This is a genomic window from Vibrio sp. 05-20-BW147, assembly GCF_013369385.1.
Classification (GTDB): Bacteria; Pseudomonadota; Gammaproteobacteria; order Enterobacterales; family Vibrionaceae; genus Vibrio; species Vibrio floridensis.
In genome coordinates this window covers 1-54,884 of record NZ_SZTO01000022.1, presented here as the reverse complement: position 1 = coordinate 54,884, position 54,884 = coordinate 1, and the positions used below count along the sequence as shown (strand labels likewise).

Annotated in this window: 35 protein-coding genes and 2 pseudogenes; 14 read left to right on the top strand and 23 right to left on the bottom strand. The window is 46.1% G+C overall.

What is annotated here, in order from left to right; genetic code table 11:
• The 9 genes and pseudogenes from FC652_RS17530 to FC652_RS17490 form a co-directional block, all read left to right on the top strand.
• A pseudogene (locus tag FC652_RS17530) lies at positions 1-143 on the top strand (ISAs1 family transposase); the annotation flags it as partial.
• Between the two features lie 744 nt (positions 144-887).
• Positions 888-1,772 carry a ubiquinol oxidase subunit II gene (cyoA, locus tag FC652_RS17525; protein ID WP_176299593.1) on the top strand — a complete coding sequence of 295 codons (885 nt, stop codon included), beginning with the start codon at positions 888-890 and terminating at the stop codon, positions 1,770-1,772.
• Between the two features lie 28 nt (positions 1,773-1,800).
• Positions 1,801-3,828 (top strand): cytochrome o ubiquinol oxidase subunit I, encoded by a 2,028-nt coding sequence (cyoB, locus tag FC652_RS17520; RefSeq protein ID WP_176299595.1) that lies wholly within the window; start codon positions 1,801-1,803, stop codon positions 3,826-3,828.
• 9 nt (positions 3,829-3,837) lie between these two features.
• Positions 3,838-4,446 carry a cytochrome o ubiquinol oxidase subunit III gene (cyoC, locus tag FC652_RS17515; protein WP_176299592.1) on the top strand — a complete coding sequence of 203 codons (609 nt, stop codon included), beginning with the start codon at positions 3,838-3,840 and terminating at the stop codon, positions 4,444-4,446.
• A complete protein-coding gene (cyoD, locus tag FC652_RS17510; protein ID WP_176299591.1) occupies positions 4,446-4,778 on the top strand; it encodes a cytochrome o ubiquinol oxidase subunit IV in 333 nt (110 codons plus the stop codon). Before cyoC ends, cyoD begins: the two co-directional genes overlap by 1 nt.
• 12 nt (positions 4,779-4,790) lie before the next feature.
• On the top strand, positions 4,791-5,708 hold the full coding sequence (gene cyoE / locus FC652_RS17505) for a heme o synthase (RefSeq protein ID WP_176299590.1): 918 nt from the start codon (positions 4,791-4,793) through the stop codon (positions 5,706-5,708).
• The gene (locus FC652_RS17500; RefSeq protein ID WP_176299589.1) at positions 5,705-6,337 is read left to right on the top strand and encodes an SCO family protein; all 633 of its coding nucleotides are present in this window, start codon (positions 5,705-5,707) and stop codon (positions 6,335-6,337) included. Before cyoE ends, FC652_RS17500 begins: the two co-directional genes overlap by 4 nt.
• On the top strand, positions 6,334-6,846 hold the full coding sequence (locus FC652_RS17495; protein ID WP_176299588.1) for a copper chaperone PCu(A)C: 513 nt from the start codon (positions 6,334-6,336) through the stop codon (positions 6,844-6,846). Before FC652_RS17500 ends, FC652_RS17495 begins: the two co-directional genes overlap by 4 nt.
• Before the next feature lie 17 nt (positions 6,847-6,863).
• The gene (locus FC652_RS17490) at positions 6,864-7,385 is read left to right on the top strand and encodes a hypothetical protein (protein WP_176299587.1); all 522 of its coding nucleotides are present in this window, start codon (positions 6,864-6,866) and stop codon (positions 7,383-7,385) included.
• A 102-nt stretch (positions 7,386-7,487) separates the two neighbouring features.
• Here the strand turns inward: FC652_RS17490 and FC652_RS17485 are convergent, their stop codons facing one another.
• Together FC652_RS17485 and FC652_RS17480 are read right to left on the bottom strand one after the other, a co-directional pair.
• On the bottom strand, positions 7,488-9,530 hold the full coding sequence (locus FC652_RS17485; protein ID WP_176299586.1) for a PhoX family phosphatase: 2,043 nt from the start codon (positions 9,528-9,530) through the stop codon (positions 7,488-7,490).
• A gap of 149 nt (positions 9,531-9,679) precedes the next feature.
• Positions 9,680-10,375 (bottom strand): pirin family protein, encoded by a 696-nt coding sequence (locus FC652_RS17480; RefSeq protein ID WP_176299585.1) that lies wholly within the window; start codon positions 10,373-10,375, stop codon positions 9,680-9,682.
• Between the two features lie 367 nt (positions 10,376-10,742).
• On the opposite strand from FC652_RS17480, the gene FC652_RS17475 reads away from it, so the two are divergent.
• Complete coding sequence (locus FC652_RS17475; RefSeq protein ID WP_176299584.1) at positions 10,743-12,833, top strand: sensor domain-containing diguanylate cyclase; 2,091 nt, start codon at positions 10,743-10,745, stop codon at positions 12,831-12,833.
• Between the two features lie 127 nt (positions 12,834-12,960).
• Here FC652_RS17475 and FC652_RS17470 read toward each other — a convergent pair whose 3' ends face one another.
• The 13 genes from FC652_RS17470 to FC652_RS17410 all read right to left on the bottom strand — a co-directional run bounded on the left by FC652_RS17470 (position 12,961) and on the right by FC652_RS17410 (position 30,006).
• Positions 12,961-13,995, bottom strand: coding sequence for a S9 family peptidase (locus FC652_RS17470; RefSeq protein WP_176299583.1), 1,035 nt, complete (start codon positions 13,993-13,995; stop codon positions 12,961-12,963).
• A gap of 23 nt (positions 13,996-14,018) precedes the next feature.
• On the bottom strand, positions 14,019-14,957 hold the full coding sequence (locus FC652_RS17465) for a DUF2860 family protein (protein ID WP_176299582.1): 939 nt from the start codon (positions 14,955-14,957) through the stop codon (positions 14,019-14,021).
• 176 nt (positions 14,958-15,133) lie between these two features.
• A complete protein-coding gene (locus FC652_RS17460) occupies positions 15,134-16,033 on the bottom strand; it encodes a helix-turn-helix transcriptional regulator (protein ID WP_176299594.1) in 900 nt (299 codons plus the stop codon).
• A gap of 59 nt (positions 16,034-16,092) precedes the next feature.
• Positions 16,093-19,191: an efflux RND transporter permease subunit gene (locus FC652_RS17455; protein WP_176299581.1), complete on the bottom strand. Its 3,099-nt coding sequence runs from the start codon at positions 19,189-19,191 to the stop codon at positions 16,093-16,095.
• Positions 19,188-20,408 carry an efflux RND transporter periplasmic adaptor subunit gene (locus tag FC652_RS17450; protein ID WP_176299580.1) on the bottom strand — a complete coding sequence of 407 codons (1,221 nt, stop codon included), beginning with the start codon at positions 20,406-20,408 and terminating at the stop codon, positions 19,188-19,190. The genes FC652_RS17455 and FC652_RS17450 overlap by 4 nt, the downstream gene beginning before the upstream one ends.
• Complete coding sequence (locus FC652_RS17445) at positions 20,398-21,279, bottom strand: ABC transporter six-transmembrane domain-containing protein (protein ID WP_176299579.1); 882 nt, start codon at positions 21,277-21,279, stop codon at positions 20,398-20,400. The genes FC652_RS17450 and FC652_RS17445 overlap by 11 nt, the downstream gene beginning before the upstream one ends.
• Positions 21,280-21,616: 337 nt before the next feature.
• Complete coding sequence (locus FC652_RS17440; RefSeq protein WP_111437337.1) at positions 21,617-22,387, bottom strand: TerC family protein; 771 nt, start codon at positions 22,385-22,387, stop codon at positions 21,617-21,619.
• Between the two features lie 219 nt (positions 22,388-22,606).
• Entirely contained in the window at positions 22,607-23,602 is a 996-nt protein-coding gene (locus FC652_RS17435) for a 2-hydroxyacid dehydrogenase (protein ID WP_176299578.1), read from the bottom strand.
• 394 nt (positions 23,603-23,996) lie between these two features.
• Positions 23,997-24,527: a nucleotidyltransferase family protein gene (locus FC652_RS17430; RefSeq protein ID WP_176299577.1), complete on the bottom strand. Its 531-nt coding sequence runs from the start codon at positions 24,525-24,527 to the stop codon at positions 23,997-23,999.
• 32 nt (positions 24,528-24,559) lie between these two features.
• Positions 24,560-25,093, bottom strand: a complete 534-nt coding sequence (locus FC652_RS17425) for an AAA family ATPase (RefSeq protein ID WP_176299576.1) — start codon at positions 25,091-25,093, stop codon at positions 24,560-24,562.
• A 73-nt stretch (positions 25,094-25,166) separates the two neighbouring features.
• Positions 25,167-26,846 (bottom strand): SWIM zinc finger domain-containing protein, encoded by a 1,680-nt coding sequence (locus tag FC652_RS17420; protein ID WP_176299575.1) that lies wholly within the window; start codon positions 26,844-26,846, stop codon positions 25,167-25,169.
• A 75-nt stretch (positions 26,847-26,921) separates the two neighbouring features.
• Complete coding sequence (locus tag FC652_RS17415; RefSeq protein WP_176299574.1) at positions 26,922-28,325, bottom strand: hypothetical protein; 1,404 nt, start codon at positions 28,323-28,325, stop codon at positions 26,922-26,924.
• A gap of 7 nt (positions 28,326-28,332) precedes the next feature.
• Positions 28,333-30,006, bottom strand: coding sequence for an AAA family ATPase (locus FC652_RS17410; protein WP_176299573.1), 1,674 nt, complete (start codon positions 30,004-30,006; stop codon positions 28,333-28,335).
• Positions 30,007-30,645: 639 nt separating this feature from the next.
• Here FC652_RS17410 and FC652_RS17405 point away from each other — a divergent pair.
• A complete protein-coding gene (locus FC652_RS17405; protein ID WP_176299572.1) occupies positions 30,646-30,969 on the top strand; it encodes a helix-turn-helix transcriptional regulator in 324 nt (107 codons plus the stop codon).
• The gene (locus FC652_RS17400; RefSeq protein WP_176299571.1) at positions 30,963-32,294 is read left to right on the top strand and encodes a type II toxin-antitoxin system HipA family toxin; all 1,332 of its coding nucleotides are present in this window, start codon (positions 30,963-30,965) and stop codon (positions 32,292-32,294) included. The genes FC652_RS17405 and FC652_RS17400 overlap by 7 nt, the downstream gene beginning before the upstream one ends.
• Before the next feature lie 54 nt (positions 32,295-32,348).
• Here the strand turns inward: FC652_RS17400 and FC652_RS17395 are convergent, their stop codons facing one another.
• Positions 32,349-33,389 (bottom strand): NAD-dependent epimerase/dehydratase family protein, encoded by a 1,041-nt coding sequence (locus FC652_RS17395; RefSeq protein WP_176299570.1) that lies wholly within the window; start codon positions 33,387-33,389, stop codon positions 32,349-32,351.
• Positions 33,390-33,524: 135 nt separating this feature from the next.
• Between FC652_RS17395 and FC652_RS17390 the strand changes: the two genes are divergently transcribed.
• Positions 33,525-34,346 carry a glycosyltransferase gene (locus FC652_RS17390; protein WP_176299569.1) on the top strand — a complete coding sequence of 274 codons (822 nt, stop codon included), beginning with the start codon at positions 33,525-33,527 and terminating at the stop codon, positions 34,344-34,346.
• The gene (locus tag FC652_RS17385) at positions 34,339-37,401 is read left to right on the top strand and encodes a glycosyltransferase (protein WP_176299568.1); all 3,063 of its coding nucleotides are present in this window, start codon (positions 34,339-34,341) and stop codon (positions 37,399-37,401) included. The genes FC652_RS17390 and FC652_RS17385 overlap by 8 nt, the downstream gene beginning before the upstream one ends.
• Here FC652_RS17385 and FC652_RS17380 read toward each other — a convergent pair.
• The 7 genes and pseudogenes from FC652_RS17380 to FC652_RS17350 all read right to left on the bottom strand — a co-directional run.
• Positions 37,322-38,092, bottom strand: coding sequence for a hypothetical protein (locus tag FC652_RS17380; protein WP_176299567.1), 771 nt, complete (start codon positions 38,090-38,092; stop codon positions 37,322-37,324). The genes FC652_RS17385 and FC652_RS17380 overlap by 80 nt on opposite strands.
• Before the next feature lie 28 nt (positions 38,093-38,120).
• On the bottom strand, positions 38,121-38,876 hold the full coding sequence (locus FC652_RS17375) for a radical SAM protein (RefSeq protein WP_255199181.1): 756 nt from the start codon (positions 38,874-38,876) through the stop codon (positions 38,121-38,123).
• A gap of 698 nt (positions 38,877-39,574) precedes the next feature.
• Positions 39,575-42,769, bottom strand: coding sequence for a hypothetical protein (locus FC652_RS17370; RefSeq protein WP_176299565.1), 3,195 nt, complete (start codon positions 42,767-42,769; stop codon positions 39,575-39,577).
• A 12-nt stretch (positions 42,770-42,781) separates the two neighbouring features.
• Positions 42,782-44,197 carry a hypothetical protein gene (locus FC652_RS17365; RefSeq protein ID WP_176299564.1) on the bottom strand — a complete coding sequence of 472 codons (1,416 nt, stop codon included), beginning with the start codon at positions 44,195-44,197 and terminating at the stop codon, positions 42,782-42,784.
• A gap of 157 nt (positions 44,198-44,354) precedes the next feature.
• Positions 44,355-46,490 carry a UvrD-helicase domain-containing protein gene (locus tag FC652_RS17360; protein ID WP_176299563.1) on the bottom strand — a complete coding sequence of 712 codons (2,136 nt, stop codon included), beginning with the start codon at positions 46,488-46,490 and terminating at the stop codon, positions 44,355-44,357.
• 5 nt (positions 46,491-46,495) lie between these two features.
• A complete protein-coding gene (locus FC652_RS17355; RefSeq protein WP_176299562.1) occupies positions 46,496-52,918 on the bottom strand; it encodes a DEAD/DEAH box helicase in 6,423 nt (2,140 codons plus the stop codon).
• A 193-nt stretch (positions 52,919-53,111) separates the two neighbouring features.
• A pseudogene (locus FC652_RS17350) lies at positions 53,112-54,884 on the bottom strand (hypothetical protein); the annotation flags it as partial.

Here is a 54,884-nt window from a genome sequence, read left to right as displayed (position 1 = left end):
CTGTTGAAAACATCGCGTTGTTTAGACGTTTTGTCATGAATATGCTCAAGCAATGCGACTGTGGTGCTCCGAGCCAAAAAGTGAAGATGAAGAAAGCGGGTTGGAACGATGATTATAGGGCAAGAGTCTTCTTGGGGTTATAAATCCACCAAAGTATGCTCCCGCCCTGTAGCCAACACCGCTGCAGCTTCAAGTAGGAGGGGTATATCGTAACCAAAAAATTCATATACCAAGACGTTAATTCCACAATAGTTTCCCAAACACCTCAATATTTGCTCATTTACCATACCAACTATATTCCAGTAGTTTTATATCCACTCCGAAAGCAAATATACAAAAATCACAAATCAATAAATCACAAATAAAACACCCTCAAAATTGTGGATATTATCTCTCATCAAAAATACCCACAAAAATAAAATGACAAACGTATTAAAATTAAACAACAAATATCCACAGATTAATAATGGATATATTAATAACCACTTTATCAAAGTGGACAATTCAATGTAAATTATAGCCACCCATAATAATTTAAACAAACAAAACAAATACTTATATCAATAAATGTCTAAAAATAAAATTCAATGTAAAATTTAGAAACAAAGAAAAAATAATTAAATGTCATTTTCCCAGATAAATACTTGCGTATTGAATCCATAGCATTTTAAATTCACACCCAAAACAACGAGGAAATAATTTTATTATTTCATTACAAAACACAATGTTACAAAAACAAATAATGCGTAACAAATGGGTTGATAAATTGTTAATTTGCAAAATTTTAACAACAATTCCTACGTAATATCCGTTCAAAAAACATTCAACTTACTTTTTAACTTTGTCTTTGGATTTATGTAAGAGTCTACGGTTTCTTGGGAGGAACAATGAAAATAGGATGTAACGTCAAGGTTACATTGATAGTGCTTACCGTCGCGGTCCTGAGCATGATTGGTTTAGTGTTTAGCACCGATATGGTGTTATTCGATCCTAAAGGGCCAATTGGAGAAGCACAAAAGGATTTGATCATCATTTCCGTACTGCTGATGGCCATTATCATCGTGCCTGTTCTATTTATGTCGGTCTACTTTCCCTATAAGTACCGCAAATCGAACACCAACGCCGAGTACAAGCCAAACTGGGAACACTCAACGAAGATTGAAATCATCGTTTGGGCCGTTCCTTGCCTCATCATCTTGGCACTCGGTTATGTCACTTATCTCACCTCATTCTCCCTAGACCCTAGGCAAGAACTGAAATCCGATAAGGAACCGCTGACCGTTCAAGTGGTGGCAATGAACTGGAAATGGTTGTTCATCTATCCCGAGCAACAAGTCGCCACGGTCAATGAGCTGGCGTTTCCGGTTGACCGACCCATCGAGTTCCTTGTGACCTCAGATACCACCATGAACTCTTTCTTCATTCCTCAATTGGGTAGCCAAATCTACGCGATGGCTGGCATGGAGAACCGTTTGAATCTGCTTGCATCTGAAGAAGGTGTTTACCGTGGTTTGTCGGCAAACTACAGCGGTTTCGGCTTCTCAAACATGCACTTCAAAGCGCACGTGGTTGACGATGCAGAGTTCGAGCAATGGATCGAGCAAGTAAGAAGTTCCGAGCAAGTTCTGAACGATGCGAGCTACCAAATCTTGGTAGAGAACGAGAAAGATCAAATCCGCGCACCGCATCCAGTGACCTACTACTCGACGGTCGATCCGTTGCAATTCAAAGACATTATTGAGAAACATTCAGGAGTCCAAAATGGCTTATAAAGGCGATGTGCATGCCGAGCCGGATCCAATTTTCGGTAAATTAAATTGGGATGTGATTCCCTACTACGATCCGGTCATTTTGCCGGTGATGATCGCCGCGACACTCGGTGGTCTGGCTCTGATGGGTTTTATTACCTACAAGAAGAAATGGGCCTACCTGTGGAACGAGTGGTTTACTTCGGTTGACCACAAGAAGATCGGTATCATGTACATCATCGTCGCTCTGGTGATGATGTTCCGTGGCTTCTCCGATGCCGTGCTGATGCGATCCCAGCAAGCGTTGGATACGCTGGGGGCTGGCTATTTGCCGCCGGAGCATTACGACCAGATCTTTACCGCTCATGGCGTGATTATGATCTTCTTTGTCGCGATGCCATTTGTCGTCGGTTTGATGAACGTGATTGTGCCACTGCAAATCGGCGCGCGTGACGTTGCTTTCCCGTTCCTCAACTCGTTGAGTTTTTGGCTGTTTGTGGTTGGCGCGCTGCTGATCAACATCTCGCTGTTTGTCGGTGAATTCGCAGCAACGGGGTGGCTCACCTATCCGCCATTATCTGGGATGCAATATAGCCCTTGGGTCGGGGTTGACTACTGGCTCTGGGCACTGCAGATCTCCGGTATCGGTACGCTACTGACGGGTGTCAACTTCGTGGTCACCATTCTGCGTATGCGAGCGCCGGGGATGACGCTGATGCAAATGCCTGCATTCACTTGGACAGCGTTGTGTTCAAACGCACTGATTGTAGTGGCTTTCCCTATTTTGACCGTCACCCTAACGCTGCTCACGCTGGATCGTTATATCGGCACTCATTTCTTCACGAGCGACATGGGCGGCAACGTCATGATGTACGTGAACTTGATTTGGGCTTGGGGCCACCCAGAAGTCTACATCTTGATACTTCCTGCCTTTGGCATCTTCTCAGAGGTCGTTGCAACCTTCTCGCGTAAGCGTCTGTTTGGTTACACATCGTTCGTTTGGGCAACAGCGACCATCATGGTGCTTTCGTTCATCGTATGGCTACACCACTTCTTTACCATGGGGGCCGGGGCCAGTGTGAATGCTTTCTTTGGCATCGCCACCATGATCATCTCGATACCCACTGGGGTGAAGATATTTAACTGGCTCTTTACCATGTACCGTGGCCGTGTTGAGTTCACCGCCAGCATGTGGTGGACCTGTGCTTTCCTGATCACCTTTACCATCGGTGGTATGACAGGCGTTATGTTGGCGGTACCCGCGGCAAACTTTGTGTTGCACAACAGTTTGTTCGTTATCGCGCACTTCCACAATGTGATCATCGGTGGTGCCTTGTTCGGCTATTTCGCAGGCTTCACGTATTGGTTCCCGAAAGCCACTGGCTTCAAGCTGAACGAGAAGTGGGGAAAGATCTCTTGCGTTCTTTGGACCGTGGGTTTCTTCGTTGCCTTCATGCCCGTTTACGTACTTGGCTTCAACGGTATGACACGTCGTCTCGCCACCGTTGATAACCCTGAATGGGCTCCTTTGCTCTGGATTGCCGCTGTGGGTGTCGGGATTATCGCCCTGGGTGTGGCGGCGCAAGCTTGGCAGATCTTCGTGAGTATCCGTGATCGCAAAGAGAACATGGACACCACAGGTGACCCATGGAATGGCCGTACGCTGGAGTGGGCAACCTCTTCACCACCAGCGTTCTATAACTTCGCGACACTGCCGACTATCCATGACCGCGATGAGCATCAATACCGCAAAGAGCACGGTTTGGCTTACCAAAAGCCAGAGCGTTACAAGAAGATCCACATGCCGAAGAACACTTGGGCTGGTGTGGTCATCAGTGCCTTTTCGCTGGTGTTTGGTTTTGCTTTTGTCTGGCACATCTGGTGGATGGTTGGCCTTGGCTTTGTTGGAATGATTGGCGCGTGGATAGCTTATAGTTTCGAGCGCAACAAAGACTACTACGTACAAATCGATGAAATCGAAGCGATTGAAGGGCCGTACCTCGCGCGCGTTCAACACGATCACCCGCATTTCAACGCTCACACCGAGCCGAAAAGCTCTGCACAAACGGTAGAGGCTTGAGGAGTAAAAATGAACACCAATACTCACATTCATGACCATCATGATGATCACGATCATCATGACACCGCCGGCGACGACATCTTTGGCTTTTGGGTTTATATCCTGAGCGACTGCTTGTTGTTCGGTACTCTGTTCGCTGTTTTTGCGGTCTACTCGAACAGCTTTGCTGGGATCATTGAACCCAGCGAACTGTTCAACCTGTGGTTTGTTGCAGGTGGCACTGCCCTGCTGCTACTCAGCAGTTTCACTTTCGGCATGGCGATGCTGAAAGAACACAACAAAGACATGAAAGGGATGTTTAAGTGGCTGTGGATCACTTTTGCCCTCGGTCTTGGCTTCTTGCTCATGGAACTCTACGAGTTCTATCACTTCAGCCAAGCCGGTGCGACGTTTGATTCTAGTGCCTACTGGTCTTCTTTCTATGCATTGGTCGCAACGCATGGTTTGCACGTGTTTGCCGGTTTGATTTGGATGTTGTTGCTGTTTGTCCACTTCAAGCGTGACGGTTTTACCACCGCAAACAAAACGCGCCTTGCACTGCTTAGCTTGTTCTGGCACTTCCTCGATATCATCTGGATCTGTGTCTTTAGTGTCGTTTACTTGATGGGGGTAATGTAATGTCTTCTGAACATACTCATGGCGGTCAAGCGCACGGCAGCGTAAAAGAATACGTTCTGGGCCTTATCTACTCTGTCGTGCTAACGATGATTCCGTTTGCCATGATCATGGCAGACATCGGTTCCCCGACAGCGAAAGTGGTGGTGATTTTAATCTGTGCGGTTGCACAGATCTTGGTTCAACTGGTGTTTTTCCTCCACATGAACACCTCGTCTGAGCAAGCGTGGAACATCATCACCGCAGTGTTTACCGTGGTCATTGTGGCCATCGTGCTCGTTGGTTCCTTGTGGATTATGCAGCACTTAAACCACAACATGCTGATGGGGCACTAAGTGGAAACCACCATGTTCAAGCACTATTTACGACTCACCAAACCCGGTATCATTCGCGGCAACCTCGTTGCCGCTGCCGGCGGATTCTTTCTGGCCTCCCAAGGCCAGATTGATTGGTTGCTTTTCTTAGCAGTTTGCGCGGGCACGTCGCTCATCGTCGCCTCAGGCTGTGTCTTTAACAATTTCATTGATAAGGATATCGATGCCGTCATGCAGCGCACCTGCAAACGTGAGTTGGTGCAGAAGCTGGTGCCGATTTCCCATGCATTGCTGTTTGCGTTTACGCTAGGGGTGGCAGGTTTCACTACCCTGTACTTGTTTACCTCTCAGATCGCATTCGCCTTTGGGGTGCTTGGCTTTGTAGTTTACGTGGGTTTCTACAGCCTCTACTACAAGCGTCAATCGGTTCACGGCACGTTAATCGGCGGACTTTCGGGCGCATGCCCACCGGTGATGGGTTACTTTGCCGTTACCCATCAGCTTGACGTTGGTGGGGCGATTCTCTTTGTCACCTTCTGCATTTGGCAGATCCCGCACTCCTACGCGATCGCGATCTATCGATTCAACGACTACAAAGCCGCCAACATTCCGGTTCTGCCTATCCAAGAAGGCCTCGCCAAAGCGCGTTCACACATCATTGGTTACATTGTTGCCTTTGCCGTGGCGTGTTGGGCACTGAGCTACCACGGTTACGCGGGCAGTTGGTTTGCACTGGGGATGGGTTTGGTCAGTTTGTACTGGTTGTACATTGCGAAAGTGGGTTTTGAAAAAATGCCGACGGAGCAATGGGGCAAACAACTGATGCTGCTCTCTATTGTATGCATCATGCTGTTTTGTGTATTGATCTCTGTCGATTTCACCCACATGCCGATGACGAGCCCTGACCATGCAAGTACCCATGCACAATGGCTGAGTGAGGGACTTTCATGAACATGAACCCGGTAAAAATGGTTCTGCTCGCTGGCGCACTGGCGATCGGTATCGTTATTGCGTTGTACGTTGATAATACCACCATACCGATTGGCGAACGCCCAAAACAGTTTAGTGAACTGGGCGGTAACTTTCAGTTGCAAAGCGAGCTTGGCGACATCAACTTGGCAGATTACCAAGGACAAGTGGTTGTCCTCTACTTTGGTTTCTTGAACTGTTCTGAAGTCTGCCCATCGTCGGTTGGTGTCATGTCGGTAGCATTTAAGATGCTCCCAGAATCGGTTGGCAAAGGCGTACAAGGATTTTTCATCAGTGTGGATCCAAGCCGAGATGATGTGACGTCGCTGCATGAGTTCACTCAATACTTCGACCCACGCATTTTGGGCTTAACAGGCACCAAAGAAGAGATTGACCAACTGACGTCAAACTATGGGGTTTACTACAGTTTGGTCGATATGGAGAAGTCGGTGTTAGATTACACGGTTGACCATATGTCACGCTTTTACATCATTGCGCCTAACGGACAACTGGTTGACTCAATGAGCCACAGCACCACACCGACCGAGCTGGCAGCTCGCATCACTCGAACCATTGAACAGTATGCACAACTGATGAAGGAAAACTTATGAACCGTTACGTCACCTTCGGTTTAGGTCTGGTCTTGGTCATGGCACTTGGATTTTTTCTGCGCCATTTCTACGCCACCTTTTCCCTTCATGCGGAGCCACATTTCATTGGCAAAGGCGAAGTTAAGCCACTTACCGAACAATTGTCGGTGGTTGATGCGCGAGTGCAAGCCACGATTCCGGGGATCAAGGTCAGCTCTGGCTATCTCACGCTGATCAACACTTCGGACCAAGAGATTGTGATTACCGGTGTCTCGACCGATGCGGCAAAACACACTGAACTGCATCGCATGTTTCTGCGCGACAACCGCATGGCGATGCGAAAAGTGGAGCAAGTTGTGGTGCCTGCCAACGGTCGATTTGAGTTCGCGCCTGATGGGTTTCATTTGATGTTAACTCACCTAAACCAGCGATTGGTGGAAGGTGACATCATTTCGGTTCAGCTGATGGAACAAAACGGCACCCTTCACACGGTTGAGTTTGCCGTGGTTGAGATGAAGCCGCACCACTAAGATCTTGGAGTGTGAAAATGACTAAGCCAACCCACCGTTCTGTCTTCATCTCTGCAGCGGCCTTGCTCATGGCATTCTCGCTCAACGCAGAAGAGGCACCTCGCCCAATCACTTCCATGGATAGCATAGCGCAACAATACGCTCTGCCCTGTGAGTCGCTGCTGATTGAACTGGCCTCCAATAGCTTAAAGCTCAACCCTCATCGTATGTTGGAGCAATCAACCCAGATCAGCGAGAACGAGCTATTTAGTGCCATCGCCGTCACTGATTACCGCGATCGCGCTAGTCACGTGACGTTTCACGGTGTGTCGAATAGATTGGGCCGTTGTCAAGCGACGGTCACCGAAAGCTATGTGCTGCAAACCAACTGTGCGGATGCTCGGCACGAAGCGTTCAGTAAATGGGATTTTCAAGGGAAACTGAGTCAAGAAACCATGGTGTTGAGTGCTAAGCGCATCTCGGGCAAGCAAGCATTTTTGACCGATCAAAAACCCGCTATTTGCCTCGTCACCACACGATACACGATCAACCAGCCTTAAGGCTCAGAGAACGGCAGACAAACCTCACCGCAAAGGTGAGGTTTATCCGTGTTACTTAAAAGCGCTGACTACATTCATTGAACGCTGAGCAGCGTCATCGCACTAGAGCGCGATCTCACCACCGTCTTCGCGACGAATCACCACCGTCGCTGCGCGCGGGCGCACTGTCATACCTGCTGGCGTTTCTTCGGCAGCATTGTCGCTGTATGGCCAATTGCTAGGGTGCTGGATATTCACAAACAGCGATTTGTAATCTGGGCTGATGGCAAAGCCGGTCACTTCACAACCATTCGGTCCAACAAAGAAGCGTTTCAACTGCGCTTGGTTAGACGCATTGACTTGGGTTTGCGCGCCCGTTTCATCCACCATGCGTGAAGGCACCACCGCCAACATTTGATCGTTGGTGTAACTGGTCACTTCACCCGCACCGTTATCCGTTTGAATCCACAAGATCCCGCGGCCGTCAAACGCCAATCCATCAGGGCTGGCGAACTGGTTCAAATCGGTTAAGCCAGAACGATTTGTCTCTGCATCACCGTTCGCTGGTGAGCCGAAGACAAAGATATCCCAGCTAAACTCGGTAGCGCTCGCCCCTTCATCCCAACGGATCACATGACCAAACTTGTTGTTTAGGCGTGGGTTGGCTGGGTTCGCTTCGGTACGTTTGCTGTTGTTGGTCAACGTGAGGTATACCGTACCCGTAAATGGGTCTACCGTGCACCACTCAGGTCTATCCATTGGCGTTGCACCAACGAGATCTGCCGCACCCGCGGTGTTTAAGATAATGTCAGCCAGCGTTGAAAAATGGTCGGCCAAAGTCCCCCCCGAGGTGGTCACGCTGTTTAAAGTGAGTGGCAACCACGAGCCACTGCCATCTTCATTAAAACGCGCGACATACAAGGTACCTTCGTCCATGTACTTGTCACCCGTCGCTAAACGGTGGCTTGGGTTAGCATCGTTCGCATCCCACAATGCTTTTGATTCAAACTTGTAGAGGTATTCAAAACGAGAATCGTGGCCGGAATAAAACACCACCGGTTTGCCCGCAACAAGCTTGCCAAAGGTACACCCTTCATGGCGAAAACGGCCTAGTGCCGTGCGTTTTTTCGCGCGTGAATTGGCCGTGTAAGGGTCAATTTCCACAATATAGCCGTGACCATTGGCTTCATTGCGATAATCATCTTGCGCAGAGGCGCCCGTTGGCAACAAGTTGAATCGAGTGAACTCGTCTAGACGTTCTTCTGTGTGGCCTGCCAACGTTTCCCATGCATAACGAGTGGTGCCTGAACCATCAATACCAATGCGATCTTGTTCTGCGGTACGCGTTCCTGTGTTGATGAAATAGCCCGGCCAGTTTTCTTCACACGTAAGGTACGTGCCCCAAGGGGTATAACCGTTGCCGCAGTTGTTCAGTGTGCCGCGCGCCTGACTGCCATCGGGTGAAAAACGGGTAACAAGGTGAGAGGAAAAAGCCATTGGGCCTGAGATGTCCATGACCGTTGCACCGGTATAACGGCGATTCAATGGATCACTGTCGACCATTTTCCACACATCGTTGTCGAGTTGAATGCGGACCACAGAGACACCGTGAGCGTTGATCTCTTTGCGCACCTCATCCACGACGGTGCGTAGGCCATTGGCCGAAGTCGGGCCTGCTGGGTGCAGCGCCATTTGATCAATGTACTCATGGTTCACGCACAGCAAACCATCGTTTGGATTGCCATTGATTGGGAAGAAATGCATGCCATCATGATGCATGCCTAATGCATTGAGTTGGTCGTCTGCGGTGTTGCTGCCATCCGCTTGCCACGCACTGGCGTTGCCGTTTAAAGGCGTCCCCCATGGCACCAACACTTGTGCTTTGTAACCATTAGGCACACTCACAGCATCGGTGAGTGACCCAGCAATAGAGTCAAAATTTAGAATTGCTCTCGATTGAGATGCTGAGCTCGCACCCGCACTCGTGCCGTTACTTGCGGTGCTGTTGCAACCAGCCAAACCGAAAGCACCAAATGCTGTCATCGCACTGATACCCAATCCACCTTTTAAAATGTTGCGGCGGGATAAACTCGCTTCCAGTACATCTTCAAAAGGCTTGTTTTTGCTTTTGTTGTAGCGGGTCGCGTCGAAGGTTTCCTTACTCATGCTGTTTTATCTCTTAGGTTTATGAATGTTGAGCGCGACCCAAGATAGGTGAAAAAAATGACAAAACAGGTTGTTCTTGATGAAGCTTTTATTTCCCTATACCCAAAACAGCGACACCACCGGTCAGCGGTATCGCATTGTGCTGCCTATTAAGGCAAATCAAACACCAGAGCAGTAACAGGATCGCTGCTGATATTTCGCAGTTCAAGGGAGGACACATCGCTTACTTTCGCCCCATCACCCGGATGCAGCGTGATGCTGTCGAGCATCAGCGTGCCGCTGATATGATGCACGTACACTTTGCGCGCGGGCGCAACAGCTAAGCGCTGAGATGCGCCCGGCGCTAAAATCAACTGTGAGAGCGTCGCATCTTGTTGGATCTGCAGCGTACCGTTTTTTCCATCTGGCGTAGCGACAGGCGTTAACCCTAACTCATGTCCAAAATCTTTCTGCTGATAATTGGGTTGGCCACCCATACGGTTTGGTTGAATCCAAATTTGCAAGAAACGCAGCGCTTCGGTTTTCGATGGATTAAATTCGCTGTGGTAAATACCTCGACCTGCCGACATCAATTGGAACTCTCCCGCTGGGAGCGTTTGCACGTTGCCTTCGCTGTCTTTGTGCGCAATGCTTCCGCTGAGCACATAGCTGATGATCTCCATGTCGCGATGACCATGGGTATCAAACCCCGCGCCAGGGATCACCGTGTCATCGTTAATCACACGCAGCGCAGAAAATCCCATATGCTGCGGGTCATAGTAACTGCCGAATGAAAAAGTGTGTTGGCTGTCGAGCCAGCCAAAGTTGGCGCGTCCACGTTCTTCTGCTCGCCTTACGCTGATCATAATCTCTCCCCTTAACACCATGAGCATTGATGAGTGGCCAGCCGAACATACCCATTAATTTTTGATATTGGTGTGTGTAAACACTGGCTGGCTCAAGTATTGAAAACAGTTTAGAAGTAAAAGGTTTGGGCGATAACGAGGGTTTAGCGATGAAGACGTTCAGTTATTTCGAATGAGATGGTACAAGTGCCACTTCGTTATCGCTGACCTAAAGTAACATCACTCATTTCTCCCCCTTAGTAAGAGTTAAGCGAAAGAAGGGTTAGCACCAATTGTGTGTCATCTTTGAGCCAATAGACTACCTTTACAGTAGACCACATATGTCTGCTCCTAATGATTGTTTATTACTGATGGGTCACTGACTAACATGCCGAAGAAATTGGCTCAAACGGCCGCTTCATTACTGCAACTTGAACATGTCGTAATAAGCCAATACGACATATTCCAACTCTTATGCCAGCATTTAAAGGCATTGCTGCCCGTAGAAGGTGTGCAGATCTGCCAACCTACCACACTGACGCTTTGTGCCTTGCATGAGGGTGTTTTTTTGACGGAAACTGACTTAGCCGATCAGCATGATGGTCCTTGGTGGCAATGGCTTTCTACCATCAGAAGAGACTCCGGATTTGTGCCGATTCCCCCAGCTTTATTGGACAACCAGCGGGGCGCGTTAGTCTGCCGCCTTTCCTATGAGGAAGAAAACTCGACCGTCCTTATTTTACTGCTAGAGGATGAGCAGTATTTTCAAGCCCACTCAGAGCAATGGCATATGCTCGGCACGGTTCTACAACAATTCTGGCTAACCCAATGCATTAAATTAGCCGCCGCAGAGAAACGACGAGACGTCGATAACCAGTATGGTCTGGTCCTCAATAAGCTAAAAACTCAAACCCGTCGTCATCAAGCCATGAGCAATGTGGCGCTGGGTGTTGCTGAGTTGACCTCGACCCGTAACGAATTTGATTTGCTCAAGCAAAGTGTCATTTTGTTGCGAGAGGAGTTGGGCTTGGATCGCGTCGGCGGCTTTTTGATTGATCATAAAGCGGGCCGATATCACGGCGTCTTCGGTACCGATGACCAAGGCCAGTATCGAGATGAATCGCAAGATTATTACCCTTACATTCAACTTGATCCACGTTTCTTGAGTTTTTTAAGCAAGCCGGACAACTGGTTTTATTTGGTATCAGACATCACGCTTTACCATCGAGACCAACCTGTTGGGCATGGCTGGAATGCCATGGTGGTACTGAGAAACGAATCTCAGGAGCCTCTTGGCTGGTTCGCCATCGACAATTTGCTCACCCAAACGCCGTTTGACTTTGATATCCAAGAAGCGTTGGAAGTGTTTGCGAAAACCGTGTCACGAATTTTGGTTGAAATCCACCACAACAGCCGAGTGCGTAAAATCAGCCAAGCACTTCAGCTTATGTCTCAGGCAAGAAATACACTGGAGATTTGCCAACAGGCGGTCGAATTTGCCGTCTCTAAGCTCGATATTGATCGGATTGGGATTTTTGTGACAAGCGATTCTGACCCTGGCATGTTGCAAGGAACTTATGGTGTGGACACGGACGGAGTGATCCGCGACGAAAGCTACTTTTCGATGCCTTACCCTGATTCCCCTCTATTTACGCAGGCCTCTGCCAAACCCAATACCTTGGTGATCCTCGATGATGTCCCTCTTTGGCATGACCTAAAAATGGTGGGTTACGGTTGGAATGCGGCCATCGCACTATCCGTGGATGAGCAGTTGATCGCTTTCATTTGCGCCGACAATTTGCTCCGGCAACGTTTACTCACCTCACATCAGCGTGAACTGATTCAATTATTTACTCGTAACTTTGGGGAAATGTTGGCCAGATTACGCGGACAAGAAAAGTTGGAAAAATTAAACAAAACGCTTGAAGAGCGAATTAGCGAACGCACCAAGGAGCTGCAAAGCGTTAATCATAAGTTGTCACAAATGGCTCGGACTGACAGCTTAACTCAGCTTTACAATCGGCGTGCTTATGAAGAGTTCATTCAAGAATATTGGCATACCTACCAAGCTCTGCAAAAAATCACCCTTGCCGTGATGGATTTGGATGGCTTTAAACTGGTTAATGATCAACTCGGCCACCAAGTGGGTGACGAACTGCTCAGGTTGTTTGCGGATTTATTGCGTGATGTGTTTAACGAGCCGACCGACCGCGTCACCCGACTTGGTGGCGATGAGTTTGCTTTGATTATGTGTGGCTTAGATCAACAAGCACAGTTGCGGCGGTTATCTCATCTTATCGAGGCGTTTGATCAACAAACTGCGCAACGTTTTAACCATGTTTCGGTTTCGATTGGTGCAGCGTGTGTCGTTCCCACTCCAGACCTAAGTACCGACGGCTTTTTTAGCCTTGCCGATCAAGCACTTTATCAAGCAAAAGCCAATGGTAAGCATCAGCTCGTGGTTTATTGTGAGCAATAGGGCAAGGCTTTATTGGCTGGCTTTTGTCGCCGCTTCACGCACCCAACATGGGAACGGAAGGAAACAAGCGAGAGTCGCCGCCAATCACTCTCGCTTTTCTTGTCCCCTAGCGACACGGCCTCTGTTTTCATTTCCCTGGCAGATCCAGCGCTTCTAACCATGAAGAAAGCGTGCCAAAAAAGTCTGGCGCGTAAAGGCTGTCGCCTAGCAGCCATAATTTGGCCAACAGCACGATGCCATTGGTTTGGCTGTCAACGTTGGGGTATTTGAGCAGCGCGTGGGTGGCGTTAGGAATCATTTTAATCGTGGCATTGCTCTGCCCACGATAGAGCGAGGTCAATGTGTTAAACGTCTGCTTGCCGTCAACATGCTCATCGTTTTCACCAAGCAAGATCAACATCGGCTGCGTCAGGCCTACGTAATCTTGTGTGGCATCCGACAACACATTCTTCTTGATGAACTCAAACCGCTCTTTGTCGATCGCCTGTTCATTATTTAAGAAAAGCCTCACGTACGCGTCGTAGTTGGGGTTGCTTTGCCAAAATGCACGTTCTTGCTGAAATTTCACCTGCTCTTGTTTCAACATTTCCGCGCTCGCACCCTGACGTTGCAGCCTCATCTCGGTCATAAACCAACTTTGCTCTAACCAGTTGATGGCATACCCCACTCCAACCATAAAGCTCACCTCTGGGTTGTTCTGCATTAACGCGGGCACAACCCAGCCAGCTTGACTAAAGCCCATTATCCCTATCGTCTTGGCTTCCTTTCGATAGTTGTGTTTCACAAAATCCATCGCGGCGCGAACCTCATTTTGTCGATCAAACATCGATTGTTCGCGCCAATTGCCACTCGACTCTCCCACCCCTGGCTTATCCCAACTGAACACTGCGTAACCCGCATCAAGAAACACCTGCCAGATGGCGTCATAGTAGCCATGCGCATCATAAGGCGTTGCGCCATCACCAGAGACAAACAGCACCACACCTTTCACACTGTCTTTATCATCTGGCGACTTGAAGTATGCGGCTAAACGGTGGCCATCGTGTTCAAAATAGGGGTACTGCTCCGTCGACTTAGCGAGTGCGCTCGAACTGCACACGCTGATGAGCCCAACCAATAACACTAAAGTTAAACGTCTTATTCTCAGAATAATAGTCACCATGCTTCCTCTTGGTTTGATTCGATTTAAAATCGATATAGCCCACCGATAAGAATGCCGAATTCTTCGCGGTGATAAAAAGTGAGATTGGAATGTGACTGCTCATAGCCGACTTGAGCGACCAGACTCATTTGTTCATACCCAAGGAACTCGGCTTCTTCAAACGAGAGACTCACGTTAATTTGCCCATCTTGCCGGATTTTACCCAGTAGCGGATGCTTGGCCTGATAGCTGCTGCCCGAAAGACGCGTGTCCAGAGCCAAGGTATAAGGGTAGAAAAAGTAGGTGGCGGTGATTCCTGTGCCAAGTTTCTCAAACGCATTGGCTTTTCCTTGCGCATAATCTCGTTGATAAAAGAGGCTCGGTTCAAGAAAGACATCATCAAAAAACGGTACAACAAGCGCAAAATGCGCGAAATAGCCGTCACCATTTCTGCGCAGCAGTTCGCTCGGCGCTCGGTCTTTCTCAACCGTTCGATCGTAGTAAGCCAGGTTTAACAGCGCGAACTGATTTTCGTAATGAAACCTCAGCACATCCCCTTCAACGTTGGTTTCCTCCCGTTTGCGATCAAGGAGGTACGGATTCTGCCACGTTTTTCCCGCGGCTAAGGTGGGCGCGATGGCAAAGGAGAATGAAGAGTCTTCATCCAATGAATACCGGTAACCCAGCTCCAAAGCCAGTAGACCTTTGACAAACGTGTCTTCACTTTGACCGAGAAACAGCTGATGTTGACCAAACTGGTAACGCAGCTGCCCCAGAGGGGCTAAAGTGCTGCCGGTGACATTCTCGCCTTCTCTGTTGAGTGATGTCAGAATCTTCTCCGCCCCGACATTCAAGTTGCTTTGCGTTTCGCTATAGATCGCGACAGCCCCTATGCTGCCCGAGAATCCTTGCTCTGCTGCAAACGCACACTGAGCGGCGAATGCCATGAATAGCGATGTAACCGTAACTAGGTCCGTTTTCACACTTTATCCCTTCTTGATTTAAGAATGTCTCCGTCCACTCATCACGAGCCTAACGGTTTGCTTCAATGACTTTGTGGTGGGATTGTTCCACAGTGCTGGGAATAAAAAGTGTCCGAGTTTGCTCAATTGCAAACAGGTTCAAGAGGGATGGAGGGTGAAAAACCGTTGCCTGCCGCCTAGACCAATACAGGTAACTGGAATGAGAAGGTTACCCCTTCCATATCCGATGTATCGACATGGCGAATCATCTCCACCAAGTAGCCATTGAGATCCAGCTGCAAACCCTGTTTTTCCGCCGCATCAAACAACGCCTCTAACGCCGTGCTGTACGCAACATCGGAAGCGAGATAAACCTCGCTACATAAGTAGTATCCTTCTGGGATCATTCTATCGTAACGCGCTTTGGCCACTTGCCAGTTACCAATTTCAGCGTCAATCGCATCCCACGCATTCTCCACTTGTTTGAGCGGTAACGTGCTCATCAAATGTGTCGACTTTTCACCATACAGCTCAAACACGCTGTCCCAATCTGCCGTCTCCAATTTGAGTTTTTGCATGCCCCGCTGCGGATACCAGACAAGTTCGGTTGGCATTGCTTGCACCAACTCTTTTTCCATCGACGCCTGCATCCCCGGATGCGCTAACTGTTGGATGAAATCCAACGTCTCCTTGGGAGTCGCTTGCGAACCCATTTTTCGAATGTGTTTGGCGGTCACCCCAAGCTCGCGTTTCAATGCCTTGGCCAACGACTGTGATGATGAAAAACCGCAGTACAGCGCGATGTCAATCACGCTCCACTGCTCGTCGTTCAGCAGCAGGCCAACCGCAACTTGCAACCGGACTCGACTGAGATACTGGCCAGGCGTTTCGTTAAACAACTCGGTAAATTGACGATGAAAATGATAGGGAGAAATCGCGCTTTTCGTAGCGATTTCTTCCCACGTTCGACGCTCGCTCCACTCTTGATGCATTAAGTGAAGCGCGTGCGTGAAGCGCTTTTTCAGGTGCTCTGGTAACGATTCGAGTAGGGCGATTTCAGGGACGAGCTGAAAAACGGGTTGGTTTTCGGGCATCATGACGTCGCTGCACTTGGGATAATTGAACTCACTATCGCCCGTGTGTTTTATAAAATCAATCACGAATGCTCCACAGACAGCGTTTCCAGTGATTCACGCTCAACGATGGGAGGCTTGCGGCAAAAAAGTCCCAACAGCACCGGAATCAGGATCAGCGTCACGGCAGTGGCAAACAGCTCACCAAACACTAAAGAGACCGCTGCGGGCTTTAAATACTGAGCCTGCTCTGCGGTTTCACTGAGCAAAGGCAACAAGCCACACACGGTGGTAATGGTGGTGAGAAAAATCGCTCTCAAACGGCTCGTCCCAGCCGTGACTAACGCCTGCTGCAACGGAACACCTTGGCGGTATTCCTGATTAAAACGGGTGATCAGGACCAACGAGTCATTGATCACAATGCCGGTCATGGCCATCATGCCAAACATGGACAAGATGCTGATGGGCAAGCCCATCAAGTAGTGGCCAAAAATCGACCCCGCAAAGCCAAACGGGATCACGGCCATGATGATCATCGGCTGCCAGTACGATTTCAACGGCACCGCCAATAAGATGTAGATCATCAGTAGCGTCAGTATCAACGCCGATTGAAAACCCGCTGAGACCTCCCCTATTTCTTCAAACTCACCGCCCGCTTTGATCGTCACGTTTGGGTATTGCTGATGAAGAGCATTGATCGTCTGCTGGAGCTGTTCTCGGGTTTGTTCAGGTGATTGCAGATTGCGATTTTGTTGCCAATAGAGATTGATGACTTGCTCTCGGTTGCGGCGATACAGCACTTGAGGCTCTTGCTCATGATGCAACTCCGCGATATCACCGAGCATCACACTGCCACCCGTCGGTAGCATGATGAGCGTTTGCTGCAACTGAGCCAAGGTTTTACGCTGATCACGAGGGTATTGCAGTAACACTTTGGTCTCTTGCCCATTTTCCAACAGGCGGTGAATTTCTCTTTCACCAAACGCTTCTCCGGCAAGCTGCGCCAGTTTCGCTTGTGTTAGCCCAAGTTGCTGACCATAGAGGTTCAATACCAAACGGACTTGTGGCACGCCATTTTGACCATCGTCGTACACATCCGAGACCCCTTGCAATGATGACAGCGCGTTCTTCAACTGCTTGCTCACTCGCGATGCAAGCTCACGGTCATCACTTGAGATAGTGAAGAATGTCCCTCCGGCTGGCTCCTCTGCCGCACTAAACTTGACGGAATACGCGCCCTCGATCTGCCCAGTGCTTTCTCGCCATCGTGTCAGTAACCCATTGCCTGGCAACACACTGAGCGATTCGCTGGTCAGTTCCGCCGTCACTTCGATGTCCCCCTGTCCGTCAGACCATGCCAGCAAGTTGACAACGGGCTTCTGTTGCAGCGGATAATCCACCATGACACTTTGCTCCACCTGTGACATCGCCTGCTCCACTTGCAGCAAAGCTTTACGCTGCAAAGGCAAAGGTGCCCCATCTTCCAGCTCAATCACTGCGCTGAGATAACGGCCCGGGATTTCAGGGAACAATGCACTGCGAATGGTGCCGTTGAACCACATCCCGTAAGCCAATATGAGAGTGGATACAAAACCAAGCAAGAACGCCACTTTGTAGCGCAGTGCAAATTCAAGCGTCGGTTGGTATAGCTTGATATTAAATCGCTGTAAGCCACCTTGAGCGAAGGCTTGGACCTTGCCAACAATGCCGAGTGATGGGGATTTGCTCGAGAGCTCGGCCAAGTGTGATGGCAGAATGAATTTGCTTTCGATAAGCGAGAAGATTAACGCCAAGATCACCACCGCCGAGAACCCAGCAAACACTTTGGCCAACTCGTTATTGATCCACAACATCGGCGAAAACGCCGCGATCGTCGTCAGCACACCAAAAACGGTGGCCACGGACACAGAGTGCACGCCCTGCCACGCCGCATTTTTACCACTGAGATGGCTCGCTCGTTTTTCGTGGATCGCTTCTCCCACCACCACCGCATCGTCCACCAGCACACCGAGTACTAAAATGAAGCCAAACAAGGTGATGTCATTGATGCTGTAGTTAAACCACTGCATGGCCGCAAGCGTGCCAGCAAGCGCAATTGGGATACCCATGGCCACCCAAAAGGCGAGTCGGATTTCGAGGAAAATCCCCAATAAAACGACGACAATCAGTAGACCTTGCCACGCATTTTCACTTAGACGAAACAACTGGTCTTCAATGTAGGGGGCCATATCCGCCATGGTGTTCAAGGTGATGTCCGACGGTATGATCGCTCGCTGAACATTGAGCGTTTCTTCTATGGCCTCACTCACTTTAAGCAGGTTGTCGGTTTGGCTGGTGCTCACCAAAAGCGCGATGGCATTAGCCCCGTTATTTCGTACAATGGCACCACTGTATTGATAGCCTCGGCTTATCTTGGCGATGTCACCTAAGCGTATTTTGCCACTGCTGCCTGACATCACCACCAGTTGCTTGAGCTTCTGCAAATCATCCGCATAACCATCGCCACGAATCACGATTCGCCCCACATCACTAATGAGTTCACCGCTGCGCGCCTCAAGTGAACTCTGTTCAACTAAACTGGCTAACGTTTCCAAGCTCAATCCTAATGCCTTAAGTTGTTCGGGATCAGGCTCGACGATGAGTTGTGAGGTTCGAGTTCCCCAATTTGAGACCTTTGAAATACGTGGGTGCTTTTTTAAGGCCTGCTCAAGCTGCTGGGCAATGGGTTGCAACTCGTCATCCGTTCTTGGCCCCGACACCACCACAAACGCCGCCAAATTGGTAAAATCGTTGCGCACCACTTGTGGCTTTTCCGCCTGCAGCGGAAAGCCATTAATCGCATTGACTTGGTTGCGAATGTCATCCAACAGCGAATCTAACTCCGTAGTGCTGGTTTTGCGCACAATCACTTGCGAAAGACCTGCACTCGACTGGCTGGTGATCTGCTTGATACCGGCAATGCCGCTGATCGACTCTTCAATTCGTTGTGTCACGCTCTCGTCTATCTGTTGCGCCGTGCCGCCAGGATACGCCACCGTGATGCTGATTGATGATGGGGCGATTTGTGGGAACGACTCAACGCGCAGTTGCCCGAACGCAAGCACACCGCTCACGACAATCGCCATCATCAATAAGTTGGCAGCAACAGGATTGGTAATAAACCATTTGGTCATCCAACTCATTCGTTTGACTCCTTACTTATCGTCTCTTCCGCGCTGAGTGACATTTGCTTCTCTAAGCTCAATGGCTCCGAAGCAACGCGCCCAACCATCATGGTGTCAGGGTCCTGCTCAGAAACCACTGGCGCGACTTGTTTGCCACTTAGCATCGACGCGAGCGGGTATTGCACCACTCGACGCACCTGCGCACTTTGCGCATCAAATCGAATGTTGAGCTGCTGATGACCTTGTCCGATGAATGTGACTGACTCTTTACGTAAACGATCGCTGCTGTCCAGAGTCCAGACATACCCGTCTCGAGTCATTGCGCTTAACGGAACGCTAACCACATTCTCACTCAAGCCTAAATCGATCTCCGCCTGAACTTGTTGGTTGGGATACAACTTCGCTTTGTTTTGATAGGGAGATTGAACCGCAAGCACCACCTGCCTTTGACGAGTGCTGGAATCCACCAACGGAGAAACATAGCGCACCTTAGCAGGCCAGCGATGGCCAGCACGGTTCACCACGCTAATACTCGGCTCCGTGAGTGCCACTTGAACTTGCTGCCAGTGCATTTCTGAAATGGGTAACTCAACGTCAATGGAGTCGCTGGCCGCGAGTTCAAACGTCACTTGTCCCGCTTCGATCCACTCTCTGGGGCTGATATGACGCTTGATGATCACCGCATCAAACGGCGCGGTGATCACCGACTCTTCCAATAATTTCTGCGCACTCACATAGGCTTGTTTTGCTTGAGTGAGGTTGGCTTGCGCCGCCAGCACTTGGGGTTCTCGACGAGCAAAGGAGGAACTGGTTTTGCTGTTCAACATTTTTAGCGCCACCGTTTGTTCATGCAGAGCCTGCTGCAACTCCAGTTCGGCTTGTTTCACAACACTCAACGATTGCGCTAGCGTTGCATTCACCGCGGCGGTATCTAGCCTTGCTAACACCTGCCCCTGTTTAACCAAACTCCCCGGTTCAATCCGCTCATCCAACCATTTTAATTGCGCACTGCTGGAGGCTTTCAACTGTACTGGCCAACGCGCTGCGGTTATCCCCAATAGCGTTAACCTCGATTGATGAAGTGACGGAGTCACTTCCAGTACCGACACTGGGCTAAGTAGTGTCTGTTTTTCTGCCGCTTTGTTCGGTTCCGGGGCCAGTTCGTCCACCACCACCAAGGCCATCAAAATCGCCGCCAAACCAACGAGCACTGAGAGCGGTTTTCTAAATTTCATAGGGCATCTCCTTTTGTGGCAGGGCGCTGTAATTGAGGCGCTGACTTATCTCCGTCAAACGCGAAAGGGTCTGCAAAGTGATGGGCAACATCACTGCGGTTTCGACAAACTCGAGTGAGTAAGTCACAATCGAGAACACTTGGCCTGCGGTCGGTTCAACCAGTAAGCTCACCATCCATAAGTTCGCGATGACCGCACCAAACAAGGTCATAAAGATCAGGCCGTACACCACCGCCTCGGTATCCGACAGCTTGATTTCGCACTGCTTTAAACGTTCAAAGTGCCCCCTGAGCGCAGACAGGCGAACCCCGCTGAGCAACTTAACCTGCTGCTCGACTTGATCATTAAATTGGCCGTTGAGTTGGGTAAAGGTGCGGTGGAACGCACCATAGATAACGAGCATCAGTAACCCAGAAAAGAGCATGCAAAGTGCCAAAGAAAAATGGAACGTAGAGAGAATCACCAGCGTCGCGACAAGCTGCACAACCGCCGTCAGTAAGGAGGGCAAATCTTTCTCAAGGAAATCCACCAGCTCGCGAGACATGGTCAAGCGTGCGTCTTTGGTCGAAATAGGCAAATCACGCAAATTGCGCTCAACAAGATTGGCCAGCTTTACCCGAATCGAACCATACACTCGAGTGTCGTAAAAACGCCGTGCAACACTAATGAGCACCAGCACCAAAAGCAGCAGCGCCAGCAGCATCAAAGGGTGATAGTGTTGGTTTAATACACCATCAATGGCGTAACCAATAAACAGTGGCAGCAAAACGAGCATGACGTTTTCCGCCAGCACCATGATCCAAGTCGCGGCAACCTTTAAGGGATGAAACCGAATCACTGTCAGCAAAGAGATGGGATGTTTGAGAGGCATGATAGGCACCATAAATGAACATGGCGCCAGTATGACCAATTCGTCTAGCTAAAAAGTGTCCCAAATTGCTCTCTAAGCGGATTAACATCTGTCGTGTCTTTAAGAGGCAAGCTTTCTGGAGACAAAAGCACTCAACTCTCTCCCGAGCCGTTTCTTGTCTGCCTGTCTATTTCGTCTTTTTCTTGTCATCCTCGCGCAGGCGGGGACCCATCCTAAAGCGTTCGCGAGAAGGACGGAGTGGCATTGGTTCAAGCCGTTTTATCGATATTTTTGTAAGACTTTCTCAACGTAATAAGGCCCCTTTCGGAGCCTTACTTCATAGCCTAGTTTTAGCGTTTTACCCTCGGATAAGATCGCCTTGAATAGACACGTTTAACGGACGAATACGACGAATATTCACCTTTTGCTTTTTCTTCAACTGAATGTGGCAAAGTTCTAATATCAAACCAAAAGCCATCGCGAAGTAGACATAGCCTTTATTCACGTGAACTGCGAAACCTTCGGCCATGAGCAACCCTCCCAATAGGATCAGGAAAAGTAACGCCAAGGTTTTGAAACCTGGGTACTTAATCACCACATGGTTGATCTTTTCAGCCGTTAGCACCATCACCACTGCCGAGGCTAAAATGGCGGCGACCATGATAGGCACTTCATTGGTCAAGCCAACCGCCGTGATAACGGAGTCCATAGAGAAAACGGCATCCACCGCGACAATCTGTAGCAATACCACAGCCAAACCCGTTCTGACGTGGGTGGAATGTGCATGCTCATGCTGCGTTAACCAAGACCACAACTCTTTGGCACTTTTAGCCAGTAAGAATGCGCCACCAGCAATCATGATCACATCACGGCCAGTGAATTCAACATCTTGAAATGACAAGATCGGCTGCGTTAGAGACATCACCCACGAGATCGAAAAAACCAACACAATGCGTGCAAGCACAGCAAGAGTGATACCCATATTGCGGGCGAATTTTCGTTGTTCTACTGGTAAGCGTTCACATAAAACAGAAATAAATACGACGTTGTCAACGCCAAGTACAATTTCCAAGGCAAAGAGAGTGGCAAAAATAACCCACGTTTCGGGTTGCATGAACAGTTCTAACATAGGGGAAACTCCACATCAGTGGAATTCAGAAGGGTGTTTCGTCGACTGGGGTCGTCCATTAAAAAAATATACCTCTATTGCTTAGGGACGAGTAGTTAATCAGCAACCACCTACCTTGGCAATGGGGCCAGTTGTAACAAAGCGTAACACGCCAAAACACAATCAAAGCAGTGCCGCTCAATAAGAATGGCACTGCTTCACACAACCCATCCGCTGCCGTTATTGCACTAGCTCATTGCCAGAGGTGTTGCCAGCAAAGAAAGCCTCGACATTGTTAAGCGTTACCGAGGCAATATTGTTCAACGCTTCATGCGTTAAAAAGGCCTGATGGCCAGTAAACAAAACGTTGTGGCACGCAGACAAACGGCGGAACACGTCATCGACAATCACATCATTCGATTTGTCTTGGAAGAACAGATCTTTCTCGTTGTCATAAACATCAAGGCCCAATGCGCCTATTTTGCCTTTTTTCAGCGCTTCAATCGCCGCTGCTGAATCAAGCAACTCACCGCGGCTCGTGTTGATGATCATCACGCCATCTTTCATCTGTTCAAACGAGTGTTCATTGAGTAAATGGAAATTTTCTTTGCTCATCGGACAATGCAGCGAAATCACATCGGTACTTTGGTAAATTTCTTGGAGAGTGGTGTAGCGCGCGCCCATTTCGATGGCCAGTGGATTCTCATAAGGATCGTAGCAAAGAATTTCCATCCCCAATCCTTTTAGAATCCGCATCGTCGCAAGGCCAATTTTCCCCGTACCAATGACCCCAACGGTCTTGCCGTAGAAATTAAAGCCAACTAACCCCTCAAGCGAGAAGTTGGCATCGCGAGTTCGCTGATAGGCTTTATGCAAGCGACGATTCAAACACATCATCATGCCAACCGCGTGTTCCGCGACCGCCTCTGGAGAGTACGCTGGCACTCGCACCACTTGCAACCCCAGTTCTTTGGCCGCCTGCAGATCGACTTTATCAAACCCGGCACAGCGCATCGCAATCAGCTTTGTGCCACCAAGCGCTAACTGCTCAAGGACAGGGGCAGATAGATCGTCATTGACGAATGCACAGACCACATCACAACCTTGAGCCATTTTGCTGGTTTTTAGCCGCAAGCGAAAATCATGGTAGTGAAACTCATACTCTTTGTTGCCATTCACTTTATTAAACGAGGCTTCGTCATAAGATTTCGCGCTAAAAAAAGCGATCTTGATCATGGTGTTCTCCTTCGTCGGCCAGTTCTCTCGCACTTGCCTTTTTATTACTGCTTACAGCAAACATTGCGCTATTTGCTTTGTTATTACCAACCCTGTTTTACCTATTGATTTTTGAGCCATTCCTGACTAATAACTGAACAAAAATTGAATAATATAGTTCGATAAAACATTGGGTTAACACCAACTATACTCCTTTCATCGGCAAAAAAAACACTGGAAAAATTGTGCTTAAAGAGGAGGGAGAGAATTGATAGGCCAGTCATGGCAACGATTGACATATCAAGTACAAGATATGTATGTGATAACGAATAATATCGCTCAACAAAAAGCGTCGTTGGCAAAAATATCTCCAAGATATTAGAAAGCATCCATACCCGTGTTGATGGCCACCACGTTACAACACCACCACTAACTTGGGCCAGCGCGCCAACCACCCTTTTGAAGTAACGCGCTGTTCAAATGTTGCCAAACAACGCTTTGGATTGTGCGTGATATGCCCACGAAATAGAGATTCAAGCGCAAACGCCGAAACACATTCATAGTGATCCGCCGCCACTTGCCGAACGGCCACCGCCGTTTCTTTCTCTGGCCAATAACGCATGGCATCTACCGCGTTTTGATATGGCTCATCACCGTTACGAAGATGCATTTTTGCTTGATTGCGAACCTGCCAATTGAACTGCGGCATACGCGCTTTTAAATGCGCTTCATATTGCAGATAAGCATCGGGGTTTGACTCTGTAGGATCAAAGTAGATCACATCAACATCATTCAAGGGAGTGACGAAACCGTGTAATGAATCCCACACCAAATTTCGCACAAAGCCTGCAGCAATATAACACTGAGGCAATGACAACTCGGCCACATGGCCTAACGCCTCTGTTCTCATTCGGTCTTCTTTGATGAGGGCGATGAGCTTATCCATTTTCTCCCAAAGGCATAGCGCCATACTAAAGATTAGGGTTTGAGGTTCTTTAAAATAAATTCCGCTCGCTCTCGAACGGAAACCATCGGCACTTCAAGCAAATCGTAACCAAACTGCGTGTAGGCACTCACTATCTCGCGATACGTAGCAACAGCTTCTTTAAAATCTTGCTTTCGCTCTCGATCATTTTTATAGATCGATTCCCACGGCGGGAAAATAAACACCTTACGGTCATACCTTAACTCGCAACATTTCGTGGATAAAAGCGTCGAAATGGGTAAGTTTTCAAGCTTACTGTAGCCATAGCAGTCAATAATGCTTCTATCATAAAAAGTGGTTACCGCATGTCCAAAGTCGTCATAGTTTTTGATTTCTTCAGCCACCATTTGGTCGCGAAAGGCCAATTTGTCCAACCAAGGTAACGCGCTACCTTGAGCTTGCATTTGTGCTTGGATGACTTTTCGCCCCACTTCGTGGGCACTTGGGTAGCCTAAATTATTGAGATATTCGATAACGGAGGTTTTGCCCGCCCCGGGCCCACCGGTAAACACAACTCGATGATTCAAATGAACCTCCTAGGTGGTCGTTTCTTTGTTGGAATGAAAGTGGGCGATTTAAAGCCTTTCCTATCTCTACAGGTTATAAATAGGCGGCGTAGTGTTGTTTTAACAAAGTCAGCATATTGCGCTTGCGTTTATAACTTTGTGCTAGTGAAGCTATTTCAACATAGAACTGCGCCAACTCCGCAGAGTGCGATTTAAGCAATCCTTCGATTTTTTGTAAAAGCGTTAACGCTGTGGCATAGGCTTCATTGTTAGTCTGCTCAATCTGCACCGTGACAACGCGAAGGTAGTAGCTGAGTGCATGGTTTGGCTTATCATGCACCACAAGATCAGCCAACGTTAGCAACGCATTGGTGGACACTCTATTGTTTGCCACCCATTCACACGCTCGGTCAAATTGCTGGTTGTCGATATAGAAGAGCACCAAGGCATCGGTTTGTTCAGACACACGGTTAAATTGGTCTGGCAGCCGATAGGAATTCTTAAACAACAGCTCAACGCGGGAAAGAAACTCTGCGTCATCCACTGAGTAATTCGCTTTAAACAGAACCATATCTTTATAGCGCTGAAAACTGGGCGATCGTTCTAATAGACTATTGGCCAGCGACCAAGCGGATTTAATTTCACCAAGCTCAACATAAAGGCGGAACTGCGCCTGATCACACGCTTGCCGTTCATACTCGCTCGCAATTTTGCGCGCTTTCGCCAACCAAAACTCGGCTTCTAATGGCGCTTGGTTGTCGATATACATCTCAACAATTTCTAAGAAGTCTCGGCACGTTCGCGCTATTTTTTGCTTAATGGCCACCACATCAAGCCAATTTGGGCTTTGTTTAATGAGTGGATTGGCCCATGTTCTTAAATTCCAACCACTCTCGTCTGGTGAAGCTTGTTCAATCGCTTGTCGACATAAATCAAGGAAGTACGTGTTGTTTTGCCACACCACGGCAAAATTCTCTTCAATCGACGGGAACACATCGAACTCATGCTGGGTCAAACGCTCAAACATCCAATGTGCTTTTTCTTGTTCACTCCAATTAAGTTTTGCCAGTATGTTAGGCATGTGCTCATTAATTAGGCTTTCAATGCCAAAACGATCGCCACTTGAATCATCGATCTGTTCGAGTACCTTATTCAACCTTTCCACAAGGTAGTTGATGAGCTTCCACTGCTGCTCTGTATCAAGGCTTTGCATCGACTCAATGATCATGCTCAACTGGTTTTCTGCTGAATGAAAATAGGCATGGCTCTCTCGCCAATCCCACAACTGTTCTCGTGGTAAGGCTTGGGTAACTAACTTTTTCAACTCGCCGTACACCGCTGGCTTTTCACGTATTTCGATTTTCGTGAGTAGCGCATTCCATGCGTATTCGTCTTCTTCCAGGTAATCAAGCAGCATCTCTAGCCTGGTCTCTTCACCGAGGCTTTGCAGGTGTTTTTTGATTGTCTCTCGCTCACTCTCTTGATTGAGCTGTGGCTGTTCGATAAGAGACATCGCCACAGCCACACTGTGCTTGCACAAGCGTTGATATTGCGCAGCTGGGCACGTGCACGTAGCGACCAAATCACCCGTAAAATCGAGACTCACTTGATAAACATTGCTGCCTTTCACCTGTGCAGTAGCAGTATTACCCATCATGGTAAGTTTGCGCACCGCGCCACTGTGCGAAAGCTGGATACCTTTTTGTAACGTGCTGTTTTCGCACAGCGCCATCAGCTCAACAATATCGATGTCACGAGTTGTGCTAGCGTTCATTGTGTTTGCTCCATCCGTGCTTTGGTTTGTTCTACTTCGGGTAAATTAAGACGTAGCTCGTGTGAGAGCAATGTTTCACACCAAACTCTCAATTCTTCGCACCATCTGCTCTTCGCTCGCAATAATATCACTCATACTCATCCCCTCATTCACATACACACCATCAACAATAAAGTGAGCCGTTGATTTCGGTACCTGCCCCATGACTTGATTGGCATAACATATATTGGGATCGATAGGCTGTTCACACGGATAGAGCAAGCCACCCACTTGCAGTTGCTGCTGGTAATACGCCATATAAGCATGAATTTGATAGAAATCTGCCCTATCGAGATCTCTGTAGTCCGAGCTCATCCGCTTAAATTTGGCATCAAAGACCATGATTTTGCCAGTTTCTATGTGTGTCAGTACTAAATCAGGATACATATTCCGCTCGAAGAAAGTGCCTTGATAAACCGTGAGTTTCTGCTGGCTCGACACTAGCCAATCAGGAAGATAGTGACTCAGGATCGATTCTAAATACATTTCAAACAGCTGTGCGATATCAAAGAGATAGCCTTTCACCTCAACGTATTCAGACTCCGTACTCAACTCTGCACTCTTTTCCGTCAGAATCAGTACGGCATAAGCCAACGTTTGTTTGTAGCCTTGGTACATTGGATGAATCAGGTTTGGATGTTGAGTCACTTGTTTTATGTCGTTGACCACTGGCCAGCGGCCAGAGAAGTGCATGGCAAGTTGTTGATAGATGCCCGACACTTTATTTAAGAAATGCCTACCCATTTTCTTCTCTAGGGTTCGGCAAGCCAAGTAGAGCACATCAACGATAATCTGCTCATATTGCTGCTCACGGTATGATGTGGTGATCTTGCCGGTAAATGGAACACAGCGTTTTAAATACTGGTTAACATCCACCTTGCCGCGCACTTTGTGGCTATGTTGGTGATGAAGTTGATAACGTTGAGGCAATCCCAACACCGCTGACCTTTCTAACGACTGCACAAACAAGTAAGCGATGATGTTTTCAAACTCATTGGGTTGATTCGACAACACGCCAGACAATTGTGTGTTGTCCAACATTACGTGAGACAGTGAGTTGAGCATCCTTTTTAGGAAGGTGTCACCGTAAGCACTGGTAATGCTAATTTCAACATTGTGAATATAGATCACCCCTGCATACAAACCCGTTTGGATAATGTACTTATCTTCACCATCGATTTGCTTGCTATACAGCTTTAGGATTAACTGCTCATCCTCTGGATCCGATTGCCTTTGAACGGTGTTTTTATGATTAAAGCCAAAGATTTGGACGTGCTCTAACGTCTCTTTCTTCGTGGTATATTCCGTTACACCGTTGAAAAGAGTTCTGATGAGCTCTTTGGCCTGACGCTTGTTTGCGCCAAACCATGCTCTAAGCTGCTCTTCATTCAGAGCAGCTTCCTCATAAAAATTATGATTGGTTTTAAATCGACCTTTCATAGTCTACTTACTTAAGAGGGTTTAAGAATTTCAAACGGGCGTCTTCAATTTGTTTATCAAGCTCATGTTCCGCAAACATCGCCCTTAGATACTCACGTAACGTTGGCTGTAGGTGCAGAGTGAACAGCGTAGAGGCATTTTTCTCAGTGATGGTACGCGTCTTTGCGATAGTGGCTATTTTCATAAAAAACGAGTGGCCAAACTCATACGACTTACCCAGACCAATGCCATCACTAATATAGCGATTTAGCTTCTCACAGGCTCCGGTGTACTGTTCGATATTATGGAACTCATCTTTGCCATTGAATTTCACTTCATTAGCGATAACGTCATAGTCACAATCTTTTCTGATCCACTGGAAACGACGGCGTAATGCTAAATCGAAGGCATCAATACTCTTATCAACATCGTTCATCATCCCGATGAAAAAGACGTTACTTGGCACACCGAAATAGGCACTGCCGTTCTCGTAGTGATATGCCAGTGATTGATTGGTCGCATCGTCCTTAATCATGTCTTCGATAAGTGATGAGTATTGTGTTTTGATCAGGTTCTTCGAACCTCCGTTCTGGTCGTGGAGATCATGTCGGTAGTCTTTTTCAAGGCACAGCAGGGTTTCACCAAACACAGATGACAAATTTGCACGGTTAATTTCATCGACGACAAAATAGTAAGGCTTGCTAGGGTTAGCTTTCGCTTTTTTACAAAAACGCTTAAACACACCATCAACCAATTCAAACTTGATGCTACCGTCTTTGGTTACACCTTTGGGTTTGATGCCTTCAATGAAGTCTTCATAAGAGAAAGATGGGTGAAACTGAACAAACTCGTAGCGTTCACGGTCACCTTGGCAGAGGAAATCAAGGCTATTTTTGACTGCGTAAGTTTTGCCTGTCCCCGGAGGGCCATACAAAATAACATTAGGTGTGTCTTCATCCACCAGTACTTGTGTCGTGGCATACTGCCATAAAAATTCCGAGAGCAATACATCGTCGAGCTCGTTGTTTTGGTCTAGGTTCAATAGCTGATTAAAAAACGCTCTGACTTCGAAGTTCTTTCTCAGGTTTGACGTCGCATCGCTGTTTACAAACTCATCATAGAGATCATCGATGACCGAGTCCGAATAGATAAACACAAAATGATAAGGATTATGGATAGCAATGAGCTTTCTTAGGATCTGCTTAGCCGCATACTCCGCGTGGTCAATATGATCCATTTTTTCAGCCAGCGCTTTATCACTAACAATAGCCTCAAAAATAGGGAGTATGTGCGCTTGAAAATAACGGTCTGCATCCTCTTTACTGTCTTCGGTTTGTGCTGCTGAGGTCTTCTTTAGATTCTTACGAATCGTATAGGTTTCGCCATCGCTATTCAGCTTTACTTCAAAATTCGTCGCATTACCTGGCTTAGACGAACCGTAAATTCCCTTGGTTGTGCGCTCCAAGAAGTTGCACAAATACCCACCTGGTACTTGATCTTTGTCACTCGTTTTACGATTTGTATACTCTGTTAGAGTAAACGTCTGCTGGTGCAGTTTATCGACATACACCTTCAAATCGGCAGACAATTGCTTTTGTTCGCGAGCAATGAAGACTAACTCACTTTGTTTGTCTTGCTTGAACTTGTCCCAAAGTAAAATGATTTCTTGTTGACGTTGTAATGAGAGTGGCAATGTGGTCATTGTGATAATAAAACCCTAGCTGATAAACAGATGAGTAAAAAAGATAAACAACAGTACCTCTATCTTATTTCATGATAAAGGCCTGTGCATGAATACAGATATGGATTGTACAATATGCTTTGCACGATTTTAGGTATTAGACTCTAGATACGTGCGAGAGTTAATTGGTTTTTCGACAAAATAGTACTTGAATCGCGCGTACTCTTTTGTGTACTTAAAGAAATGCATTGCTTTAGCGCAGGCCGGCTTTGTTGCTGAATTCATCTAAAGGGCGAACACTAAGCTAAATCGTTCGCCTTTTAAACGATATATCGAGTTTCAGTCATACCAAGCCCTGTAAGCTTGTTCAGTGCTGCCTCTGATAGAGAGCGCATGATAGCCATGCCGCCTTTTCAATTCTTGTTGGAGCCGTTGAGCTTCTGGTAATCCCTCCAAAGAGCCTTCCATCACTCCCCTCTAGAAGAGATTTTCCACAAACATCACAAGGTCCAAAAATAGTTACTTTACTAGACTTAAAGATACTTAATGTCACCAAAATGGAACACTAAAGGCAATCATTGACAGTACCAACATAAGGTCCTAAATTAAGGACATTACACAGACAAAACACAAACAATGAAACCGAAATAGGACTTTAGAGTGAAACATGTAACAGCCGCAGCATTAGCAGAAGAGATCGGCGATAGGTTGAAGCAAGCTCGACTAAATCGAGACCTAACACAATCTGAAGTTGCAGAAATTGCTGGCATTGCCCGCAAAACAGTTTTGAATGCAGAAAAAGGAAAAGTGCAGCTCGATATCATGATTGCGATATTAATGGCCTTAGACCTTACAGAACAAATTGATCTCTTTATCCCTAAACAAGAAATTTCTCCCATACAGCTGGCAAAACTGCAAGGAAAGAAAAGGCAGAGAGCCTCTGGCCGGCGCAGTAATAAAGATGAGGAAACACCAGAATGGTAATGGAAGCCATTACAATAACTTACCAAGACGATCTCGTTGGCGCTGTGAGTTTTGACACTGAAAAGGGACTTGGGTCATTTGAATATGATCCCAGCTTTGTAAAAAAGGGGGTCGAGCTGTCTCCAATCAAAATGCCATTATCGAATCGTATCTATCGCTTTCCCGAACTGGATTTCAATACCTTTAAAGGACTTCCAGGTTTAATTGCTGACTCCTTACCTGATGATTTTGGTAACGCGGTTCTCAACGCATGGGTTGCAAGTCAGGGCCGTTCACCGAGTGACATTACACCACTGCAACGCCTCCAATATACGGGAAAGCGAGGCATGGGCGCTCTTGAGTATGCGCCAGCGACAAAGTTACGAAGTTTAAATGCTTCACAACAGGTAGAAATCCAATCGCTCGTTTCAATTGCACAAGAAATCTTAGATTCACGAGGTAATTTTGAAGTAGAGCTCAAACAAAATGGCCAAGACGATAGAGAAGCAATGATGTCTTTATTATCTGTTGGCATGAGTGCGGGGGGAGCAAGACCGAAAGCCGTATTAGCATTTAATGAAGATTTTACTCAAGTACGCTCCGGCCAAACCAACGTGCCAAGTGGGTTTACTCATTATTTGATGAAGTTTGATGGTGTTAGTGAGCATAACAAAAATCAAGAAACCTTCGGTGACCCATTAGGCTATGGCGCGATGGAGTTTGTTTATCATTTAATGGCTAACAAATGCGGTGTCGATATGATGCCATGCCGCTTACTCCATGAAGGCAATCGACGACACTTTATTACACAACGGTTTGATCGAATTAAAAATAGCAAGGTACACGTACAAACGCTAAACGGTCTTGCCCACATTGATTATAAAAAGCCAGGGTCATTCTCTTACGCAGAGTTATTTGGCATTGCCAGACAGTTGAAGCTTTCCGCTGTTGACGCTGAGCAGCTATTCAAACGCATGACGTTCAATATCATTGCTCGAAATCATGACGACCACTCAAAGAACTTTGCCTTTATGTTGAAACAAGACAGGCTAAAAAAAGACAAATGGTCTCTCGCACCAGCTTATGATTTAGCCTATAGCTATAAACCCGGTAGTAAATGGGTGAACAGCCATTGGATAAGCTTGAATGGTAAAAGAGATAACTTTACACGAAGTGATTTCTATAGCTTAGAGAAACTAAGCCCTATTTTTAACAAGAGAAAGATCGACGATATTATTGATACAACAATTGAGCACGTATCAACTTGGCGTCAGCTTGCTGAGGAATGGGATGTACCAAAAACACTGATAGATGAAATACAAGAAAACTTGCGGCTCGATATTTAGTGAAGTGGCTGTATGCAAAAAGCATACAACTCACCTTTGTAGTTCAGCATCAAACTAAACCGACTCAGCAGTACTTCTAAATTGCTGCTGAGAAATTTGGCGATAATCACTGTACCATTTTACAAAAGCTGCAACGCCTTCGTGGAATGGGACTTGTGGCGTAAAACCAATCTCATCAAAAAGTTCTTTTACATCAGAGTATGTTGTATTCACTTCCCCTACCTGCATTGGCTTCAGTTGCTTTTTCGCAGATACTCCCAGTAGATATTCCAATAAATCAATCATTTTTGTGAGTTTGACCGGAGCCCCGCTACCGACATTAAAAATCTGATATGGCGCTGAGCTTTGAGCAATGGCCCCGTTAGCTTTTAGCCATTCTTGGTTCTTCTTTGGAATTCTCTTTGTTACTCGGACTACTGCTTCTACAACGTCATCGATGTAAGTAAAGTCTCGATATAGTTCCCCATTATTGAAAACATCAATCGGCCTTTTTTCAATCATTGCTTCTGCAAACTTATAGAACGCCATATCAGGTCGACTCCAGGGACCATATACGCTAAAAAAACGTAGCGCTGTCGTTGGTAAGCCATACATCTGAGAGTAGCTATGAGCCATTAACTCATTTGCCTTTTTAGTTGCAGCATAAAGAGAAACTGGATGATCGACATTGTCATTTTCTGAAAATGGAATTTTATCGTTTAGCCCATACACAGAGCTAGATGAAGCATAAACTAGGTGTTTGATTTTAAAATGACGACAGGCCTCTAGGACTGAAAGAAAACCCATTAAGTTGCTTTGTCCATAGGACATTGGCGCTTCCAAAGAGTAACGCACACCAGCCTGACCGGCTAAATGAATAACTTTATCAAATCGTTCCTCTTCAAATAAACAAATTAATTCATCTGAATTTTCAACACTCATACAATGAAATTGGAACCTTACATCTCCGACCCATTCCAGCCTCGCTTTTTTAAGGTTCACATCATAATAGTCATTGAGGTTATCAACGCCGACCACATCATATCCATCAGCACAAAGCCTGCGACAAATATGGCTACCGATAAAACCGGCAGCACCTGTTACAAGTGTTTTCATGGCCTTCCTATGCTTGAGAAAAACAAATCAAGAGTACAAATGTTGATCAAATACTCATAAATGTCAGATAGTTACATCATAAACTCATCAACTTGCTTATTATAATCAAGTTAATCATCAATCAAAATCCCAATAATGAACAATGTCATTGTGCTTATCGCTACAACGCCCAGGCTTTCACTACTTTCTGAGCATGCACTTCCTTCTGTCATCAATCAAACATGCCAACCTAAAGCTGTTGTGCTCGTATCAGATACACGCTCACTAAATGAGAATGAAGTAGAATCCCTTCGCTCTGAACTCAAAAGCATTCCTCTGCATGTGCTAGTCAACTCACGTGCATCCGGAGCCGCGGGCAGTTGGAATACTGGTATCAACTATATCTCAGATAACTTTCCAAATAGCTATATCGCTATCATCGATGATGATGATGTTTGGCAGCCAGAGCACCTATCTTCTTGCCTACTTAGCAGCGAAGAAGGAAAGGCAGATATCGTTCTGTCTGGTATCAATGTGAAGATTAATAACAAAACGGTCGCTACTAATATTCCCAAAGATCTTGAGGTCAGTGACTTTCTAGTTGGCAACCCAGGATGGCAAGGCTCAAATACCTTTATTAAAACTGTGCTTGCTACCAAAATTGGTGGTTTCACTGACGGCTTAACCAGTGGAAATGATAAGGATTTTGCGATTAGAGCTTTAGAGTCCGATTTGGCCACTATTCGCTATACCAATATGGCGACCGTTGATTGGGGGTGCAATCAATCACCCGATGCTCTTTCTGCCCCAGGTTCAAAACAGAAACTGCGCGGCTGTGCGCAGTTTCTAAAACTTCATGGAGAGAAAATGTCACGAGGTGAGATGGATATCTATTTCGAACGTGCCGCTACGCTGTTTACACTTTCCAAGAACGATATATTAAACGAAATGAAACTGCTGGAGAGTGTCAATGGCTAACTTTCACCCGCGCGCTCCCATTCAATACACTGAGATCTTGTGCGATCGTAATTTGCGCGTTGTACACACTTCTGCACCAGAGTTTGACTCTGCTGAAGTGATAATCACCATTGCCCACAAAAACCAACCACAAGATCTCATTCGAGCACTTAACAGTGCACTCAATCAGTGTCTCATCCAAAAGCAGGTTGCGCGCATCGTTGTACTGGATGATAGCTCAAATATAAGTTGGCCATCAGAAACGAGTGCTTTACTCCACCATCCAGCTGTTACCCTCTTGCAAGCAGAATGCGGGTCACCAGCTAGGGCACGCAACCTTCTCTTAGACTGGGCCGATACACAGCCATGTATACAATGGGTTGCAAGATTAGACGCTGATGATGAACTGTTTGCTAAAGATAGCCTACATGGATTATGGAGCGCTGTTCGCGATACAGATAAAGTTGCAGCTCTGGGCAGCAATAAACTAAGAAAAGGAGGCGTAATTCTCCAAAATGACAATATCGCAAATCCAAACGAGCTCTGTAATCATCTAAGCTTAGCGGGATTTATCAATAATTTTGCTTCTGCCAAGCAACAACGAGAGCTCCCTTCATGCAACCTATTACTGAAGACCAATCTGGGTATCAGGTACCCAAACATCAGAAGTGCAGAAGATCACTGGTTGGTCACTAAACTATTAATGCTAAATGCTTCCAAGGTAGCCGTTTGTTCTTATCCTATTTATGCCATCTACTCTCTTGATGGAGAAGATACAAAGACAAATAAGTCTAACGAAATTTGGCGAGAACAGAGAAATAGACTTGCCTATGTTGCGAGAACATGGAGCACTTTATTGTCTACCAATCGCCATCTGTTAGGTGTTGGTATGGAGGGGACGGTTTGGCTGCAGCATAATCAAGTGGTTAAGGAGTTCTACCCTTGGGCCATTTCAGATACCGAAGTCCGAAGCCTGAGATCCTTACTCGCCGAAAAAAACCTCCCAATTTCTACGGTGACTTGGAGAAAGTGTGATGGTCTTTGGCAGTACCGAACCCCCTTCCAAAGTAATGCATTAGCTAATGAGAAACTTTCCGAACAATCCATTGTAGATTACCTCAAAAGCCTCTATCACGCTGGAGTTTGCACTCTCAATATCAAGAGAGATAACTTAATTATCACTCAACAAGGAAAGCTGGAATACATTGATGTCGGAAAGGACATACAACCTCTCACGTCCTCACGTTTTCGGGATATGTGTGCCCGTCTCTACTCTATTGGAATACTGGCCAATGCTGACGAAGAACTCGTGCGTCGGCTAAGTTGGCGAAGACAAGATGATGCTTTAATGAGCCTTTCCGGCTTCGAGCAGTTTTACCGCAAGTTGATCACAGAGCTTCATCCACAATGCGTCGAACCTCGCCAAGCACTAACCCCAACGGCCTCGTTTAAGAGCGACGCTGTAACTCTAATGATTAAAGCCTGCGCACAAGATGCTGAAGTACTTACTGACCAAGTGCTGCATATCGTGACGCAGCTGCGCTACCCAGTTAATTTCGCAAAAACAATTCTTCTAATTGACCCTCACGAGGGGAAATTTTTACGCCAGTATTCGAACCCAAACCTAGCCTCCGTTATTGAACAGGCAGAGAAGCTGAGAGACGATGGACTAATTGACTCGGTGCTAGTTTCCCCTTCAGACGCAACAACCATAAATACAACGTATTATAAATGGTTTGCACAGTCTGATTGCGCAGAAACACATACCTGTCAAAATGCTCCGTTATTTCCTCAGATCTGGGGTTTTGACCAAGTTACGACTCGATATGTACTACAGTGCGATTTAGACGTGCTTATTGGTCGTCGTAATTGGAGCCATGATTATATCACTGACATGATTTACGCCTGTGAGCCTGAGGATGTGCTTACCGTTGGTTTCAATATCCCCAAAAGCAGTTCTAGTTTTAATCCTTATAAAGGAGAGCCAGGCGAGTTTGCTCCCGAAGTCCGTTTCGGACTTTTAGATCTTGCTAAGGTTCGCAATCAACTACCAATTGATAATCCTTTGGACGGGAGAAAGTTCACTCTCACCTGGCATCGTGCACTACAGCAAGCAATGAAACATAGAGGACTTCGCTCTGTACGCGGTGGCGATCCTCGAAGTTACTACGTTCATCCTAGAAACGAGCACAAACACCTTTCGGAACTTTTATTAGCGAGAGATCTAATTGCCCAGGGAAAAGAGCCTACAAAGCAACATGAGGAGTTTGATTGGGTACCCGGTAATCACTGGCAATATGCTCAAAGGCGCGAAAAAGTCGTTTTTTTATTGAAAGGTAGGTACACGGACTATGCCCTGCTAAGACGCTGCCTGGAGTCATTGCGGAATCAGACAAATCAAAATTTTGGTATTGTCCTTATTGACGATGCTAGTGGCGCCGCTCATAACTGGTATTATCCAATGCTGTTGGATGAGCTACAAACTAAAACCACCTTAGTAAGGCGTAACTCTAATGCTGGGAGAATGCCAAACTTCATATTGGCAATAAAAGAAATCTGCCAAGATCCTAGCACACTAGTTGCAGTGTTAGACCAAGATGACTGCTTAATGCAACCCAATGTTGTTGATGCTTTGTATGCGGCCAAGAAACGAGGAGCAGACTTAATTCAGATGCCTATGTTCCGCCCTAATAAACCACTGCATTTATACCAACCGGATTACACTAATCCTAGGTTTGCTGCCGGTGCGAATGTATGGAGCCACCTAAGAGTCTTCACCAAAGCGTTGTTTGAACAAGTTCCTGAGGAATATTACAAACATAAAGACAACTCTGAGTGGTTCGATTCGGCTACAGATTATTTAACCATGTTACCCATGGCAGAACTCGCGAAAGCCCCTATTTACTTAGATACGGGCTACACCTACTGGCACATGCGTAAAAAGCTGGGCCGAGATGAAAAAGAGCGCAATAACCAAATGGTTCAAGAACTTATGTCTATGCCTTCACTTTCTCGGAGAAAAGTAGAGCTTGTTGAGCCAAAGCCAGATTTTTTTGAAGACGGTTTACCACAATAGACAATTCGTTGTCGTAAAGCCACCAGTTTGGGGAGGTATTCCTCCCCCTTAAAACAAAAAATAGTGGCTCTATAGTTTTTAAGCTCGAATAATCAATATGCTCCAACCATGTCACAGGCTTAACCTCGGATAGCTGTTTCAATAATTGAGTCGCTTCTTCTTTTGGTAAGCTTGGCAACGACTGGAGCTTTGACAAAATACGACTGCTTGTTGCGTCATTGGCAGGCTCATGATGTGCTAACTTCATTACGTAGCCTGGCCAATTTAATTTGTCGATCCAACCAGAAGCGAGACGCCGTTCTCCCAGCCAATTATGATATGCCGCTGGCAGCGCTTTCCGTTGATTATAATCTTGGGGCCTCTCCAGTGAAGGCAGCAAAGTCATCCTACTAACATTTATCGTGACACCAAAATTCAGCATTGTCTTTAGAGTGAGCAGACCAATTGAAGGTTTACACCCCAATGAATCCTCTAGTTCCTTACCATATGCTTCTAGCTTTTCGTAAAACAGTTTACTTGGTACTTCACCTTGGACAAGAACACCTGCTTTAATGCCTGCCAACTTACCATTAGTCATCACCAGATCAGCGCTTGAAGCGGTGGTCAATGGTTGATTAAATCGGATAACTTTTTCATGTTGTTTGATGACTAAGTCCCCCGGACCATTGCCAACAATATGCCATTCAGCCACTTTCTATTCCTTTGCAATCAAGCCAGAACTAACGCATTTTGTTGCTTTCCCACTCTTGATAAATCTTCTTCCATGTTGCTGAAGTGCGCTGCTCAAATATTCTAGGGCGTAGTTTTGGTGGAACATAATGTCCATCTCGAAATCGTCCACATAAACCACAATTACGCCTCATTAGATCGCGCATTTCATCATCACTAGACGGTAAACGCCGACGTCCACCTTTTAAATTTAGTATTCGGTCAATACCACCAGCAACTGCACAAGGATAATAACCCTGAGGCGTTAGACCTAAACCGCAAGTCTTTGCGATATCACAGCCGTTCGAGAAATCACTAAACTTGTGGTACCAGCTATCAACCGGAGCTAAGTTAAATGGGCCAAAATCTGGTTGAACGGAGTCCGTTTTCGATGAGTTTTCAATACACAACCACTCTGGCAGCATCGATATTACTTTGTTGACGCGACGACCATAGCCGTTAGTCACAAGCTGAATAGTCAGAGCAGGATGAGCATGCTTCAGGCGATATAACTCCGAAAGGATCTCGCTGATCTCGGGATGTAGCGTTGGCTCTCCACCTAATACACGTATTTTTCTCCAGTGCTTATTTTGGCTTAGACTATCGTCAACAAACTGGGTTATTTCATCTAGTCCAATATGTTTTTTCGATGGGGCTTGGGCTGAAGAGCGATTACAGTTATTGCACTTCAAGTTACACTGGTAAGTGATATCTATTTCAATCAAGTCATCAGCAACCTGATATTGGTAACCCATCAACTTAGTCATTGGCTTCTGGACGCGGACCCATCGCCAAAAAGCTTTTAGCTTGAACCAAAACTTGACAACATAAAGCCACTTCTGAGGGTAGCCACGCGAGTACTTAAATGGTTCTTCATTACGACGCAGAGCCACAATGACCTCTCTTTTAATTTTGTTGTAAATGTCGCCGCCAAACGATATGCCAACCTAACATAATGATATATCTTTCATTATCACCGCAAGATAAGGCACATGTTGCATATAAGCAATTGTTACACGGCCTAATAAAAATAATCAGGTATTTACCTTGTAGTGGCCAATTTTAGTTGGCCACTACATAAATCAGACCTCTTAGAATGTGGCGAGTGAGACAGCAGGATTAAGCCATCAATTTTTTGATTTTAATAATAATTATTAAATCGAAGATCAAAAAGTATTACTTCTGGTATTACTTTTAGAAAACCATGAAAAATAGAACCTAAATCACATTAATTACTGTGAAAAAATCGTCATAAAAACCATGATGTTAGATAGATATCTGGAATCTTTTTGCTTTTTTAACCGCTACTTTCCGCTCTTTAATCGTCTTTCAAACGAGTTTATCGAATAATAGGCTATTTTCTTGAACCCATGCATAATACTCAAACCTTTATCTGCTCCAGGAGCAGATCGGAATTACATTATTTGAGTAACAAATCAAGGGGGAGAGCACTCCCCCTTAACGGCTATTGCCCTATAGATGTACAAATGTAACGGCCACTTTTCAAAAAAGTCTCATGCGAATTTGGCGAATAGACAGCCAACAAACCTTGCTCGTTTGCTGCCATGTGTTGCCAATGCCCCTCTCCAAGAGCAAGTTCTTCAAAGCTTTCTGCTGTCTGGCTAACATACAAAGTGTCGTGGCCTCGATGCCTCAAAAATAGGCTAACATCATTCAGATGGGCACAAGCATCAATGCAAAAATTGTTATTTTGAAGTTTCCATTCGTAGCCATTCTTGTCAGATAACATGACTTTATTTGAGTAAAAGCACATCAATTTTTGACTCATAGACACGATGATTGGCGTATTGTATCGGTCATCTTCGCTTTCCCATGTGCAGTTACGCCAACCCTTCCCATCAATATAGTATCGGACGAATGAAGTAGCATTGTTCTTCTTTTTCGACCTAGTGTAGGAGGAATCGTACTTGCAGAACGCAAGCACAGTGTTTCCACCAGGCAATGGCAACAAACTGTCAACCACCATGCCTTCGGAAAGGCTTGGTTCCTCTTGCCAGCGTTTCCATTTATCGTCGAGGTTAGCGGCACAAAAAACAGCGACCTTGTCATAATAGCCCGTCTTATTTGAATCAAAAATAAGACCTTTCTCAACGTATTTATACTCACGTCGCTCTATAAAGCGCCAGAGCCATAAGCCATTAAAGTAAAAGACATTTTCTGTACTGGTAAAATCGTAACCAAGACCTTCTGGGAAATGGCTTTGTTTCCAGTTTTGTGCATCTTGAGAATAATAAAAGCCCTCGTTATGCCCGACAAAGGCTATCCACATACCGCTAACACAAACAAGTTGGCGAATGTACGGTGTTCTTTCACTCAGGTTAATCTTATACCAGTTTTCACGATCTAGGCTGCGGTACAACTGTTTGCCATTAGCAACGATTAGCCATGCTGTGCCGTCTGTTTTTATGTCAGTGATCGTTTCTGGATCACAAGGCGGATGCTCTATTTCATTCCACTCAATGTGGAATAAGTGTTTCATACCTTGCTTTTCGATAGTAACTGACTGTTTAGCAAGTTTTTCCTGACGCTGCCGTTCAAGCTGGTCAGCACGTTGTTTTTCTTTCAACTCAATGACTGACTTCCCAAACTGGCCTTTTATGAAAAGCCCTAATTGTTCAGATACCTCAGTACAAGCGTATGAAAAAGATGTGAGGGTATTGTCTAATTGACGCTCAAAATGACAAAACTGCTCGTGCCATTCTTCATTGGAAAAAGAGTTATCCAATTCGAAATCACCATGGCCTAATTCATTTTCGAACGAAATCGCAGGGAGTTCCCATCGCACCAGCTCACGATTCCCTTGTTGCAAAACACTCGAATGTTCAGAGACAAATTTGCTGACCTTCTTACGCACATCATTGAGCAAAGATAAACAGGAGCTACGACCAAGCGTATATGCTGCACTCCCAACTTTACTTCCTATCCTGCCCATCAAAGAGTCATCTAGCATATCCATAAAATGCGCGTATTCTCCGGATTTCATTGTCGTGGTGGTCAGGTCTATAGAGATATCTATTGCCTCAGAACTTGCTCGAAGCAGCTTAGATCTTAAGTCGGAGAACACTTTTTCGAAGTTAAACTTGCGATAACCAATAACATTTCTCCAACCATTGGTTTTATGCTGAAGTTTTTCAGCAGCCGCAAGTACCTTCTCTTCATCTTGTTCAGAAATCACCGCCAACATATAGGGAAAGTGCTCCCTGAAGTGAGCGGGGTTCAGTGAGTTCAAGATGCGTAACATATTAGGTGACTCAATTGGCGTATTGCACAAAGTCAATAAATAAAATGCATCAAGCAACCAGGTATAAGCACATTCGTCATTTTTCAGCAGTTCTTGCAGGATGGCTAAGTTGTCTTGCACTTTATATGGACTGCTCGCCAGTGCCGCAACTTCTGTCATCACCTGCGGGCACCCAGCTTTATTTGCCAACAACTCAATAAACGCCTGACCTTCTTTATTCAACGATCCGAAGCCATCGATACATAGTGAGAAAAGCCGCAAATAGTTGTAATGAGCTTCTTTATCTTCAGTGTTGTCAAAGAAAGTATGATCGTTGATATCGGGTAATTGAGATATCAGTGCCACAGGCTCAGTGTCTTCGATAGAACTATTAGCCAAGGCATCCACGCCGTTTTCTGCCTTGTAGATTTCCAAAGTCAGTAAACTGCCCCCGATGATTTCCTCAATCAGATCCCGCATGCGATATTGCGTTTCTAAACCAGAAAACTCTCTACCAAAAAATCGGGAGACAATACGCTCTCGTTTCTCGTCTGTGTCGCAAACCTCAATGTCTGAAAGGAGGTCAATAACTCGGTCATACTCATCAGAAAGATAATAGAGCGAATTGAACGCCAATCCCGAAATGTTTTTCTGAATAAAGTAGGAATCTGCTAGGTGTTCGTTGTATGACAGTTTAATGAGAGAGCGATAGCTATCAATACTGCTTGCTTCAATTTGATCTATCAAATCGAGAATAAAATCGAGTAACTTGACTTCTTGATCGCAGTCGACTTCCAGCTTTTCTAGGGTAACGATAAGGTGGTTGATGTCCTGTGATGTAAGCATGACACCAGGATGACTTCGCATAAAATCATAGGTTAGGTTCAGGACCAACAACACCTTAGGCATAGACCTAAACCGACGCTTGTTTGCTTCAATGTTCAATGACCATTGATTGAAACTGGCATTATTCTCTACACGGATAAGGCGACGATTGATTTTATCAACCGCTTGGAATAGAAACTCGCGGGTCTCACTGATGTACTCATTCATCGTTCCCAAGTTGTTGCGGATGACGGCAATACCTTGGGCGTTAATAAGATTTTGTTGCTGCAGCTGCTTAAGGTAATGCCAAGCGAATTTCTGCATTTGTAGCGCATCAACCTGATTCTGCAACTGGTTCTCACGATTTTGACCACTCAACGCTCCGGAAAAACGCTTGAAAAACCCACTTTCGACCTGTTGTTTCAAGCGCTCTTCGCTACATGTGAAAAGCCGTGAGGCATCCATTGCGAGTTGTTGGGTCACTACTACGTTATTTTTATGTTGCGCAACAAGCGCCTCAACCATTTCCTGCTCTACGTTATTCAATGGTTGTTGAAAAATTTCTTGTGGTACAGCTTCAATCATTTCACTCATTGAAAATATGCCTTAAAGATTATCGATTAGGTTCTTTAGTTGTGTACTTTGGTCCGCCAGCATTTTAACTTGGCTAGCAAAGTGGCGCTCAGACAGATACAACCCCTTGTGGAACTCGGCATAGAAAGCTTGTGACACCTGCAGATACTCCAACGCCTCATGCATGATCATTGCGTTACTTGCAACACTCTCTGTCGCCTCAAGTGTCAGGCGAAAGTTTTTTTCAATATGGTTGTCGATGGCTATGCTCATCGCCATTGTCATAATTAGGCCTCCAATGATCGCACCAACCAATGCGCCAGCCGGTCCACCGAGGGATCCAACAGCTGCACCAACGGAGCTACCAGCAACGCCCGCACCAGATTGCAATAAGTTTTTACCAGATCGAGTCTCTAGCTCTTCTCGGGTAATTTTTCCGGCCGCAAATAGGACGACGTTCTGAACCACATCCACTGCACAGACAGCCACTGCTGCGACACCATTGTTAGCAAAAGTTCGCTTGAATGCGGAACCAGCAAACAAGGTCGGTAAGTTTCTTGCTGTTATGCTGACCGTAGCTGTGGCAGCACCGGCTTTCAATGCGCTATCACCAGCAGCGATGGCTGTATTCTGCAGAATCTCGAAAGTGGCTTGCTCAGCCGTAATTTCCCCATCCCGCACACGTTTAATCGATTGAAACGTGTTAATGCTACCAGCAATGACAGTGGTAATTACCGCAGCCGATTTCGCAGCGCGCAAGCTCTGTTGAACAGTCGATTTATTGAGATAATCCTGTTGCAGGCTTTCATGCAGTTCCTTGCCTTCCTTATTTCCTTGACCTAAAAGCTCTGCATCACGTTTGCTAAGTGGGGTTGACTGGACGCCATCGACATCAAGATTTCCAGTTGCCTTATCGCGCACTGCTTTAGCCGCTTCAGCCACCTCCGGACGTGTTTGACTATTTCTGTGCATATCTCGTTCTGCAGCAGCTTTGATCGGGTCAATTTGGTCTGAAGGGCCAATAAACGCATCGCTGTCTTTATATTTGGCGATGTTATCTTTTGTCGCTCTGAACGCCTTTTGAGTCGATTCGCCATCTTTGAAGTATTTAAGTTGTGCACCAAGTACTTGCTCGTCCCCTTTCATCACAACGATATCGTGGGTTGAATGGTTTTTGGCAAGGGGAGAGTTGGCAAAGTTATCAGTGAAGGCTCGAACCTCCTTATCTTTTAGAATAGCGTCCAAATTAAATGATTCAGCATGCCAAGTCTCTGCAGCGAAACCGCCTTTAATTGCGCTGTTCTGGGCTGTACTCGCAATTTTATTAATAATCGCGTTAGCCTGATTTATCTCTTGTAGCATTTTGCCAATTTGCTCTGATGCCTGATGAGGCCAAATTGGGCAAAGGCTAATAGCATTGTTTAATGCCCTTTTGCGTTCATTATTCATAGTTATTCCCTAACCAAAAACCATATCGCCCTATAGAAATAGAGCGACATAAAGTTACGTCATTCCAGTAAAGATCGAGACTCTGGTTTCTCTGGCCCTTTCAAAGTAAATTTTAAAAGCCAGCCACCAAGTGGCTGGCCCAAATTGTTCTCAGTAACTAAATCAAGTAAGGGCTTAGTTGTCCTGACGATGTAACGACGAGACCCTTTATTGCTCTTGTTGCAGCAACGTGTAATAGCGCTCTTTCGTTGAAATCGTAATCGCGTTTTTCAACAGGATCTTCGGTAATAGCCATTTGCAATGGGATGACACCTTCGTTTGCTCCTGCAATGAAAATATATTGAAACTCGAGTCCTTTAACTCGGTGCATCGTAGCAAAACGAAGCCCTGGTTTATCGTTGTCAGAACTCTCTGAAGATAGCGAGTAAGAATCGAATCCAGCTTGTTCAAAAGCGCTTTTGTAGTTGTCACGAAGTGCGTTCGTTCGCGATACAATACAAATATTCTTCAACGGCACACCACATTCAATAAGCGATTCTATCTGCTTGCGTATGAAGCCACACTCCTCATCGAAACTGGTACACGCTTGCACAATTGGCAAATCACCATGGAAAAGAGATAAATAGTCACTCGATTTATCAAAGTCACCATCAAGATCATCGACTGGCACATTTTCTAAAATAGCTGTGGCAAATCGACGGGTTTCCTCAGTAGTACGATAGTTAATCTTTAACTTTTGAGAACGACGTCCACGAACATTGATGCCGCAACGGCCAAGTACCACCTTATTGCGATAAATGCGCTGGTGGCCATCACCAACAATAAATAGGTCATTCTCTTTTTCTGGCACGATACTTCTCAGTAGCGTGAAAGCTTGACTCCCCATATCCTGAGCTTCATCGACGATGATCGAACTATATGGAAGAACGAGTTGTTGCTCATTAATGAGCGCCATCGCGTCTAACATCGCATCATTAATTTCTCGAATTTGATTTCGGTTAAGTTGGTTTCGATATTCTTCGAAAACAGGCCAAACGAGAGAGCGCTGCAAACGGCTCAATGAGGTACCTCGCCCAACACGGCTTACCTTTAAATACTCTTGCTTGGTTTTAATCCCATTTGCTTGAACAATCAGGCGCCATTCTTCTTGATAAAAAGAATCAGGGAAATACGGCTCGGCAGGCGCTTGGCTAACAGCGATATCCCAACATTTTTTTCGTTTAGCATCACCCTCATACACTACTTTGTAGTCATATTTAAACTGCTTCAACAGACGAGAAACCCAGCCATCAATGTTGACGACGTCAATTCGTGCCAATTGTTCATCTGTCGCTATTTTCTTGATGTTTGCTTTAATATCAGAGGCTAAATTTTTGGTAAAAGTCGTTAATAAGATCTTACGATTACTCTGTTCTAAAATAAGCTTCTTCGCCAAATGGACAGCGCGATGCATCGCCACTACAGTTTTCCCTGTCCCTGCACCGCCGAGCACTCGGGTTGGACCTTTAGCCTCTAGTGCAACCAACTTTCGTTGGCTTGGGTGCAAGAATACTCGCCATTGTTCCAACGGTGCATTAAGCATCTTTTGGAGTTCTAGGTCATCGGTAACCACTTTGAAAGAGCGCAGAGTAACGGCTCGTTGCAACGCCGCATCAAAGTCTTCTACATCAATCTCAACATCGCCATTAATTTGGTCGTTATAGGTGTTATAAACAGATTCATAGTCGTCTCCAGCGGCCAACATAAACAATGCCTCAAAGGCTTCAGTTGGCAAACTCTCTTCCAACTGTTCAAGTTGTTTCTCAGTCGCAATTGACATCACACGTTGGATAAAACTTTCTGGTACACCAAGCGCGAGAATTTGCTTTTCTTTAAACTGTGCAAAAAGTGGGGAGTTTTGCGAAGAAATCCCTTGTGTCGGCTCAACAATCTCAGCTTCCACATTAGAAACATCAATAATCTGAATGGCGCCTGTTGACGGGTGAATTTCACAGCGATGGGTACGAGCCCAATCATAAGCATCATCATGCAAAGCAACAAACATCAACATGTAAACGTTGCCTTTTTCTGGTTTAAGAACAATGCCTCGATAAGCTTGATCGATTCTTACCGAATGCACATTCTTACTTTTCGCATCACGGATTTTTTCATAATTAATCGCAGAGCTTGTGGGGTTTTCACGAAACTTGCTCAAAAACTCTTGCACCTTCTTTTGTTGTGCTTTGGGAATCGCAGCAAAAGAGAGCAAAAAATCGGATGCAATTGCAATTTTTGGAGTATCCATACCTGACATTGTGGTTACCTATCATTATGTTTTAATTTTAAATTTAGCTGCTCAAAGACGGTTTCATTTAATGCGCCAACAATGACGAACCACCCCTTTGATTCAAATAGATCTACCGCCTCTTGCTGCTCAGGCAACAACAAGGCAACTTGACTACTCGGCCAAGCCAATTCTGCCTCAGCCAAAATTTCGCCTTCTTCGCTTGTTAACTCATAGCCAACCTCAGGAGCACTGAGGGATTTTGCCATCATCGCTTCAATAACCTCCGGCTCTAGCAGTTGATGCTCAATAATAAGCTGCCATTCTTCATCCGCTCCGCCCACCGAAGATGGCGAATTTACGGTAACAGAGGCGGTTTGATTCGGCATCAGTGTACCGTCATTCACGTCGTCTTGGAGCAGTACACGGGAAGTGCAAGAAAAATCACGCATAAACTGGCCGATATTCACCAGCTTCCAAAAGCCCGCGAGGTACGCTTCAAAGTGCTCATCGTGAATGTCACGATCATCAAAGCAAATGTGCAAACGTATATTTGATTCAACATACTCGAAAGGTGTTTGACCTTTCACTGCACCTTTCAGCACATAAGCATATGACTCAACAGGGAAAACAGTTGCAATTTCCACTAACCTTTGCGACGTGCCAACTGAATCAAGTAAACCACCGAACAGATATGGCGTATCCATACAGAGTTCGCTAAAGCGACTCACGGCGCTATTTTCACGCATTTCGTATTCAAATTTCGCTTTCACCGATAAGTCTCGTGACTTATTGAACGCTAGCCAATAGAAGCAGTTCGCCGTCGAAGCTTGACGGAAAAATACGGATGTTTCGATAGGTTGATGTAACCATTTTTTCAGCAAACTAAAGTTATTTTCACCTTCATAGACGCTGCGCAATGTTTGGTAATTACGCTCGATGAACTTAGGATACAGCGCTTCTTTAGGTTGAATTTCTTGGCGATGCAAACCAAAAAACTCTTTCAATTTACTCTTATCACTTTGAACAATATCATGCCAGCCTAGTGTCCACGTGTTATAGCGCCCGCTATCACGCACTGCATTACGCTTAGCTACATCGTCAAACACTATTTTTTTGTGGAACGCAAAACCATCAAGATAAATGGCTAAAGGTTTCACACCAGCCATCTGAGATGCGGGATACAAAACAAAATCAGGACGAGTTTCTATATAAACGCCGTCGTTTGCACCGAGTTCGACTTGCGGAACCAAATGCCAAGAGACATCAGAGTTAATTTTTGACGCGATAAACCAAGACGACCGGTTATGGAAAAACTCTTTGGTTACCACAAACTCTTTGGCAAGCCCTTTCAAGGTTTCAATAAATAGCCGTTCAAGTTCAGACTCCACTACGCCATCAATTTCAATATCTGAAACGCTCTTAATACTGATCAGCTTGTCTTTATTATCGATGATAGCTCTGAGCAACTTACGCGCATGTTCACGGGAAATTGAGCGCATTTTGTTGCGATCACGGTAGGCATAAACACAGTGGTAACAACCATCCTTACCTTTCGAGGCGCAGGCACAATGTTCAATGACCTCCAGCGCCATCGATAGCAGGGCGATTAGGTTGTCAGGCTCCTGCATTAATTCTTTAAGAGCCCCTGTACCTCCAGGAACTGAATCATAAATGACTAAGTAATAACGATAGCTTTCACCTGCATCTGCCGGTTCTTTATAAATCGTGCCTTTTAGATGATCGACACTGCCCTTAAAGTATTTTTTCATCCCCAATTGCAACGCAGCAGCCAAAGAAGACTCTGTGACGTCTCCTAACCCATAGTTACTCACTGGCAACAAAATTCGAATGGCCTCAGACTCAAGCTCGCGATAAAGATACAAAACATCCTCATAACGCGCCTCTTCAGGAGAATTTCGGTATTTACAGGCGATTTCGTGCGTTGGTTGGCCATAGTTTTTTTGTACAAAGCCACAGTCACTGCACACCTTAAAGCCTGTTTTCTTTTTCTTCTCTCCTGCAACGTAGAACTCTTCCCCTTCATCAGATGCACTACCAAAGTTAATATCTCGCAGCGTCACTCGGTTTAAGAATTCAAAACCAAAAGGCATTTCTTTATTAGGAATGTGGTAAGCGTAAGCGACATCTTGCGGCATGAAGTTCACCAACATTTGTCGTTGGAAAAACGCTGGAGTACGAGTGTCAGCATCGTCAGCAATTTTTGAGTCACGCGAGCTAGAACGCGCATAAACCTGTCTGAGTTTCAGCATGCGAATTTTCTGCTCTGCATCCCCCCAACCGGAATGGCCACATTTGGGACAGAAGGAATGCTGATCGGCCTCAATGCGTTCACTGTAGTTACAGTGGCTACACACGCGCCATGTCTCAGGCTCGGATACCTTCATGTCGATTTGTTCGATTTCAACTTTATGCCCACCAGCATAAAAATGGCTCGTTGGCGCAAGCTCAGAAAGCGCAGCCGCTGCCGGACGCTCGTACTCAAAAGTACGTGTCACGTATTGGCTTGAGCCATCTTCCGTTTCAATGGTGTCCTTTTTACGCCAAAGCACTGAGCGAAGCGTAACGCCCGCTTCAGGGAATGCATAGTTCGGCAGTAAGCCCTCATCCGTCATAAAGTTGAGAGTATTTTTCCCGTTAATCTCTCGAATCAGCGCCAACAGCGCATTGCGCTCGTTTTCTAACTCATTGAGTTCAGATTCAAAATTGAGGTCTTTAACTGGCGACAACTTCAATTTATCAATACTACGTTTGAGTTTTTCGGCGCGACTGCGCAACGATTTACGGTCAGTCGCCAAATGGCTCAATGACTGCTCAATTTTGCTTTCTAAGCTGTAAGCGACATTACTGCCAAACATAAAGGCACGTAACTTATCGACTGAGTTTGGCGATAGGCTGTGGAAAATAGAGATGAAGAGATCAAACAACTCCTGCTGTTTACCTTTAACAAAAGTGAGGAAATTGTATGGATATAGATCGCGCTGGCCACTTTCTGTCGCGTCCAACATCTGTTTTACTCGCTTAGGAATCGCACTACTGGTCACACCTGTTTTAATCCAACGGTCCATACAAAACGCCGTTAACTGACGTTCCAAAATGGCCGAAGCATCAAGATAGACACCCGGTGCAGTGACACTGCCCGCCATCATTTCCAATGGTTCTTGATAATAAAACAGATCGTGCGGATTACCTTCTGCGACGGTCATGTTAAAGGCATTACCGTCCTTTCGCCCTGCGCGGCCGATACGTTGTAAATAGTTGGCTTGGGCTGGTGGCACGGAGCAAAGCAGCACTGATGACAAACCACCAATATCGATACCCATTTCAAGCGTCGGCGTCGAGGAGAGCAAGTTTACAGCCCAGCTTGATTGCCCTTTGATAAATGAGTTTTCAACTTGTTCACGCACATCACGCTCAAGTAAGCCGGTGTGTTCACTGGCATTGACACGGTGTGTCTGTGCAAAATGCCACTCTTTTTCCGCAAGCGGCAGATCGCGCGTATAACGCCCTTGACAGCAATCATTATGACAAGGTTGAGCATACCAACTGGCATAGGCAGTTTTAGCCACCACCAAACGTTCGGTACAACGGTCACAACCGATGGCTTGTAGATTAGTCGTCAGCTTTAGACTTTCAGGTTGCAAGCCCCAGACTTCACAGCCTTTGACATCAAATTGAGCAACGATGCCCGCTTTGCGTAGCGCATGCATTAATCGGCTATAAATCGTCTGGGTATGCGAGGAAATCATCACGTTGTGCTGATTACCCAAACATTTGTTAAGCCAGGTTTGGTACCAACTGTGGTGATGTTTAGAACCAAACAAATTATCGAAGTGTTTAATCTTACCAAACGACAAAAATTGAGGGGTGCGCGTTCTGTCACTCCAGTTGGGCATAAATTTCGAAGTTAGGCGGTCAATTTTAGTTAGATAGTAGGTTTCGCCAGCGTCTTGAATGTAGTGTTGTAAGGCTGAGTGATTTATCGCCCCTTTCAAACGCATGCGGTGTAGTACGCCCAAACAGAAATGCAGCAGATGTTGATCGTTCACTCCGCTGAACTCATTCCCCAGTTCATCAACCAGTTCAGCATGCAGCTTTGAACAAAGTGCGACCAATTCATCACTGCACACATCGACACTCACCTCGCCAGTGCGCTCAAGGGTTCGGCCAATCGCTGCTCGCAAGCCAAATTCTGAATGCACTTCCCAGTTAAGTCGTTTCGCCACTAAATCTGGCAAATTGCTTTTGGCGGGTAATGTGGCGGCATCGTTTCCTTCCACCAGCTCGCGATAATCGTTTAACCATTCCATATTCGGTGCCGTAAACGTTGCGACAAACGATTCAGGAGTCACAAGTTTAGCTTGGGCTTCTTGTGTCACTTTCGTGGCGAAGCTCGCCAGATCAAGCCCTTCAAATTGCTGCGCAACGGTGGCGATATGTCCTCGCACCATTAACGGCCAAGTACGTGCAGCAAAGAAACCCGCTCGATGGGCAGCGTCTTGGACCGAGTCAGAAAAGGTGATGAGTTTTTTATTGTCGTTGAAACGGCTAGCATAAAGCTGATTGATAGCAACACTCGACAGTGTCGCGGATTGCGCACCAATAATGCTCAGGCCATTTTTGCTATGACAATAAGGGCACTGATTGTCAAAGTGTGGGCCTTTAGTTTCGGTTGTTTTTACCAAATCTGGGATAAATACACGGATCAGTGCGTCTTGCTCATGACCACAGTGGATCGGGGCGCTGTCCGAATTTAAGGTTAGGCAGGTTGGGCAAACGCGTCGAATAAGCCCTTTGGCCGGAATATCTTCACCTTCGTTGATGGGGAATAACACGCGCACGCCTTGATGACGAGCGAAGAACAAGCGGTAGAATACCTCCAAATCGTTCTCGAGCTGATCGCTGTAGCCATCGCCATAACTACCCCATCCTGTTGCATGACAGTCACGACAGTGGATCACTGGCATATGTTGCTCGCCTTCGTGAAACGCCAAATCATCACTAAAACGCAGCACCGGCTTCGGATGAATTTTCGCCACCAAACGGCGTAGCTCGCGCAGCCAAATTTGGTAACGCACTTGCAAAAATGGCAACACGGGGCGCGCTTTGCCCAGTGCGATTCGTTCTTGCTCGGCCTCTGGCGATTCGTCTATCCCTCGGCGCGCTATCGACACCAAAGCAATAAAGCTCTGCAACAACTGCAACGTGGCTTGATATCCGAGTGACAAACTTCGGTCGAGTTCATTCACCAGCACATCCAGCGCGCGAATTTTGCCATCCAGCAATCCCAGTAGTGAATGGAAAAACTGATGTGTAAGCAGAGCCTCCCCTAATGCGATGCGCACGGCTCGCCCTTCGTCCGAATCGAGATCGTCTGGCAAGGCTAAGTTATGCTCGGGAAACCATAGCGCTAACTGCTGATTTAAATAGGCGACTTCATCGGCGAACTGCGAGGCGTCAAGCAACGAGAGCTGCTCATAACCCGGTGAGTTAAACACTTGTGCTTGATGAGCCTGTAAATATTCATCGTGGCGATAACGGTCTTCTCGTACCACGGCGCTTTCATCAAACGGTGCATCAAAAATGGTGCTGGCGTATTCCAGCAATGGGGCTAAATCATCACCGACGGTCGCTGAGGTGCCAACACACGCAAAGCCTTGGTTATCCACGCTTAAGTGGAACTTTAAACGGCGGATCAAACAAGCCAAGTCCGAACCTTGCGCGCCATCAAAGGTGTGCAATTCATCCACCACCAAGTACTTTAATGTGCCCGGTTGGTTATGTAGCCACAGCGATTGATCTTCAGGGCGCATCAGCAGATAGTCGAGCATTTTGTAGTTGGTGAGCAAAATATCGGGGGGGTTATTACGCAAATGCTCTTTGCTGGTGATCACGCCATCTTTACTCATGACAACGCTGCCTTGACCATCGCCACCGCCAACAAACAAGCCGACCGTGACTTTGCCTTTTAAGCCCGCATTATTGTACACCGTTTCTGCAAAACGTTTAGCTTGGTCGGTTGCCAGCGCATTCATCGGGTATATGACGATCGCTTTCACCCCCGGCTGGTTGCTTGCTGCACAGTGATTCAAAATAGGGTAAAGAAAACATTCCGTTTTACCTGAACCCGTGCCGGTTGCGACCAAGGTAGCCAGTGGGTTGTCACCACCAAGGCGCTGATAAGCAACCGCTTGGTGTGCGTAGGGTGGAAAAGGTAAGTGTACTTGCGAAAAAAAATTCAGCGCCAGCGCGCTTTGCCGAAAAGGCAACTGAATGGATAAATAAGGGCCTTTGACCAGATTATCGCGATCGTTTAAAAAGCTATCGATCATCGAATAGTCTTCGCTTTCAAAACATGGACTGTTCATGGTAAAGGCGGATTTTACGTATTTTTTGACGCTGCTTGCGATTTGGTCACTCACCACTGACGGTAACATGGTTTCACTGTCCTTTTTGCATTGTTTTTTTGCATTCTTTTCTCGCGCTGTTTTCTCGCGGCGCGGTTTTCTCGCGAATATTTATTTCGTTGTTCTATTGGCTAAATGCAAGTGATTCGGCGGTTCGAGCGCCGTGGTCCAAGCCTCGGCGCTCTTGCCTACATTATTCAGCGAATGTCTAACTGAGCTTCAACTAGGCAAAACGCTCACTAAACACCGCCCATGCGGTCTCGTAGTCTTGCTCACGATCACACTTGTCGAATGGGGCGATGTATTCAATAGTGCGCTCGACCGGCCCACCGGGTTGCGTGTCATCCATGTAGGTTTTGTAAACCTTGCCTGATTTCAGCTCGCGAATGTCTTCCCAACCGAGCGCTACATTGCTCTCCGTCCACGGCTCGGCTGCACTGCCCTGCCCGCTGGTTTTATCGGCAAACACGCCATCTTCAATCGAGAGGGTAAACCCGTTTTTCTTATTAAACTTACGGTCCAAACCCACGCCTACCAAACCTTTTGAGGCGGTAAACACAATACGGCCAGTTTGGTCGTACCAAGTATCGGCTTCATATTGGCGCATCACTGGGAACTGAACACGGTAGATGGTTTTGAGCTCTTCCAAAGTCATACCCAGCGCCATTGCTACCAACACATCAATTTCGACTAACGCCTGGCGACGAGCGTAATCGGTACGTAGCGCACAATCACGATGCCATTCTGGAGTTAGGTTTAGGAAGAAATTATGATCTAGCCGGCTGTCTGATTTTAACCACATTTGCTTACAACTATCTCGATTGAATAACTTCATCCATAAAGAACTGTATTCGTCCGAAATACAATTCAGAGCTAGCACTAATGTTGTTAATCTTGTCATCGGTGTTAACAAAGGAAAAGCATACCAGGTCGACATTAAATTACTTCTACCTGTACTTTTAATAAAAAAGTCACCAACAATTGAACTAGAGATAGCTGACACTGAAATTAAATCAAGTGGTGATTTGAAAATTGTTGATTGAACCCCATTAATGTGAGAATAACCTGGTGGATATATTGAACCAATTAATGTTCGTTCATTATTAGAATTCAGCATTGCTCGGAAGAAAATTCTGTAATCACTAGTTATTTTATCTTTTAATAGACCATTAGACCATGGAATATCTAAAAGTACTGACTCATAGTCACTCAACGACATTTTTGGCACATAGTTAACTCTTGGAAAATACGAGTCAGGTATATAATTCAAGTCAATAATACTATAGTCGCTATTCAACTTACATACTTCTCTAGGAGTTTTGTACATAGGTAAAGAAATATGGAAATGTGGACCTGACAATACAGCATGTTTATTACTTTCAGGATAACACGTATGCCTTTCTATAATGTTAGCTTTTTGCGCAGCCGTTTCATCAAACATCACTGTTGTTAGAATTTGATCTTTCTTATCGTAAACCTTTTGGAATTTTGATTTTGCGATTTTCATTAATACAGAATATAGTTGAGCATTATGTAGAAGAGGCAATCTAGCTTCTAATGGCTGCGTGCCTGACTCATCATACAAAAATGCAAAAAGCTCTAGTTGTTTAATTGTTACAACTGCAACTCTGTCTTTATGAGGTTGAGTGCTCCAATTCATAGAAGAGCTATCCCTTCCCCCTTGGAGCTCTTTAATACCAGGAGCAACCCCTGTACCATCATGGGAATAACTTTCATCTATAGTCTTCGGAATTAGCAAGTTTGACATGTTATCAAACACAATTTCCTTAAGTTTCTTACCATATATATTAATAGAATACATTGTTGTATGATGTACATCAGCAAACAAACTTAACTCATTTCTAAAATGAAAATGCCGTCTAAGTCTCGGATACAATTCCTTTCTTAATATCCCGCCCATCGGATCATCGTAGACACCATCAGGATGTAGTAACCCGCATATAGCCTTCTGTGGTATTAGTTCCCAGGACTTGGA

Excerpts from the sequence above, each read along its gene's own strand:
- FC652_RS17400 (WP_176299571.1), top strand. The coding sequence starts at position 30,963 with ATGGTAATGGAAGCCATTACAATAACTTACCAAGACGATCTCGTTGGC.
- FC652_RS17495 (WP_176299588.1), top strand. The coding sequence starts at position 6,334 with ATGAACCGTTACGTCACCTTCGGTTTAGGTCTGGTCTTGGTCATGGCA.
- FC652_RS17475 (WP_176299584.1), top strand. The coding sequence starts at position 10,743 with ATGCCGAAGAAATTGGCTCAAACGGCCGCTTCATTACTGCAACTTGAA.
- FC652_RS17440 (WP_111437337.1), bottom strand. The coding sequence starts at position 22,387 with ATGTTAGAACTGTTCATGCAACCCGAAACGTGGGTTATTTTTGCCACT.
- FC652_RS17410 (WP_176299573.1), bottom strand. The coding sequence starts at position 30,006 with ATGACCACATTGCCACTCTCATTACAACGTCAACAAGAAATCATTTTA.
- FC652_RS17450 (WP_176299580.1), bottom strand. The coding sequence starts at position 20,408 with ATGAAATTTAGAAAACCGCTCTCAGTGCTCGTTGGTTTGGCGGCGATT.
- FC652_RS17395 (WP_176299570.1), bottom strand. The coding sequence starts at position 33,389 with ATGAAAACACTTGTAACAGGTGCTGCCGGTTTTATCGGTAGCCATATT.
- FC652_RS17490 (WP_176299587.1), top strand. The coding sequence starts at position 6,864 with ATGACTAAGCCAACCCACCGTTCTGTCTTCATCTCTGCAGCGGCCTTG.
- FC652_RS17470 (WP_176299583.1), bottom strand. The coding sequence starts at position 13,995 with ATGGTGACTATTATTCTGAGAATAAGACGTTTAACTTTAGTGTTATTG.
- cyoA (WP_176299593.1), top strand. The coding sequence starts at position 888 with ATGAAAATAGGATGTAACGTCAAGGTTACATTGATAGTGCTTACCGTC.
- FC652_RS17370 (WP_176299565.1), bottom strand. The coding sequence starts at position 42,769 with ATGAGTGAAATGATTGAAGCTGTACCACAAGAAATTTTTCAACAACCA.
- FC652_RS17360 (WP_176299563.1), bottom strand. The coding sequence starts at position 46,490 with ATGTCAGGTATGGATACTCCAAAAATTGCAATTGCATCCGATTTTTTG.
- FC652_RS17455 (WP_176299581.1), bottom strand. The coding sequence starts at position 19,191 with ATGAGTTGGATGACCAAATGGTTTATTACCAATCCTGTTGCTGCCAAC.
- cyoE (WP_176299590.1), top strand. The coding sequence starts at position 4,791 with ATGTTCAAGCACTATTTACGACTCACCAAACCCGGTATCATTCGCGGC.
- FC652_RS17375 (WP_255199181.1), bottom strand. The coding sequence starts at position 38,876 with ATGACTAAGTTGATGGGTTACCAATATCAGGTTGCTGATGACTTGATT.
- FC652_RS17430 (WP_176299577.1), bottom strand. The coding sequence starts at position 24,527 with ATGGATAAGCTCATCGCCCTCATCAAAGAAGACCGAATGAGAACAGAG.
- FC652_RS17480 (WP_176299585.1), bottom strand. The coding sequence starts at position 10,375 with ATGATCAGCGTAAGGCGAGCAGAAGAACGTGGACGCGCCAACTTTGGC.
- FC652_RS17365 (WP_176299564.1), bottom strand. The coding sequence starts at position 44,197 with ATGAATAATGAACGCAAAAGGGCATTAAACAATGCTATTAGCCTTTGC.
- cyoC (WP_176299592.1), top strand. The coding sequence starts at position 3,838 with ATGAACACCAATACTCACATTCATGACCATCATGATGATCACGATCAT.
- FC652_RS17500 (WP_176299589.1), top strand. The coding sequence starts at position 5,705 with ATGAACATGAACCCGGTAAAAATGGTTCTGCTCGCTGGCGCACTGGCG.
- FC652_RS17435 (WP_176299578.1), bottom strand. The coding sequence starts at position 23,602 with ATGATCAAGATCGCTTTTTTTAGCGCGAAATCTTATGACGAAGCCTCG.
- FC652_RS17390 (WP_176299569.1), top strand. The coding sequence starts at position 33,525 with ATGAACAATGTCATTGTGCTTATCGCTACAACGCCCAGGCTTTCACTA.
- FC652_RS17385 (WP_176299568.1), top strand. The coding sequence starts at position 34,339 with ATGGCTAACTTTCACCCGCGCGCTCCCATTCAATACACTGAGATCTTG.
- FC652_RS17415 (WP_176299574.1), bottom strand. The coding sequence starts at position 28,325 with ATGAAAGGTCGATTTAAAACCAATCATAATTTTTATGAGGAAGCTGCT.
- FC652_RS17460 (WP_176299594.1), bottom strand. The coding sequence starts at position 16,033 with ATGATGCCCGAAAACCAACCCGTTTTTCAGCTCGTCCCTGAAATCGCC.
- FC652_RS17355 (WP_176299562.1), bottom strand. The coding sequence starts at position 52,918 with ATGTTACCGTCAGTGGTGAGTGACCAAATCGCAAGCAGCGTCAAAAAA.
- FC652_RS17420 (WP_176299575.1), bottom strand. The coding sequence starts at position 26,846 with ATGAACGCTAGCACAACTCGTGACATCGATATTGTTGAGCTGATGGCG.
- FC652_RS17445 (WP_176299579.1), bottom strand. The coding sequence starts at position 21,279 with ATGCCTCTCAAACATCCCATCTCTTTGCTGACAGTGATTCGGTTTCAT.
- cyoD (WP_176299591.1), top strand. The coding sequence starts at position 4,446 with ATGTCTTCTGAACATACTCATGGCGGTCAAGCGCACGGCAGCGTAAAA.
- FC652_RS17485 (WP_176299586.1), bottom strand. The coding sequence starts at position 9,530 with ATGAGTAAGGAAACCTTCGACGCGACCCGCTACAACAAAAGCAAAAAC.